General features: G+C 64.6%; 54 protein-coding genes and 1 tRNA gene (2 of these 55 running past the window's edge). 32 read left to right on the top strand and 23 right to left on the bottom strand.

The genetic code is table 11. The features are described from left to right. From D1012_RS13720 to D1012_RS13685, 8 genes are all read right to left on the bottom strand, one after another. A protein-coding gene (locus D1012_RS13720; RefSeq protein WP_118153155.1) for a DUF1289 domain-containing protein crosses the window boundary here: on the bottom strand, positions 1-219 show its 5' portion. Its footprint begins 21 nt before the window's first position; the window shows 219 of its 240 coding nt (coding positions 1-219); the start codon lies at positions 217-219; its stop codon lies beyond the left edge, outside the window. A gap of 37 nt (positions 220-256) precedes the next feature. Beyond that, entirely contained in the window at positions 257-430 is a 174-nt protein-coding gene (hemP, locus tag D1012_RS13715) for a hemin uptake protein HemP (protein WP_118153153.1), read from the bottom strand. Positions 431-542: 112 nt separating this feature from the next. Further along, on the bottom strand, positions 543-1,463 hold the full coding sequence (locus D1012_RS13710) for an energy transducer TonB (protein WP_118153151.1): 921 nt from the start codon (positions 1,461-1,463) through the stop codon (positions 543-545). Then, positions 1,460-1,846: an ExbD/TolR family protein gene (locus D1012_RS13705; protein ID WP_118153149.1), complete on the bottom strand. Its 387-nt coding sequence runs from the start codon at positions 1,844-1,846 to the stop codon at positions 1,460-1,462. Before D1012_RS13705 ends, D1012_RS13710 begins: the two co-directional genes overlap by 4 nt. A gap of 1 nt (position 1,847) precedes the next feature. Then, entirely contained in the window at positions 1,848-2,180 is a 333-nt protein-coding gene (locus tag D1012_RS13700) for a biopolymer transporter ExbD (RefSeq protein ID WP_118153147.1), read from the bottom strand. A gap of 28 nt (positions 2,181-2,208) precedes the next feature. Beyond that, positions 2,209-2,880: a MotA/TolQ/ExbB proton channel family protein gene (locus tag D1012_RS13695; RefSeq protein WP_118153145.1), complete on the bottom strand. Its 672-nt coding sequence runs from the start codon at positions 2,878-2,880 to the stop codon at positions 2,209-2,211. After that, entirely contained in the window at positions 2,877-3,284 is a 408-nt protein-coding gene (locus D1012_RS13690; protein WP_118153143.1) for a hypothetical protein, read from the bottom strand. The genes D1012_RS13695 and D1012_RS13690 overlap by 4 nt, the downstream gene beginning before the upstream one ends. Beyond that, on the bottom strand, positions 3,278-5,392 hold the full coding sequence (locus D1012_RS13685; RefSeq protein WP_118153141.1) for a TonB-dependent receptor domain-containing protein: 2,115 nt from the start codon (positions 5,390-5,392) through the stop codon (positions 3,278-3,280). The genes D1012_RS13690 and D1012_RS13685 overlap by 7 nt, the downstream gene beginning before the upstream one ends. Positions 5,393-5,585: 193 nt before the next feature. Between D1012_RS13685 and D1012_RS13680 the strand changes: the two genes are divergently transcribed. From D1012_RS13680 to D1012_RS13655, 6 genes are all read left to right on the top strand, one after another. Then, positions 5,586-6,626 (top strand): hemin-degrading factor, encoded by a 1,041-nt coding sequence (locus D1012_RS13680; RefSeq protein WP_118153139.1) that lies wholly within the window; start codon positions 5,586-5,588, stop codon positions 6,624-6,626. Further along, a complete protein-coding gene (locus tag D1012_RS13675; RefSeq protein WP_118153138.1) occupies positions 6,623-7,516 on the top strand; it encodes a heme/hemin ABC transporter substrate-binding protein in 894 nt (297 codons plus the stop codon). Before D1012_RS13680 ends, D1012_RS13675 begins: the two co-directional genes overlap by 4 nt. After that, complete coding sequence (locus D1012_RS13670; protein ID WP_118153136.1) at positions 7,516-8,580, top strand: FecCD family ABC transporter permease; 1,065 nt, start codon at positions 7,516-7,518, stop codon at positions 8,578-8,580. The genes D1012_RS13675 and D1012_RS13670 overlap by 1 nt, the downstream gene beginning before the upstream one ends. Beyond that, positions 8,581-9,363: a heme ABC transporter ATP-binding protein gene (locus tag D1012_RS13665; protein ID WP_118153134.1), complete on the top strand. Its 783-nt coding sequence runs from the start codon at positions 8,581-8,583 to the stop codon at positions 9,361-9,363. A gap of 162 nt (positions 9,364-9,525) precedes the next feature. After that, a complete protein-coding gene (locus D1012_RS13660; protein WP_233517122.1) occupies positions 9,526-10,284 on the top strand; it encodes an SDR family NAD(P)-dependent oxidoreductase in 759 nt (252 codons plus the stop codon). Positions 10,285-10,321: 37 nt separating this feature from the next. Further along, entirely contained in the window at positions 10,322-11,083 is a 762-nt protein-coding gene (locus tag D1012_RS13655) for a CbiX/SirB N-terminal domain-containing protein (protein ID WP_118153131.1), read from the top strand. Here D1012_RS13655 and D1012_RS13650 read toward each other — a convergent pair. Next, on the bottom strand, positions 11,069-13,594 hold the full coding sequence (locus D1012_RS13650) for an ATP-binding protein (RefSeq protein WP_158569351.1): 2,526 nt from the start codon (positions 13,592-13,594) through the stop codon (positions 11,069-11,071). The genes D1012_RS13655 and D1012_RS13650 overlap by 15 nt on opposite strands. 176 nt (positions 13,595-13,770) lie before the next feature. Between D1012_RS13650 and D1012_RS13645 the strand changes: the two genes are divergently transcribed. Together D1012_RS13645 and D1012_RS13640 are read left to right on the top strand one after the other, a co-directional pair. Continuing rightward, positions 13,771-14,376, top strand: coding sequence for a response regulator (locus D1012_RS13645; protein ID WP_354002041.1), 606 nt, complete (start codon positions 13,771-13,773; stop codon positions 14,374-14,376). 109 nt (positions 14,377-14,485) lie between these two features. Further along, positions 14,486-14,559, top strand: a tRNA-Gly gene (locus D1012_RS13640). A gap of 1 nt (position 14,560) precedes the next feature. Here the strand turns inward: D1012_RS13640 and D1012_RS13635 are convergent. Then, entirely contained in the window at positions 14,561-15,634 is a 1,074-nt protein-coding gene (locus D1012_RS13635; RefSeq protein WP_118153127.1) for a DUF475 domain-containing protein, read from the bottom strand. 216 nt (positions 15,635-15,850) lie between these two features. Next, complete coding sequence (locus D1012_RS13630; protein WP_118153372.1) at positions 15,851-17,452, bottom strand: bifunctional metallophosphatase/5'-nucleotidase; 1,602 nt, start codon at positions 17,450-17,452, stop codon at positions 15,851-15,853. A gap of 164 nt (positions 17,453-17,616) precedes the next feature. Between D1012_RS13630 and D1012_RS13625 the strand changes: the two genes are divergently transcribed. From D1012_RS13625 to D1012_RS13610, 4 genes are all read left to right on the top strand, one after another. Continuing rightward, positions 17,617-17,955: a DUF952 domain-containing protein gene (locus tag D1012_RS13625; RefSeq protein WP_118153124.1), complete on the top strand. Its 339-nt coding sequence runs from the start codon at positions 17,617-17,619 to the stop codon at positions 17,953-17,955. Further along, positions 17,952-19,010: a quinone-dependent dihydroorotate dehydrogenase gene (locus D1012_RS13620; RefSeq protein ID WP_118153122.1), complete on the top strand. Its 1,059-nt coding sequence runs from the start codon at positions 17,952-17,954 to the stop codon at positions 19,008-19,010. Before D1012_RS13625 ends, D1012_RS13620 begins: the two co-directional genes overlap by 4 nt. Before the next feature lie 125 nt (positions 19,011-19,135). Further along, the gene (locus D1012_RS13615; RefSeq protein WP_118153369.1) at positions 19,136-20,503 is read left to right on the top strand and encodes an aspartate aminotransferase family protein; all 1,368 of its coding nucleotides are present in this window, start codon (positions 19,136-19,138) and stop codon (positions 20,501-20,503) included. Between the two features lie 7 nt (positions 20,504-20,510). Continuing rightward, entirely contained in the window at positions 20,511-21,905 is a 1,395-nt protein-coding gene (locus D1012_RS13610; protein ID WP_118153120.1) for a glutamine synthetase family protein, read from the top strand. 34 nt (positions 21,906-21,939) lie between these two features. Here the strand turns inward: D1012_RS13610 and D1012_RS13605 are convergent, their stop codons facing one another. Genes D1012_RS13605 through fabA form a run of 3 tightly spaced genes read right to left on the bottom strand, consistent with a single transcriptional unit; the run spans position 21,940 to position 24,516 of the window. Beyond that, the gene (locus D1012_RS13605) at positions 21,940-22,728 is read right to left on the bottom strand and encodes an enoyl-ACP reductase FabI (protein ID WP_118153118.1); all 789 of its coding nucleotides are present in this window, start codon (positions 22,726-22,728) and stop codon (positions 21,940-21,942) included. A 10-nt stretch (positions 22,729-22,738) separates the two neighbouring features. After that, positions 22,739-23,968, bottom strand: coding sequence for a beta-ketoacyl-ACP synthase I (gene fabB / locus D1012_RS13600; RefSeq protein WP_118153116.1), 1,230 nt, complete (start codon positions 23,966-23,968; stop codon positions 22,739-22,741). Between the two features lie 38 nt (positions 23,969-24,006). Continuing rightward, a complete protein-coding gene (fabA, locus tag D1012_RS13595) occupies positions 24,007-24,516 on the bottom strand; it encodes a bifunctional 3-hydroxydecanoyl-ACP dehydratase/trans-2-decenoyl-ACP isomerase (RefSeq protein WP_118153366.1) in 510 nt (169 codons plus the stop codon). A 180-nt stretch (positions 24,517-24,696) separates the two neighbouring features. On the opposite strand from fabA, the gene irrA reads away from it, so the two are divergent. Next, positions 24,697-25,113: an iron response transcriptional regulator IrrA gene (gene irrA, locus D1012_RS13590; RefSeq protein WP_118153114.1), complete on the top strand. Its 417-nt coding sequence runs from the start codon at positions 24,697-24,699 to the stop codon at positions 25,111-25,113. Positions 25,114-25,131: 18 nt separating this feature from the next. Here the strand turns inward: irrA and D1012_RS13585 are convergent, their stop codons facing one another. Beyond that, positions 25,132-25,467, bottom strand: coding sequence for a DUF6476 family protein (locus D1012_RS13585; protein WP_118153112.1), 336 nt, complete (start codon positions 25,465-25,467; stop codon positions 25,132-25,134). On the opposite strand from D1012_RS13585, the gene D1012_RS13580 reads away from it, so the two are divergent. From D1012_RS13580 to D1012_RS13550, 7 genes are all read left to right on the top strand, one after another. After that, positions 25,466-26,524 (top strand): RluA family pseudouridine synthase, encoded by a 1,059-nt coding sequence (locus tag D1012_RS13580; RefSeq protein ID WP_118153110.1) that lies wholly within the window; start codon positions 25,466-25,468, stop codon positions 26,522-26,524. The two genes, D1012_RS13585 and D1012_RS13580, sit on opposite strands and share 2 nt — an antisense overlap. A 167-nt stretch (positions 26,525-26,691) precedes the next feature. Further along, positions 26,692-27,585: an RNA polymerase sigma factor RpoH gene (gene rpoH, locus D1012_RS13575; protein WP_118153108.1), complete on the top strand. Its 894-nt coding sequence runs from the start codon at positions 26,692-26,694 to the stop codon at positions 27,583-27,585. A 238-nt stretch (positions 27,586-27,823) separates the two neighbouring features. After that, complete coding sequence (locus D1012_RS13570; RefSeq protein ID WP_118153105.1) at positions 27,824-28,516, top strand: phosphatidylserine decarboxylase; 693 nt, start codon at positions 27,824-27,826, stop codon at positions 28,514-28,516. Then, positions 28,513-29,268, top strand: a complete 756-nt coding sequence (gene pssA / locus D1012_RS13565) for a CDP-diacylglycerol--serine O-phosphatidyltransferase (RefSeq protein ID WP_118153103.1) — start codon at positions 28,513-28,515, stop codon at positions 29,266-29,268. Before D1012_RS13570 ends, pssA begins: the two co-directional genes overlap by 4 nt. A gap of 1 nt (position 29,269) precedes the next feature. Next, the gene (locus D1012_RS13560) at positions 29,270-29,893 is read left to right on the top strand and encodes a class I SAM-dependent methyltransferase (protein ID WP_118153101.1); all 624 of its coding nucleotides are present in this window, start codon (positions 29,270-29,272) and stop codon (positions 29,891-29,893) included. A 79-nt stretch (positions 29,894-29,972) separates the two neighbouring features. Next, on the top strand, positions 29,973-30,965 hold the full coding sequence (locus tag D1012_RS13555) for a Gfo/Idh/MocA family protein (RefSeq protein WP_118153099.1): 993 nt from the start codon (positions 29,973-29,975) through the stop codon (positions 30,963-30,965). 192 nt (positions 30,966-31,157) lie between these two features. Next, on the top strand, positions 31,158-31,979 hold the full coding sequence (locus D1012_RS13550) for a cobalamin B12-binding domain-containing protein (RefSeq protein ID WP_118153097.1): 822 nt from the start codon (positions 31,158-31,160) through the stop codon (positions 31,977-31,979). A 20-nt stretch (positions 31,980-31,999) separates the two neighbouring features. Here D1012_RS13550 and D1012_RS13545 read toward each other — a convergent pair whose 3' ends face one another. The 3 genes from D1012_RS13545 to D1012_RS13535 form a co-directional block, all read right to left on the bottom strand. Continuing rightward, entirely contained in the window at positions 32,000-33,826 is a 1,827-nt protein-coding gene (locus D1012_RS13545) for a M3 family oligoendopeptidase (RefSeq protein ID WP_118153095.1), read from the bottom strand. 80 nt (positions 33,827-33,906) lie between these two features. After that, the gene (locus D1012_RS13540; RefSeq protein WP_118153093.1) at positions 33,907-35,592 is read right to left on the bottom strand and encodes an ATP-dependent DNA ligase; all 1,686 of its coding nucleotides are present in this window, start codon (positions 35,590-35,592) and stop codon (positions 33,907-33,909) included. Next, positions 35,589-36,605: a ligase-associated DNA damage response exonuclease gene (locus D1012_RS13535; protein WP_118153091.1), complete on the bottom strand. Its 1,017-nt coding sequence runs from the start codon at positions 36,603-36,605 to the stop codon at positions 35,589-35,591. The genes D1012_RS13540 and D1012_RS13535 overlap by 4 nt, the downstream gene beginning before the upstream one ends. Positions 36,606-36,795: 190 nt before the next feature. On the opposite strand from D1012_RS13535, the gene D1012_RS13530 reads away from it, so the two are divergent. The 5 genes from D1012_RS13530 (at position 36,796) to D1012_RS13510 (ending at position 41,511) form a co-directional block, all read left to right on the top strand. Next, a complete protein-coding gene (locus tag D1012_RS13530; RefSeq protein ID WP_199489508.1) occupies positions 36,796-38,187 on the top strand; it encodes a circularly permuted type 2 ATP-grasp protein in 1,392 nt (463 codons plus the stop codon). 7 nt (positions 38,188-38,194) lie between these two features. Further along, the gene (locus D1012_RS13525) at positions 38,195-39,145 is read left to right on the top strand and encodes an alpha-E domain-containing protein (RefSeq protein ID WP_118153087.1); all 951 of its coding nucleotides are present in this window, start codon (positions 38,195-38,197) and stop codon (positions 39,143-39,145) included. Beyond that, on the top strand, positions 39,145-39,972 hold the full coding sequence (locus D1012_RS13520; protein ID WP_118153086.1) for a transglutaminase family protein: 828 nt from the start codon (positions 39,145-39,147) through the stop codon (positions 39,970-39,972). Before D1012_RS13525 ends, D1012_RS13520 begins: the two co-directional genes overlap by 1 nt. Positions 39,973-40,066: 94 nt before the next feature. Next, positions 40,067-40,696: a hypothetical protein gene (locus D1012_RS13515; protein WP_118153084.1), complete on the top strand. Its 630-nt coding sequence runs from the start codon at positions 40,067-40,069 to the stop codon at positions 40,694-40,696. A 92-nt stretch (positions 40,697-40,788) separates the two neighbouring features. Next, positions 40,789-41,511, top strand: a complete 723-nt coding sequence (locus D1012_RS13510) for an Ntn hydrolase family protein (RefSeq protein ID WP_118153082.1) — start codon at positions 40,789-40,791, stop codon at positions 41,509-41,511. Positions 41,512-41,611: 100 nt separating this feature from the next. On the opposite strand, the gene D1012_RS13505 is transcribed toward D1012_RS13510, so the two are convergent. Together D1012_RS13505 and D1012_RS13500 are read right to left on the bottom strand one after the other, a co-directional pair. Continuing rightward, positions 41,612-42,559, bottom strand: coding sequence for an alpha/beta fold hydrolase (locus tag D1012_RS13505; RefSeq protein ID WP_118153080.1), 948 nt, complete (start codon positions 42,557-42,559; stop codon positions 41,612-41,614). Next, positions 42,556-42,843, bottom strand: coding sequence for an SCP2 sterol-binding domain-containing protein (locus D1012_RS13500; RefSeq protein ID WP_118153078.1), 288 nt, complete (start codon positions 42,841-42,843; stop codon positions 42,556-42,558). The genes D1012_RS13505 and D1012_RS13500 overlap by 4 nt, the downstream gene beginning before the upstream one ends. Positions 42,844-42,912: 69 nt before the next feature. Between D1012_RS13500 and D1012_RS13495 the strand changes: the two genes are divergently transcribed. The 5 genes from D1012_RS13495 to D1012_RS13475 all read left to right on the top strand — a co-directional run bounded on the left by D1012_RS13495 (position 42,913) and on the right by D1012_RS13475 (position 47,943). Then, complete coding sequence (locus D1012_RS13495; RefSeq protein WP_118153363.1) at positions 42,913-43,470, top strand: tetratricopeptide repeat protein; 558 nt, start codon at positions 42,913-42,915, stop codon at positions 43,468-43,470. A gap of 21 nt (positions 43,471-43,491) precedes the next feature. Continuing rightward, a complete protein-coding gene (locus tag D1012_RS13490; protein ID WP_233517121.1) occupies positions 43,492-46,428 on the top strand; it encodes a helicase-related protein in 2,937 nt (978 codons plus the stop codon). 3 nt (positions 46,429-46,431) lie between these two features. Next, positions 46,432-46,752: an RNA-binding S4 domain-containing protein gene (locus tag D1012_RS13485; RefSeq protein ID WP_233517120.1), complete on the top strand. Its 321-nt coding sequence runs from the start codon at positions 46,432-46,434 to the stop codon at positions 46,750-46,752. Positions 46,753-46,803: 51 nt separating this feature from the next. After that, positions 46,804-47,142, top strand: coding sequence for a ferredoxin FdxA (fdxA, locus tag D1012_RS13480; RefSeq protein WP_118153075.1), 339 nt, complete (start codon positions 46,804-46,806; stop codon positions 47,140-47,142). 291 nt (positions 47,143-47,433) lie between these two features. After that, a complete protein-coding gene (locus D1012_RS13475; RefSeq protein ID WP_100197925.1) occupies positions 47,434-47,943 on the top strand; it encodes a CarD family transcriptional regulator in 510 nt (169 codons plus the stop codon). Between the two features lie 48 nt (positions 47,944-47,991). Here D1012_RS13475 and cobS read toward each other — a convergent pair whose 3' ends face one another. After that, positions 47,992-48,747 (bottom strand): adenosylcobinamide-GDP ribazoletransferase, encoded by a 756-nt coding sequence (cobS, locus tag D1012_RS13470; RefSeq protein ID WP_118153073.1) that lies wholly within the window; start codon positions 48,745-48,747, stop codon positions 47,992-47,994. 78 nt (positions 48,748-48,825) lie between these two features. Here cobS and cobT point away from each other — a divergent pair, with 78 nt between their 5' ends. Then, on the top strand, positions 48,826-49,842 hold the full coding sequence (gene cobT, locus D1012_RS13465) for a nicotinate-nucleotide--dimethylbenzimidazole phosphoribosyltransferase (protein WP_118153071.1): 1,017 nt from the start codon (positions 48,826-48,828) through the stop codon (positions 49,840-49,842). 16 nt (positions 49,843-49,858) lie between these two features. Here cobT and D1012_RS13460 read toward each other — a convergent pair whose 3' ends face one another. Next, positions 49,859-53,254: a hypothetical protein gene (locus D1012_RS13460; protein WP_118153069.1), complete on the bottom strand. Its 3,396-nt coding sequence runs from the start codon at positions 53,252-53,254 to the stop codon at positions 49,859-49,861. A gap of 171 nt (positions 53,255-53,425) precedes the next feature. Here D1012_RS13460 and D1012_RS13455 point away from each other — a divergent pair, with 171 nt between their 5' ends. Continuing rightward, positions 53,426-54,133 (top strand): SIMPL domain-containing protein, encoded by a 708-nt coding sequence (locus tag D1012_RS13455; RefSeq protein WP_118153067.1) that lies wholly within the window; start codon positions 53,426-53,428, stop codon positions 54,131-54,133. Positions 54,134-54,191: 58 nt separating this feature from the next. Here the strand turns inward: D1012_RS13455 and D1012_RS13450 are convergent, their stop codons facing one another. Then, on the bottom strand, positions 54,192-54,856 hold the 3' portion of the coding sequence (locus D1012_RS13450) for an O-acetylhomoserine aminocarboxypropyltransferase/cysteine synthase family protein (RefSeq protein WP_118153065.1). Its footprint extends 640 nt past the window's final position; the window shows 665 of its 1,305 coding nt (coding positions 641-1,305); its start codon lies off the right edge, out of view — the gene reads right to left on this strand; it ends in the stop codon at positions 54,192-54,194.

Raw genomic sequence — 54,856 nt, 5'->3', positions numbered from 1 at the left:
GCGCTTGGCGCACCGCTGTTCATACGCGGGGGCCCAGTGGCGATATTTGCCCATATCGTTTTGCTGATGCACCAGCAGGTCAATAAAGGCCTGCTGGTGTTTTGGTTTTTTCAGCTTTTTGAACAGGTCTTTCTGCGCCTTTGTCATCGAGCAGCCGATGCAATGGCCTTCGCGTCTGAATTTGCAGACGCTGATGCAGGGGGAGGGGAGTTTGGTCATAACATCCTTGCAGGGCGGTTTCGCTCTTTGGCTGGGGTCATTTGGTCAGGATCAGCTTTCCCGCGCGGGTGATGCGCAGCACATAGACCTGCCCGTCCAGCGCAATATGGGCGACCGGCCCGCCGTTTGTCAGCCCCAGCGCGTCATGAACCGGCGCGCTTGCGATCTCCGGCACTGGGGCCGGGGTGTTGGGGGGAGGGGTGTCTTGCATCACGGAAAAGGCCTGCGCAGATGTGGGTGCCGGGACGGAACGTTTGTTCAAGGATTGGTGACTGTTTTTATCGGATAAGTCAATTCCGAGTTTTTTACTCGGTATGCCCGGTTCAGCGCCGCCCGACAAATTCAAAACGGAAATCGGTCTCCGCCCCGGCTGGCGGTGGCGGAAACGGCGCGGCGCGGCGGATGTGGTCCAGCGCCACCCGCTCCAGCGACGGATCGCCAGTAGAACGCGCTACCCTTGCCGATGCCAAAGCACCTGATGGCGCGACGCGAAAGGCTACCACGACGGTTCCCCGCGCCGCATGGGCCGGTTTCCGGGTCCGCTCGATCTTGCGCAGGACAAGGCCGGGGTAGTTGGACCGCGCGGCATTGCCCGCCTGCCGGTTGCCTTGGGCGGTGCCAGTCGCAGCCGCCGTGGCGGGGGCGTTTTCCTGCCCGGATTGCGCGCCCTTGCGGGCGTTGCGGTCGGCATTGCCTGTCGGGCTGGCGGTACGCTTTTCAGCAACACGCTTTTCCGGCCTTTCGGCGCGCGCACGGGGGCGTGGTGAGGTTTCGGGCGCGGCACCCTCCGCCTCGACTGCTGTGGCGAGTTGAGTCGGCGAAACCGGCTGCGCGGTAGATGTCGGCGCGGCGGGGGACAGGGACGCCACGACTGGCGGCGCAGGTTCGGGGGCGAGCGCGGGGGTCGGATCCGCAGGCGGTGCAGCGGTCAGATCGGCTGCATCAGAGACCGGCAACGACAAGGAGGGGGCAGGGCTGTCGGCCATCGCGGGGGCCACAGGCGCTGCCTGCGCCGTCACGGGTTGGGCTGAGTGCGGCGGGGCCGCGGCGGCCCCGGTCGCCTCGACCGGCTGCGCGCCTTGGGCGAGATCCTCAAACGCCTCGCCCAGCAGGGCGATTGTTGCGGTGCCCCCGCCCTCGATCGAAAGCGCGTCGTGCTGTGGCGCAATGGCGATTGCACCGGCGGCATGCAGCGCGCCCGACAATGCCAGCGCGGCGACAAAGGGGAGGCGCGCGTGTTTCATGGCGCTGACCTTTCGGTGACAAGGCGTATTTCTGCCCCCCCGGCAGCGCGCAGGGCATTGGCGATACGCAGCAGATCCTGCGCGGGCAAGTCGCGGGCGGACACCAGACGCAGCACCTCTGCGCCCTCGGCCAGACGGGCGGCGGCAAAAGCTTCGGGTGAGATCGGCTCACTGCGCCACAGGGTCGTGCCATCGACGCGTACCGTCAGAGCATCATCCGGCGCGCGGGTGGCGACGGATGCAGCCTCGATCAGCCGAATGTCGCGATCCACCGGGGCGGCGACCTGACCGGCGACCAGAAAGAACACAAGCATCAGGAACACCACATTGATCAGGGTGATCGTGGGTTCGGTCTTGCGGCGGGGCGGGGGGGCAAGGCGCATCTTATCCTCCAATCACGCGCAGGGTGATGCCGGGCAGGTCGCGGAGCGCGTTCAGCACATCGACCAGCCGTTGCGCGGTGACGCCTTCGCCCGGTGCCACCACGACCAGCACCGGCGCGCGGGCGGTCAAGGCGGCGGGCAGGGCGGGCAGATCCAGCGCATCGGTGTCGAGGGTCAGGCTATCGGGCAGCAGGCGCAAAAAGGCGGGCGCGTCCGGGCTGGCCGCGACCCCGCCCGATGCGGTGACCAGCGGCAGATCGCCAAAACGGGTAAAGGTCGAAGACAGCATGAAAAACAACAGCAGCAGAAAGATCACGTCGATGAGCGAGGTCATCGACGGCGCCCGCCGCCGTCTGGGTTGGTTAAGCCGGGACATGAACGCGGCCGGGTTGCGCAGCGGGTTCGGCCAATGCGGTCATGCCGGGGCAAAGTGCCGCCTCGATCACAGTTCCGGCCATGCGCCGCTCTGCCGCCATCCGCGATTCCAGCCAGGACAGCACAGCGCTGACCGGCATCGCCACCGCCAGACCGGCAGCGGTCGTCATCAACGCCACCCAGATGCCGCCCGCCAGAACCGATGGGTCAACCGCTTGCCCGGCGCCCTGCATCGCCTGAAATGCGTCGATCATGCCCAGAACCGTGCCGAACAGACCCAGCAGCGGCGCGATCTGCGCGATGGTGTCGAGCAGGCGAAACCCGGATTCCAGCCGCGCCAGCCGGTCTTCGGCCAGCGTGTACAGCCGGTCACGGGCGGCGACCGTATCGGCCCGCATCGCCTCGGAGAGCAGCGGGGCCAGATGGCTGGGGGCCGCTTCGCACAGGGCGCGGGCGCGGGTGGTCTGGCCCGCGTCCTGTGCTGCGATGGCGGACTCCAGCCCGGCATGGCGGCCAACCCCGGCGGCGCGGAATTGCCAGAGCTTCCACAGCACAACCGCGCCCGCCAGCACCGACAGCGCCAGGATCAGCGCCACCACCGGCCCGCCCAACTCGATCAACCCGCGCAAGGCATCGCGGGCTTCGAACAGATGAATCATCCTGCCACCTCTACACCATCGACCGTGCTGGCAGGTTTGAGGGCGGCGGCGCAGGTCGCCGGATCGGCCCCGTCGCAGGCCGAGACCCCGTTCAGCAACACCTGTCCCAGATCATCGCAGGCCAGCCCGGCGACATCGAATTGCCGCACCCGTTGCCGCCCCTCGGGCAGGGCGGCGAAGTCGAACAGTGTAAACTGCGCGACCTTTCCCGCCCTGGTGAACAGCACCGCCTCGATCACCAGCCGCTCGATTGAAGCGCCAAAACCGTTGGAGGCCACAAAGGTCAGGCGACAGGCCTCGGGCTGCGATTCCAGTGTGTTGAGGTCGATCTGCAAGTCCTGCGCCTGTGCGGCGCCCGCGGCGATGGCACATGCCATCGCCGCAAACGTCAGTCGTTTTACCATGTCAGCGCCTTTGCGACACTCAGCTTGACCGTCCGGCCACGGCCGTTGTCCGAAGACAGGTTGTTGCGGAATTCGCGGTCAAAAACGTTTTCGACGGCGAGTTGCACGTCAAACCCGTCCAGCGCGCCCGATTTCGGTTTCCATGCCACAAACAGATCATGCGTGCCGTATCCGGCATAGTGGGTTTGGGTGATTGCCCCGGTGGCGGTGCTGCGGCTCGCGGTGGTGATGCCATCGGCAAAGTTGCCGCGCCAGCCATATTCCACCCCCCGGTCGGGAATGCGCCCGCCCAGTGTCAGCGCCAGTGACTCGGCCGGCGTGGTGGCGATGGTATAGCCAAAGTCGCGGTCCTTGCCCATGACATAGGAATAGGCCAGCCGCCCAAAGAACCGTTCCGTCTCATACCCGGCTTCGACTTCTGCGCCTTCAAACTGCGCACGGGCGATGTTCTGATGGAACACGCGCGACTGTGCCGGGGTGGTGGTGATCAGGTTGTCGATGGTGTTGCGGAACACCGTGGCCTTGAGTTGCAGGCTGTCGTCTGCTGACAGCAGACCTTGCCGCGACCAGGCAAAGCCCAGTTCAAAGTTGGTGGCTTTTTCCTTTTCCAGCGACAGCGCCGGGGCCTTGGTCGTGGACCACGAATACAGCTCATCGAGTGTCGGCAAGCGTTCGGTGCGGGCGACCGAGCCAAAGACCGAAAAGCCGTCGGTGATCTTGTAAAGCGCGGCAAAGGTCAGCGCACTTGCCTCGTCCTTGACCTGATCAGCGCGGGGGACATTGGCGCCGGGGGTGCGGGTGGCAAAGTCGATCCGCGCGCCGGGGATCAGCGTCAGACGTTCGCCAATGACCAGTTCCGATTGCGCATAGACCCCGATCTTGCGGTCGGTGCCTTCGGGGTGGAAGCCGAGCGGGCCCGCGCTGTCGGCGATGCGCTTCTGGTTGGTGGCCTGCACCCCGACGGTCAGGAAGTTTTCCCAGCCCGCGCCCTGCATCGTTGCGGTGTTTTCGACCTTCAGCATCGCGGTGCGATAGGCGTAATCGACATCGCAGAACACGTTCAGGTTTGACGGCGATGGCAGACAGAGTTGCGGGACACCGGCGGAACTGCGCGCGTTGCGTTGGGTCACACTGGTATCGGACCATGCCAGCTGCACCTTTGGGTTCAGCCAGGCCAGATCGGTGGTCGCCTGCCATTCGGCGCTGATCGTGGTGTCAGACACATCGCGCTGCACGATGCCAAAGCTTTCCGCGATCACATTGCCGCCGCCGGTCTGGGCCAGCGAGGCGTTGTCATTGTCACTTTCAAACCGCTGGAGCGACAGGCGCAGGGTTTGCGTCTCACCCAGACGGAACGTGCCTTTGATCAGTGCCGCCGGGGAGGAGGATTCGGTGCCGCTCAGAACGGTTCCGGCCCCATCCTTGTACTCGTCAGAGGTGCGGTAGCCGAGCGCTGCCAGAAACTCCGCCCCCTCAGCCGGGCGCATCGCCAGAATGGCGGAGGCCATCTTGCCGTTGCCATTGCTGTCATAGCCGAACTTGAGCCGGACCGCGCCGGTCTTGCCCTCGGGGATGAAGTCTGCGGCATCCTTGGTTTCGAAATTCACCGTGCCGCCCGTAGCGCCCGAGCCGTACAGCACCGCCGACCCCGGCCCGCGCAGCACCTCGACCCGGCGATAGAGTTCGGGGTCGGTGAAGAACGACCCAAGCCGGTATTGCTCGTAGAATTTCGGCACCCCATCGACGTTGACGATGATACGCGCCTCGCTGGCGGTCTGTTCGGTGGTGCCGATGCCGCGGATGTTGAACGCGGTGCCAAGCGGGCGGTCAGAGCCTGCGGTCTGCACCCCCGGCACGTTGCGGAACATCTGGCCGATGGTGGCGGGCTGCTCGCGGTCGATGTCGTCCTGTTCGACGGCGGTGACGGCCTGTGGCGTGTCGATCGCCACTTTCTGCTGACCCGCCCCCAGAATCAGACGGCCCAGAAATGTGCCCCCGCCCGCCGTATCCTGTGCGGCAGCCGGAGCGGCGATGGCGATGATGGCGGCGGTTGTCATCAGGCGGGCAAGGCCCGCAATGCGCGGTTGCCCCGGATGGTTCGGTTGCATGGTGTCCCCTTGGTCGCGACGGTTTGTGGTCGGCTGGCGGAACGCTGGCACCCTGCGGGATCGGCTCTTGACCCCGTTGAACCCGGCTTCTAGATTGCCCAAGCAAATTCGTCAAGTATTGCGCCGCGCCATCCAGCCGAGGGCCAGACCCCCGCCAGACATGCGACTGCCTCCCGTGTCAAAGGATGACCCTATGCTGCTTTCCCCCGATGTGATCGCCCGGATCACCCATGCCCGCACCGAACACCCCAAGCTGCGCGAACGCGATCTTGCCGCCGCCATCGGCCTGTCAGAGGCGCAATTGGTCGCAGCCGAAGCGGGCGCAAGCGCCACGCGCATCGTGGCCGATCCGGCCCGTCTGATGCCGCATGTCTGCCAGTTGGGCGACGTGATGGCGCTGACCCGCAATGAAAGTGCGGTGCATGAGCGGCGCGGGGTCTACTCCGGTTTCCATTCAGGCGCCCATGCCTCGATGGTGCTGGGCGACGAGATTGATCTGCGGATTTTCCCGCGTCACTGGGTGCATGGCTTTGCGATCACGCGCGAGACGGAGCAGGGGGTCAAGCGCAGCATTCAGGTGTTTGATGCCGCAGGCGACGCGGTGCACAAGGTGCATCTGGGCGCAGACTCCGACATCGCCGCCTTTGACGCTGCGGTGGCCGATCTGGGGCTGCCTGCCGATGCGCCGTTCGAGATCATCGCGCGCGCCACGCCGGAGCCTGCGCGCATTGACGCAGACCGGATTGACGCGCTGCGCAGCGAATGGGCGCAGATGACCGACACGCATCAGTTTCTGGCCCTCGTGCGCCGGCTGAAGATGAACCGACTGGGCGCAAACCGGGCCGTCGGTCCGCAATTTGCCCGTCAGCTGCCGGTGGAGGCGGTGTCGTGGGCGCTGGAGCGCTCGGCGGCGGACGCGCTGAAGATCATGATCTTTGTCGGCAACGAGGGCTGTATCCAGATCCACTCCGGGCTGGTCCACCGGATCGCACCGATGGGGCCGTGGCAAAACGTGCTTGATCCCCGCTTCAACCTGCATCTGCGCGCCGATCATATTGCCGAGGTCTGGCTGGTCTCCAAACCAACCAAACGCGGCCCCGCCGTGTCGGTCGAGGCTTTTGATGCCGAGGGGCGGCTGATCCTGCAGATGTTCGGCAAGCGCGCCGAGGCAGACACCGATACCCGCGGCTGGGACCGGATGACCGAAAGTCTGGCAGCAGAGGTGCTGGCATGAAACGCGCGCAGGTTCTGTCGGTCAGCGGGCTTTATGCGGGGCTGACCACGCTGATCCTGTTGCTGGCGCTGGCCACAGTGGCCCGCGCCGAAGACGGCCCGCGCCGGGTAGTGGCGGCAGGCGGATCGGCGGCGGAAATCGTGTTTGCTCTGGGGCAGGGCGACCGCCTCATCGCCCGCGATTCGACATCAAGCTTTCCCGCAGCGGTGCTCGATCTGCCCGACGTGGGCTATGTCCGCCGCCTGTCGCCGGAAAACCTGATCGCGCTCGACCCCGATCTTATTCTGGCCGAACACGATGCCGGCCCACCGGAAACCATCGAGATCCTGACCCATGCCGGGGTGCCGCTGGTGACGCTGCCGGAAGCGCTGACCCCGGCGGATGTGCTGGCCAAGATTGCGGTGACGGCAGAGGCGCTTGGGGTGCCAGAAGCCGGAGAGAAGCTGGCGGCGCAGACGCAGGCGGAGCTGGACCTTGCGGCAGAGGCGGCGGCGTCGATGCCCGCGCGGCCCCGGGTTCTGTTCGTGCTGTCCTTGCAAGGCGGGCGGATTCTGGCAGCGGGATCAAACACATCGGCAGGGGCGATGATCGCGCTTGGCGGCGGTGTCAACGCGGTTGACGGGTTCGAGGGCTATAAGCCGCTGACAGATGAGGCGGCGATTGCCGCCGCGCCCGATGTGATTCTGGCGATGGACCGGGGCGGCGATCTGGCGCTGGCGTCGGAGGAACTGCTGGCGCATCCGGCGCTGGCGCTGACCCCTGCGGCGCAGGGCGGGCATGTGGTGCGGATGGACGGGCTGTTTCTGCTCGGCTTTGGCCCGCGCACCGGGGCGGCAGCGCTGGAGCTGAACGCCGCTTTGCGCGCCGCGCTGGCGACGGAGCATGGCTGATGGTCGCGCTCGATGACCCAAGGCTGGCCGGTGACCGCGACGCGCAGGCCCGCCTGACCATGCTGGCGCTCTCGGGCGCGCTGGTGCTGACGGCATTGCTCAGCCTGTCGCATGGGGCGTCGGGCGTGTCGCTGGGATCGCTGGTGCAGGCGCTGACCTCCGGCGAGGCGATGCCTGCCCGCGACCGGCTGATCCTGTGGGAGATCCGGCTGCCGCGCATGCTGACCGGCGTGGTGGTCGGGGCCTCGCTCGCGGTGGCGGGCGCGGTGATGCAGGGCCTGTTCCGCAACCCGCTGGCCGACCCCGGCCTTGTCGGCGTCGGCGCAGGCGCGGGGCTTGGGGCGGTGCTGGCGATCGTGCTGGGCGGGCTGGCCCCGCTGTGGCTGACGCAGGCTGTCGGCTATCATCTGGTGTCGGTGGCGGCTTTCCTCGGTGGCTGGGCCTCGACCCTGATCCTGTACCGGGTGGCCACGCGATCCGGGCGCACATCGGTGGCGACCATGCTGCTGGCGGGCATTGCGCTGGGGGCTCTGGCGGGCGCGGTGACGGGGGTGCTGGTCTACATCGCCGATGACCGGCAGCTGCGCGATCTGACCTTCTGGGGTCTGGGCTCTTTGGGCGGGGCCAGCTGGCCCAAGCTGATGGCGGCGGGTCCGGTGATGCTGCTGGCGCTGGTGGCGGCGCCGTTTCTGGCGCGCGGGCTGAACGGGCTGGCTTTGGGTGAGGCGGCAGCGCATCACATCGGCTTGCCGGTGCAGCGGGTCAAGGCGGTGGCGATCCTGACCGTGGCGGCGGCCACCGGGGCCGGGGTGGCGATTGCAGGTGGCATCGGGTTTATCGGCATCGTCGTGCCACACCTGTTGCGGCTGGCAACCGGGCCGGACCACCGGTTTTTGCTGATCAATGCCGGGCTGGCCGGGGCCACGCTTTTGCTGCTGGCCGATCTGATCGCGCGCAGCATCATCGCACCGGCAGAACTGCCCATCGGAATCGTCACCGCCACGCTGGGCGCGCCGGTGTTTCTGTGGATTTTGTTGCGCCGTCGCGGGCTGGTGGATTTGTAGATGCTGATTGCACAGGATATTCGGGTAAGCCTTGGCAAGACGGCGGTTCTGCACGGCATCACCGCCGAAGCCCGCCCCGGCGAAGTGACCGTCATCGTCGGCCCTAACGGGTCGGGCAAGACCACGCTGTTGCGCGCACTGACAGGCGACGTGGCCTATGGCGGGCAGGTCAGCCTGAACGGGCAGGATTGCGCCCGCCTGCGCCCGTGGGAGCTGGCGGCGATGCGGGGCGTGCTGCCGCAAGCCTCGGCGTTGGCGTTTCCGTTTACGGTGGCCGAAGTGGTGAGGCTTGGCCTGACCGCTGCCGCCCATGGCGCGCGCACCGATCTGGTGCCGCGCGCGCTCGTCGCCGTCGACATGGGGGGCTTCGCGGCGCGGCTTTATCAAGAGCTGTCGGGTGGCCAGCAGGCGCGGGTGCAGCTGGCCCGCGTGCTGGTGCAGGTCTGGGAGCCGGTGGTGGCGGGCGTGCCCCGCTGGCTGTTTCTGGATGAGCCCGTGGCCAGCCTTGATATTGCGCATCAGTTGGATGTGGTGCGCCTGATGCGCGACTTTGCCGCGCGCGGCGGCGGCGTGATCACGGTTCTGCACGATCTGAACCTGACCGCGATGGCGGCGGACCGGGTCTGGCTGATGGATCAGGGGCAGCTGACCGGGCAGGGGCCGGTGCATGAGGTGCTGACCGACACCGCGCTGGAGCGCGCCTATGGCTGCCCGCTGCGTGTCGGCCGCTTGCCACCCTCCGGTGGCTGGTTCTCACTACCGCAAGCCGCAGGGGCTGCGTAGCCGTAAGGGGAAATGGTGGCGGAAAGCTCTGCCGCGCCCCTTGGGTAAGATCACGCTTGAAGCAGACCTGTTCTGCGGCCCTCGCTTTGCCACCCGGATTGCGCCCTTGCCCGAAGCGGCGTCACGCGGCACTAAGGGCGGTGTACAGCGGGGAGGATTGTCATGTTTGCCATGGTTACAGCCGGGCCATCGGCCATCGGGCGGGCTCTGGTCACGGCTTTGGCCGGGGCAGGATATGATGTGGGGTTCACTCATCTGGGGGCCGGTGAGTCTGCGGCGGATCTGGTGGCGCGCGTCGAAGCGCTGGGCCGTCGGGCGCACGCCTGGGAGGCGGACGCCGGGGACGAGGCGGCGGTGCAGCGTTTTCATGCCGAAGCGGCGGATTGGGCGGGGGACGCGCCCGATGTGCTGGTGAACAATGCGGGCATCCAGACTTGGGCCGGGCTGCTGGATCTGGAGGCCGGGCAATGGGATGCGGTGATGCGCACCAACCTGCGCGGCACCTTTCTCAACACGCAGGCGGCGGGCCGCGCCATGGTGTCGGCGGGCAAGGGTGGCAGCATTGTCAACCTTGGCTCGGGCTGCAACAAACTCGCCTTTCCCCGGCTGGTGGATTACACCGCCAGCAAGGGCGGGATCGAGCAGTTCACCAAATCGGCGGCGGTCGAGCTGGGGCCGCATGGCATCCGGGTCAATTGCATCGCCCCCGGCGCAATCGCGACCGAGCGCACGGCGGCAGAGTCGGGGGATTATGCCGCCACCTGGTCAAAGGTCACACCGCTGCGTCGTGTCGGCACGCCCGAAGACATTGCCGGGCCACTGGTGTTCCTGTGCTCAGAGGCGGCCAGCTTTATCACGGGCCAGACGATCTGGGTCGATGGCGGAGTGTTTTCGCAGGCGGTCTGGCCCTATGATCAGTAGCGCTTGCCGCGCGCGCCCGCGCTGCTAGATCAGGGTGATGACACAGACCGCATTGATCGTGGCCCATGGCCAACCCTCTGATCCCGGACCGGCCGAGGCGGCGCTTGCCAGCCTTGCGGCGGCGGTGGCGCTGCATCTGCCGGGGTGGCGGGTGCAGTCCGCAACTCTGGCCGCTGACGGTTCGCTGGCGCGCGCCGTAGAACAGGCGGGGATGACGGGTGGGCTGGTCTATCCGATGTTCATGGCCGATGGCTGGTTCACCCGCCAGCATCTGCCCGAGCGGCTGGTCAAGGCCTGCCGCGACGCGTTGTTCGCGGGCGGTCCCTGCGATCATGCGGCGTGTGGCGGCGCTGCGGGCTGTGCGCGGTGGCACATTCTGCCCCCCTTTGGGCTGGATGGTGCGGTGCAGGATCTGGCGCTGACGGTCCTGCACGAGGCCGGGGTGCCACCGGGGGGAGAGGTCTTGCTGGCGGCGCATGGCTCGGGCCGCAGTCCGGCCCCGTCAGCAGTGGCCAATGCTGTGGCGGCCCGGCTGCGACACGGCCTGCTGCTGGCGCGCTGCGAGGCGGCGTTCATTGACCAGACGCCCCGGCTGGCCGAGGTCAGCGGCTTTGGCCCCGAGGCCGTTTGCCTGCCGTTTTTTGCGGCAGAGGGCGAGCATGTGACCGATGACCTGCCAGAGGCGCTGTCCGAGGCCGGGTTTGCCGGGCGCGTTCTGCCACCGCTGGGACGCGATGTGCGGGTGCCGGGCCTGATTGCGGCGGCCCTGCGCGCGGCAGCATCTTCACGAGTTCAGTAGCGCACCATACTGTGCCAAGGCCTCTCTTGTGTCTTCCCACAGGGCTGGCAACCGGGCGATAAGCCGCGTTGCCTCTGCCATCTGATCGCGGCGGATCGCCAGTTCCAGCGCCGACAGCGCCTCGCAGAACGCAACCGCGCCAAAGGTGCTGCTGCTGCCCGCCAGTCGGTGCGCCGCACGGGCCATGTCTTCGTTCGGGACTGGGTGCGCCGTGATCTGGGCCAGCATGGCGTCACCTTCGGCCAGCATCCGGGTCATCAGGCTGAGCATGACCGGATGACCCACCGTTTCCGCAAGTTCGTGCAGGGAGGCGGTCTTTAACAGCATCGGCTGCGCGGTGAGGCCAGAGCCGTTGGGCAAAGCCGGGCTGGTTTGCAGATGGGCCAGCAAGGTTTCGCGGCTGACGGGTTTGGTCAGACAGGCATCCATCCCGGCCAGCCGGAACCGCTCTTGTTCTTCGGGCAGAGCGTGGGCGGTCAGTGCAATGATGCGCGCCGCGCGCGAGGCACCGCCTGCGCGGATGCGGCGGCTGGCCTCGATCCCGTCAAGGCGGGGCATCGCGATGTCGGTGATGATCACGTCAAAGCGGGTCTTGGCGGCCATCGCCACGCCTTCGAGCCCGTCGGAGGCTTCGGTTACCCGGTGATTGCAGCTGATCAGGGTCCGGCGCAGCAAGAAGCGGTTGATGTCATTGTCTTCGATGATCAGCACATCCAGAACCGGCTTGTCGGGTTGCGGCGGGATGGTGGCCTTGATCGGAGCGAGAATGGGAACGGTCAAAGCGCTGTCAGTTGGCGGCAGGGGCAGGCGCAGCCAGAACAGGCTGCCTTCGCCCGGTTCACTTTCCACACCGATGCTCCCACCCATCGCCTGCACAAGCCGACGGGCGATTCCCAGACCCAGACCCGTGCCGCCGGTCTCGCGTCCGTAAGAGGAATCGACGGTGGCGAAATCCTCGAACACCCGCGTCAGTTCGGACTTTGGAATGCCGATGCCGGTGTCTATCACGCGCAGCTCGACCATCGGCGCGGTGGTGCTGCCTGATTTGCGTGGCAGTCGCTCGGTCTCGACGGTGATTGCGCCGTTGCGGGTAAATTTGACCGCATTGCCGATCAGGTTCAGCAAGATCTGCTGCACCCGGCCCGGATCGCCGCTGACCTGCCCCAGTGGGCCAGTCAGCATCACATGCCGGATCGTGGTGCCGTTGGTGCGTGCAATCCCTGCCTGAGTGGCGATGCAATCCTCGATCAGCCGGTCCAGATCAAACGATGTCTCTGCCAGCCGGATCTGCCCGGCCTCGGCGCTGGACAGATCCAGCACCGATTCGACATGGCTCAGCAGGATACCGCCCGAAATTTCCATCACCCGCAGCAGTTCGCGCTGGTTGTCATCAAGATCGGTGTCGTGCATCTGCTCCATCGAGCCGATCAGACCGTTCAGTGGCGTGCGCATCTCGTGGCTCATGACCGCCAGAAACTTGGCCTTGGCCTTTTCCCCGGCGCGGGCACGGGTCAGCGCCTGTTCCAGCGCCAGCTGATCGGCCTGCCGCCGCGAAATATCCCGCAAAAAGCCGACGATCAGCGCCCCCGGTTTCAGGTCGCGCACTGCCATCGAAACCTCCAGCGGAAACGCTTGCCCGCTGGCACGGTGGCCAGTCAGCTCAAACCGCTGCGGCCCGGCCTGCACCGTACGGGAGACGATGCCGCGCAGACGGGATTCATAGGCGGCCTGATCGTCGACAGAGAACAGCAGCGGCACAATCTGTCGGCCCATCGCCTGTTTGCGGGTAAAGCCGAACATGGTTTCGGCGGCCGGGTTGAACTCTACCACCCAACCGCCGCGGTTGGTCACCACGATGGCATCGGGTGAGGTGGCGATGATCAGCTGAAGCCGCTCGCCCACGGTCTGGTTTTCCTTGGCCTGCCGTTGGGTCATCCGGTACAGGCGCATGGCCATTGCCGCCAGCATGACCAGCAACAGGATCGTGGCGGCAGTCGTCACCGCCAGTTGCGTCAGCGTATCCGATACGCGGGCGCGGGTCCGGTCGGTGCCCGCGGAAAATGCCTGCAACGAGCGCAGCGACAGATCGCGGGCCGTCCGCTGCACCTCTTCGCTTTCGGATGCCATCTGCTGCAACGCCGTCGCCAGCACCGCATCAGACGAATCAATTGTGCTGACCCAGCGGTCGATGAAGGCCTGCATCGCTTTGAGAGCGGACAGGTTTTCGGGTTGCAGGATAAAGGCCCCGTACAGCGGGCTTTGCTCCAACATGCGCAACCGGCTGTACAAAACGTTGAACCAGCGCCGCACATCTTCCAGACCGGTTTGACTGGCCTGCGCCTTGACCAGCGTGGTCTGCAGACGCAGCACCTCGACCTCGGTCTGCATCATGACCCATTGACCATTGTCGCTGTCGGCCCGGTCCAGTTCTGACATCCGGTCGCGGACATCCAGTGCCAGCGTTCCGATCATCGCCAGCAGGGTCAGCACAAGCCCGACAACAGCCAGCATTCGAATCGACCCTGCGAGGGGCTTGCGGGGTCTGATCGGGAAAAACGTCATGCTAAGCCTTGCATCTGCTGGCCATATTCAGGCTAGATCAGATTGAGGTTCACTTCTATGCCGAAGTGACTTTCGTTCACACTGCAACTGTCCGGCATCGGACAAAGGATGGCTTGACTGTGCGGATGTTGCTCGCAGACGACCATGATCTGTTTCGCGAGTCGGTGGCTGCGATGCTGACCGCAGATGGCGGGGTCGTGGTTGTTTCGGTCGCGCAGCTAGAGGCTGCGCTGGACAGTCTGGCATATCAGACGTTTGATCTGATTTTGCTGGACTATCAGATGCCTGGCATGAACGGGATGGAGGGATTAAGGCGCGTCCGCCAAGCTGCGCCACATGTGCCGGTTGCGGTGATGTCGGGCACCACTCTGCGGGAACTGGCCGAAGAGGCACTGGCAAACGGCGCGGCCGGGTTCGTGCCAAAGACGCTTGGCGTCAAGGCCCTGATCGCGGCGGTCAAGCGTATGGCTGCGGGTGAAACCTTTGCACCTCTGTCTATGCTGGACAATCCGCCGCCGCTGCAAGCTCCGCTGGAAGATCTGACCCGGCGCGAGCGCGAGGTGCTTGAAGGGATCTGTGACGGCAAATCCAACAAGGAAATCGCCCGCGATCTGGAGGTGCAGGAGGTGACGGTCAAACTGCATGTCAAGACGCTGGCCCGCAAGCTGGGGGCCAGAAACCGCACCCATGCCGCAATGATCGCCCGCAATGCCGGCCTGAACCGGCCGTGACAACTGCCGATCGCCGTTGCCTTCAAGGGATGGGCGGCGGAAATCTGTTCCGCCGCCCCCACAGGCCCGGTTGACCCTGCCCGAATGATCCTCTATTTCCAGCCTGAGCGCGGGCGTTGTGTAATGGTAAGACCTTAGCCTTCCAAGCTAAAGACGCGGGTTCGATTCCCGCCGCCCGCTCCAGTCATTTCGCCTGATGTGCCTTGTTCCAGCGGATCGACGACCACAACGCAATCCCGATCAGTGCAGCACCGCCCAGACCCGTGATCACCTCGGGAATATGGGCCAGCGTTTGCACATACATGATCACCGACAGCACCAGAATGGCGTAGAACGCGCCGTGTTCCAGATAGCGGTATTGCGCCAGCGTGCCGCGTTCGACCAGCATGATGGTCATCGAGCGCACATACATCGCGCCAATCCCCAGCCCGATGGCAATGACGAACAGGTTGGACGACAGGGCAAAGGCCCCGATCACGCCGTCAAAACTGAAACTGGCATCCAGCACCTCCAGATACAGGAACGCGCCCAGACCGCCTTTGGCAGCGCCTTCCAGCACTTGCTGGCTGCGGTCCAGAACGCCGCCCAGCACCTCGACCAGCAGGAATGTCAGCAATCCCCAGATTGCGGCGTGAAAGAAGGTGGTGGCATAGGCCGCGCCCTTCTGCGACTCGATCACTTCGGAAAACGCCAGCATCACCACCAGCACAAAGGCGATCTCGATCCCCTTGACCGAAGAATAGGCGGTGACCTTTTCTTCCAGCCAGCGCACCCAATGCACCTCTTTCTCGTGGTCGAAAAAGAACGACAGCGCCACCATCATCAGGAACGTGCCACCAAAGGCCGCAATCGGCAGATGCGCCTCGTGCATGATGCGGCTGTATTCTTCCGGCTGGCTGGCGGCCATCACCAGCGCCGACCATGGCCCCACATTGGCGGCAATCACCACGATCAGCAGTGGAAACACGATCCGCATGCCGAACACCGCGATCAGGATGCCCCAGGTCAGAAACCGCTGTTGCCAGACCGGGGTCATATCCTTGAGTTTGTTGGCGTTGACGATGGCATTGTCAAACGACAGCGAGATTTCCAGCACAGCCAGAACGCTGACGATAAAGAACACCTTCATTGCGCCGCCAAATGTGTGTTCGGTCGCAAAGCCAAGCCAGAGGCCAAGGACAAGGCCGATTGCCGTGACGACAAAGGCCCACGTGAAATAGGACAGCGACGAGCGCTGCAATGCAGGGTTGGAAGACATGAGAAATGTACCGCGCGGCATGTGGCGGTTCAGGTGCCGACATCACAGGATTGCCGCAGAGTCCTGCCAGAGGGGCCCGGTCACCCGTAGGCGGTTCTATGCGCCTTTTCAGGTGATCTTGCAAGTTCTGCCTTCAGGGGGCGCAGACGTGCCGGACAGGTTGGCAACGAAAAAGGGGCCACTGTCGCCAGTGGCCCCGATCAGCCCCGCAAGGCCTTATTTGCGGGTGATACGTCCGTCCAGATAGGGCGTGTAGCCTTCGGCCTTGGCCAGATACTCCGCCAGAACATCTGCCAGATCGGGGCCGAAGTCATAGGCATTCGCCGCATCAACAAACATCCGGTAGCCGTCGCCGCCGCCGCGCACATAGTTGTTCGACACCAGATTGTACTCTGCCGCCGGGTCAATCGGGGCCCAGGCATCGCCGCCGACCAGAACCATCACATCCGACACCCGGCTGCCAGCAGGCTGCGCGGGATCAAAGGTGTATTGCAGGCCCGATACCTGCGCAAAGCGACCGGCGCCATCCTCCAGCCTGCTGACCCCGTTTTCCAGAGCGGCCACAATATCGGCCCCGGTGACGGTAAAGGTGGACAGCGTGTTCTGGAACGGCAGCACACTCAGCGCCTCGCCCATGGTCACAGGCCCCGCGTCAATCGACGTGCGCAAACCGCCGCCATTGGTGATGGCGATGGTCACGCCCTGATCCTTCACCCGGTCGAGCATGGCATCCGTCACCAGATTGCCCATCTGGCATTCGCCCTGACGGCAGGTTTCACGGCTGCCATCAATGGCTTCGGTCGTCTCGCCGATCACCTTTGCTTTCAGTTCTTCGATCGGCCCCGCCAGTTCGGCCACCCGTGCCTCGATCGCCGGGTCAGGGGTGACGCTGGCATCCAGCAGGATCGTATCGCCGCCTGCATGCAACAGCGTGCCGTCATCAGAAAACGTCAGCTCCAGATGGCCAAGGTATTTGGAATATGCATAGGCCTGTACCACCGGCACCATTGCCCCCGACTCCTGACTGACCCAGGTGGGATAGGGCCCGGCCCGGTCGGGATCGGTCGCCGACAGATAGGTGTGGCTGTGCCCGCCCACCACGGCGTCGATGCCCGGCACTTCTGCCGCAATCTGCTGATCAAGGTTATAGCCGACATGGGTGACGGCGATGATCTTGGTGACGCCCTCGGCCTCCAGCGTGGCCACATCGGCTTTCAGGCTGTCGATTTCATCCTGAAAAATCACCGTGTTGCCGGGGCTGGAGGTCTCAGAGGTATCGGTCGCCAGCGCCGAAATGATGCCGATCTTTTCGCCACCCACGTCAAGCACAACATGATTCTGCACCCGGCCTGCCAGCACATTGGACTGGCTGACATCCAGATTGCCGGAAATCACCGGGAACGTCACCTTGTCGAGAAACTCCGCCAGCCCCTGCGGGCCGTCATCAAATTCGTGATTGCCCAGAGCCATCGCGTCTGGGGCCAGTTGTTCCAGAAACTCGGCCTCGACCGCACCTTTGTAGGTGGTATACATCAGGCTGCCCTGAAACTGATCCCCCGCATCGACAAAGATCACATTCTGACCGTCGGCGATCAGGCTGTCGCGCAGCTCGGTCACCTTGGTTGCAAGCCGGGCGATGCCGCCAAAACACTTGCTTTCCGCCGCCTCTTCGGCCGAGCAGGTCGAGTCAAAGCCATTGATCGCCTCGATCCGGCTGTGGAAGTCATTGATATGCAGGACATGCAGGGTGTAATCGGCCTGTGCGGCCCCTGCCGACAGGGCCATGGCTGCCACAGACCCCAGCAAACGGTTTTTCATCAAAATGCTCCCTTGATGGTTGATGGGGCAAGCGTGACTCGCGTCAGCCACGGAGTCAAACCCGCGCTTTGCCCAGATGCCGGGCTGACCTTGCGTCACCTGTGCGAAAGCCTGATGACGGTACGGACCATTGACCAACGCCTGCGCAATGTGCATGGAAAGCCATGCTGATTTACAAGATCTTCCGCCGCCCCGAATGGGATGCCTTCCGCGCCGCCGGCGAAACTGCCGGGGCCCCGGTGGATCTGGCCGACGGCTTCATTCATTTCTCGACCGCCGCCCAGATCGCCGAAACCGCCGAGCGTCATTTCGGCACCGAAAGCGACCTTGTGCTGGTGGCGTTCCGTTCGGATGCCTTGGGCTCAGAGCTGAAATGGGAGCCTTCGCGCGGGGGCGCGTTGTTCCCGCATCTTTACCGCCCGCTGCGCATGGCCGATGTGGTCTGGGATAAATCCCTGCCGCTGGGGGCCACCGGCCATATTTTTCCCGAGGGTGTCTGGTGAACCTGATCGAACGCGCGGGCCTTGCCGCCCTGCACCGCATTGACCCCGAGGCAGCACACGGCCTGTCGCTCCGGGCGCTGAACGCCGGTTTGGTGCCGCTGCCGGGTCTGGTGACCTCGCCCCGCCTGGACTGCACGCTGGCGGGGATGGCGCTTGCCAATCCGGTTGGCCTTGCCGCCGGGTTTGACAAGAACGCGACCGCGCTGGCGGCACTGTCCCGCTCTGGTTTCGGCTTTCTGGAGGTGGGGGCGGCCACGCCCTTGCCGCAACCGGGAAACCCCAAGCCGCGCCTGTTCCGGCTGACCGAAGATCGCGCCGCCATCAACCGCTTTGGCTTCAACAATGACGGCATGCAGGCTATCGCCGCCCGTCTGCAGAGCCGCCCGCGCTCCCTGCCCATCGGTCTCAATCTGGGGGCCAACAAGACCTCGGCCGACCGTGCCGCTGATTTCGCGCAGGTGCTGGCGACCTGTGGCCCGCATGTCGATTTCGCCACCGTCAATGTCAGCTCGCCCAACACCGAAAAGCTGCGCGATCTGCAAGGACCTGCCGCGCTGTCCGCCCTGCTGGCGCGGGTGATGGAGGTGCGCGCCGGACTTGCCATCCCGATCCCCGTGTTCCTGAAGATCGCGCCCGACCTGAGCCCCGACGAGATTGCCGAAATCGGGGGGATTGCTCTGGCGGCGGGACTGTCCGGCATTATCGCAACAAACACCACGCTCTCGCGAGAAGGTTTGAAAAGTGCAGCCCGCGACGAGATGGGCGGTCTTTCTGGTGCCCCATTGTTCGAAAAGTCTACCCGTGTGCTGGCGCAGCTGTCGCTGGCCACCGCTGGTCGCCTGCCGCTGATCGGCGTGGGCGGCATCTCAAACGCCGATCAGGCCTATGCCAAGATCCGCGCCGGGGCCTCGGCGGTGCAGCTGTATACTGCGATGGTCTATCAGGGCATCGGCATCGCCGTCCGCATCGCCCATGGCCTTGAGGCGCTGCTGGCCCGTGACGGCTTTGCCTCGGTTCACGACGCTATAGGGACCGGCCGCGCAGACTGGCTCTGACCCCTGCTTTTGCTGCTTTTGAAAATACTCCGGGGGTACGGGGGCAGAGCCCCCGTCGCGGCGTCCACAAACCCTTCCATTTGATCAAATTCCCGGCAATACTGCGGCAAACCAAAGGGGCCGCCATGTCACAGCCATCCGTTGCCGGAGTCCAGACCGACCGCCTTGCCGCCTTTGCCGCGCGCGAGGCCAGCCGTTATGCCCGGTCGCGGCCGAAATCGGCCAAGGCGCTGGCCGAGGGGGCAGGGGCCTTTCTCAACGGCGTGCCGATGCATTGGATGCGCGACTGGCCGATGCCGCATCTGCCGCTGGTCGACAGTGCCAAAGGCGCGCGGATCACCGATATTGACGGCTATGGCATTGACGATTTCTGTCTGGGCGACACCGGCAGCATGTTCGGCCATTCGCCAAAGCCGGTGGCTGCGGCGATCCGCAAACAGGCACGCCACGGGCTGACCTATATGCTGCCCACGGCGGCCGCGATGCAGGCGGGTCAGCTGCTGACCGACCGCTTTGGCGCTTTCCGCTGGCAGATCGCCACCACCGCCACCGACGCCAACCGCTTTGCCCTGCGCGTGGCGCGGGCGGTGACCGGGCGGCCAAAGGTGCTGGTGTTTCATGGCTGCTACCATGGCACACTGGATGACACGATGGTCGAGCTGGTGGATGGCAGCACCGTCAACCGCGCCGGGCTGGTGGGGCAGGTGCAGGATCTGAGCCTTGGGGCAGTGGTCTGCGAGTTCAACGATCTGGCCGGGGTCGAGGCGGCCCTGGCCAAAGGTGATGTCGCCGCCATCCTGACCGAGCCGGTGATGACCAACTCCTGCATGGTGCTGCCTGAGGCAGGCTTTCACGACGGCCTGCGCCAGCTGTCAAGCCGCTATGGCGCGCTGCTGATCCTGGATGAGACCCATACCATTTCCTCAGGGCTTGGCGGCTATACCCGCCTGCACGGCTTGTCGCCTGACATGTTCGTGGTCGGCAAATGCGTCGCCGGGGGGATGCCAACGGCGGTGTGGGGGATGACCGACGCGGTGGCGACCCGCTTTAACGACTATGACGCCCGCCGCCCGCCCGGCCATTCCGGCATGGGTACCACGCTGTCGGCCAACCCGATGCAGTTTGCCTGTCTGGTGGCGACACTTTCCGAAGTCATGACCAAAGATGCCTATGCCCATATGGAAAAGGGGGCGGCGCGGCTGGCCGCGGGGCTGGAGGCGTCGATCACCACCCACGGCGCGCCATGGCACGTTGTCCGGGTCGGCGCGCGGGTGGAGTTCATCTGCGCCCCCGGCCCGCTGCACAACGGGACCGAGGCCGCCGCTGCGCATCAGCCGCAGGTCGAGGCGGCGCTGCACATTGCGCTTCTGAACCGGGGCTGTCTGATCGCGCCGTTCCACAACATGATGCTGGTCAGCCCGGCGACCAAACCACGCCAGATTGACCGGCTGGTTCTGGCCTTTGACGAAATCCTGTCCGAACTCTTTGCCTGAGGTTCCCATGAACACCCGTCCCAGCCCCTCCAGTTCAACGGTCGCCGAGGCCGAAGCCTTTCTGGCAGCGCATCCCGAGATCGAAGCCTTTGACATTGTCTTGCACGATTCAAACGGAATTGGCCGGGGAAAGATCATAAGGCGGGCCGAACTCCTGTCATTTTACAACAATGGCCGACATCTGCCAATTTCCATCCTTGGCCTCGACATCTGTGGCGAGGATGTGCATGAAACCGGGCTTATCTGGGATCAGGGCGACGGCGATCTGCGCGCCTGGCCGATCCCCGGCACGTTGGTTCCCCTGCACAACACCATCCCGCCGCGCGGCGAAGTCCTGATGTCGCTTTATGATCTGGAGGGCAGGCCGATGCCCTCTGACCCGCGCCACGCGCTGCAACGTCAGGTCGATGCGCTGGCCGCCGAGGGGCTGACGCCCGCCGGGGCCTTCGAGCTGGAGTTCTTTCTGCTGGCCAAGGAGCGTGGTCCGGATGGCAAGGTGCAGCCCGCGCGCGACGTGCTGGATGGTCGGGCCTCGACGCGGACAGAGGTGTATTCGGTCGATCATCTGCATGGCATGTTGCCGCTGTTTTCCGACATTTACGCCGGGGCTGCCAAAGCCGGGATCACGGCGGAAACGCTGATCTCGGAATATGCCCCCGGCCAGTATGAACTGACGCTGCACTACCGGACCGATGTGATGCAGGCGGCGGATGATCTGATGCGGCTGAAGCGGATCGTGCGCGCGCAGGCCCGCGCGCATGGCGTGACCGCCTGTTTCATGGCCAAGCCCAATGAGGATTACGCCGGATCGGGCATGCATTTCCACGTGTCGATGATGGATGACAACGGCAAGAACGTCTTTGTTGAAGAGCAGGAGGGGGCGTGGAACGCCGCCATCCTGCACGCCCTGGGGGGGCTGCGGGCCACGATGGGGGAATCGATGCTGGTTTTCGCGCCGCATGCCAATTCCTGGCGGCGCTTTGCCGCGCAAAGCTATGCGCCGGTCAGCCCGACCTGGGGGGTGAACAACCGCTCGGTGGCGCTGCGGATCCCAGCAGGCGATATCCGGGCACGGCGGATCGAACATCGCCCGGCCGGGGTGGATGCAAACCCGTATCTGGTGGCCGCGACGGTTCTTGCAGGCATCCGCCATGGCTTGCAGCACAAGATCGACCCCGGCCCGGAAACGGTCGGCAATGGGTATGAGGACGGGCAGGATGCGCCCGCGATCCCGCTGGACTGGCGGCAGGCGATCGAGGCGGCGAAAGGCTCTGCTTTCCTGAAAGAGGCCTTGGGGGAAGACATGCATCGCACGTTTACTGCCGTCAAATCGGCAGAATACGCGCGGGTGATGCGCACCGTGTCAGAGGTCGATTTCGATCTTTATCTGCACACGGTCTGACCGTTTAACGAATTTTCGCAGAAAATTCATCTGCTTACATGTTTGCGGGTTGCGGGAAGCCCAGCACGTGATAGCCGCCATCGACGTGGATCACCTCACCCGTGGTCGAGGCGCCAAAGTCTGAACACAGCCAGGCCGCCGTGCCGCCAATCGCGTCCAGCGTGGCATTCGCGCGCAACGGCGCGTTCTCCTCGGTATGGCGATAGGTGGCGCGCGCGCCGCCAATGGCTGCCCCGGCCAGCGTTTTCATCGGGCCGGGCGAAATCGCATTCACCCGCACCTTTTGCGGCCCCAGATCGTTGGCCAGATAGCGCGTCGCACTTTCCAGCGCTGCTTTGGCTACGCCCATCACGTTGTAATTCGGCGAGACCCGGTTCGAGCCCTGAAAGGTCAGGGTGATCAGGCTGCCGCCGTCCGGCATCAGCTCTGACGCGCGCCGTGCCACGTCGATGAAGGAAAAGCACGAAATGGTCAGCGAGTTCTGAAAATTCCCGCGCGACGTGTTGATGAACCGCCCGGTCAGCTCGGTCTTGTCAGAAAAGGCGATGGCGTGGATCAGGAAATCCATCGTTCCCCACCGCTCCTTGAGCGTGGCAAAGCAGGCATCCATGCTGGCGTCATTGGTGACATCGACATCGACCAGCAGATCAGACCCGACGCTGGCCGCCAAAGGCTCCACCCGCTTGCCGAATGCATCGCCCTGATAGGAAAACGCCAGCTCCGCGCCCTCTTCGGCCAGCGTCTTGGCAATGCCCCAGGCAATCGAGCGTTCATTCGCCACGCCCATGACAAGCCCGCGCTTGCCCTTCATCCAACCGGCCATGATCTGTTCCTTACGCGCGATACTTGCTCATCACCAATGTCGCATTGGTGCCGCCAAAGCCGAAACTGTTCGACAGGACCGAATCCATATCGACGCCCTCGCGATAGGTGGTGGCGATTTCTTCGGGCTTCAGCTCGGGGTCGAGCTGGGTGACATTGGCCGAGGCGGTGATGAAGCTGCCATTCAGCATCAGCAGCGAATAGATCGCCTCATGCACGCCGGTGGCACCCAGGCTGTGGCCGGTCAGCGATTTGGTGGACGAGATTGGCGGCACCGAGCCGTCGCCAAACACCCGGCGCACGGCTTTCACCTCGGTCACGTCGCCTGCGGGCGTGCTGGTGCCATGGGCATTGATGTAGCTGATCTTGCGATCCGAGGGCAGGGTGGAGATCGCCTGCCGCATCGACCGCTCACCGCCCTCACCGCTTGGGGCGACCATGTCGTGGCCGTCGGAGGTGGCACCATAGCCGGTGACTTCGGCATAGATCTTGGCCCCGCGTGCGAGCGCGTGGTTCAGCTCTTCGAGCACCACTACACCGCCGCCGCCTGCGATGACAAAGCCATCGCGGGTGGCGTCAAAGGCGCGGGATGCGGTTTCCGGCGCATCGTTGTATTTCGACGACATCGCCCCCATCGCGTCGAACAGGCAAGACAGGGTCCAGTCCAGCTCTTCGCCGCCGCCGGCAAACACGATGTCCTGCTTGCCGAACTGGATCAACTCGGTGCCATTGCCGATGCAATGCGCCGAGGTGGAGCAGGCCGAAGTGATCGAGTAGTTCACACCCTTGATCTTGAACGGCGTCGCCAGGCAGGCGGAGTTGGTCGAGGACATGCCCTTGGTCACGCCAAAAGGCCCGATCCGCTTCGGGCTGCCGGAGTCGCGTACGATGTTATGGGCCTTGAAGAACGACTTGGTCGATGGCCCGCCGGAGCCCACGATGATGCCGGTGCGGTCGTTCGAGATGTCCGACGCCTCCAGCCCCGAATCTTCGATCGCCTGACGCATGGCGATGAAGTTATAGGCCGCACCATCGCCCATGAACCGCAGGTCGCGCTTGTCGATATTGTCTTCCAGCACGATCTGCGGCTGGCCGTGAATCTGGCTGCGGAACCCGCGCTCGGCGTATTCCGGTGCAAAGACAATGCCGGATTTTCCGGCCCGCAGGGATGCTTCGACCTCGGCGGCGGTGTTGCCGATGGGGGAAACAATGCCGATGCCGGTGATGACAACGCGACGCATGGGCGACTCCTTCGTTCTGGATCAGTTGGCGTTCTGGATCAGTTGGCTGACAGGGCGACTTTCATATCAGTCACTTGGTAAATGACTTCGCCGTCGGCTTCCACCCGGCCATTGGCCACGCCCATGGTCAGGCGGCGGGTCGACAGCGCCTTGGTGAAATCGACGAAATAGCGCAGCATCTTGCGGTCGGGCCGTACCATGCCGGTCAGCTTGACCTCACCCACACCCAGCGCATAGCCGCGCCCTTGCCAACCGCGCCAGCCCAGGTTGAAGCCGGTCAGCTGCCACAGACCGTCAAGGCCAAGACAGCCGGGCATGATCGGATTGCCGGGGAAGTGGCAGTCAAAGAACCACAGGTCGGGGGTGATGTCGAATTCCGCCACCACATGCCCTTTGCCAAATTCCCCGCCATCCTCCGAGATGTCGGTGATGCGGTCCATCATCAGCATTGGCGGCGCAGGCAACTGAGCATTGCCGGGGCCAAAAAGTTCGCCGCGCGCGCAGGCCAGAAGTGCGTCTTTGTCAAAGCTTGACGGAAATTGCCCCATGGCCGACGGTTCCCCTTTGTTTTTGGTGTCCTTCGTTTCAATGCTGTAACACTCGCAGCGAGTCAGAGGCAAGGGTGCCCGGCACAGTACCTGACGCGGCGCGGGCGTGGTGCAGGCCATGATTTCCATTGAATTTCCGGGGCCGCACGCTTTATATGAAGGAAGAAGACAGGATTGGGCATGGAAAATACGGCACTGGATCGCGGAACGGAATGGCTGGCGCGGGGCGGATTGCGCCCGACGCGCCAGCGGCTGTCGCTTGCCAGCCTGCTGGTCGGTGACGGTCTCAACCGCCATGTCACGGCGGAAAGCCTGTTCGCGCTGTCGGTCGAGTCGGGTGACCGGGTCAGCCTTGCCACGGTTTACAACACCCTGCGTGCGTTTTGCTCGGCGGGCCTGATGAATGAGGTCGTGGTGGACGGGTCGAAAAGCTATTTCGACACCCGCATGGATGACCATCCTCATTTCTATTGGGAAGACACCGCGGAGCTGACCGACGCGCCCAAAGACCAGCTGGAGATCAGCGGCCTGCCCGACGCGCCCGAAGGCACCGAAATTTCCCGCGTTGATGTCGTGATCCGTCTCAAACGCACCTGATCCCAGCTGGCATGACCGTTACGGCTGACTGTTTGGCACAGCACCCGCAGTTGTGCCGGGGATCACAGCAACCTCTTGCCGGAACGCGCCATCGCGCCCGAAGATCAGAATCCGGTCATCCTCTGTCACCACGGCAATGAAATCGCGGCCCATCGTCACCGCCGCCGGGCGCGCGCCTTCGGGCATCGCCAGCTGGTCCGGCGTGGCCAGTGGGGAGATATCCGGCATCCGGGTGACAAGCAGGCCAACCACGGTTATGACACCGACAATCATCGTGGCGGTGAGAACGATCACCAGCCATTTCAGAAGTCTCAGCGAAGGCGGAAGCGCTTCGGAGTCAGGAGTGTTGTTCATGTCAGACCCTTTTGCCGATGCATCCGAGGACGAGGATATCACCCTGCAGGTGACCATCGCCGAGGGCTGCGCTGACCGTCTTGATAAGGCGCTTGCGCGTTCGGTGCCAGAGGAAGCGTCGCTGTCGCGCACCCGGCTGATGAAGATGATCGCTGAGGGGGCCGTCTGGCGCGGCGGTGAGGCGCTGACTGACCCCAAGATCAAGGTGGAGGATGGCGAAGTCATCACCCTGGTCCTTGACCCGCCGGTCAGCGTGGATACGCTGGCCGAAGATATTCCCCTGACCGTGATCTATGAGGACGACCACCTGATCGTGGTCGACAAACCCGTGGGCATGGTGGTGCACCCGGCGCCCGGCACGCCATCGGGAACGCTGGTCAACGCGCTGCTGGCGCATTGCGGCGACACGCTGTCGGGCATCGGCGGCGAGCGTCGCCCCGGTATTGTCCATCGGATCGACAAGGACACCACCGGCCTGTTGGTGGTGGCGAAATCCGACAAGGCGCATCACGGGCTGGCGGTCCAGTTTGAAAAGCATGACGTGAACCGCCGCTATCTGGCGCTGGTCCATGCCGTGCCCAATGCCGCTGACCCACGCCTGCGCGGGATCAAGGGCGTCACTTTTGAAACCGGCGGCATCATCAAGATCGCCACCTTGCTGGCGCGCCACAAGACCGACCGCCAGCGTCAGGCCGTGGTCTGGCACGACGGCCGCCACGCGGTGACACGGGTGCGGGTGCTGGAGGCGTTTGCCGATCAGGCGGCGCTGGTGGAATGCTGGCTGGAAACCGGGCGCACCCATCAGATCCGGGTGCATATGGCGCATGCCGGGCATGGCTTGCTGGGCGATCAGACCTATGGCGGCAAGCGCAAGCTGTCGCCAAAGGCGTTGACCCCGTTGGCGGCCGAGCAGGGCAACGGCTTTCCCCGGCAGGCGCTGCACGCGGCCACGCTGGGCTTTACCCACCCGGTGACGGATGAATGGCTGGAGTTCACCTCACCCTTGCCCGAGGACATGGCGACTCTGTTGGAGGCGATGCGCACCCCCAAAGAGTGACATTCGCGTGAGAACCCGGTCACAAACCTTCCCTATGGGAACGAAAGTGCCTTCATTCTGCGTTAAGTCAGGGATGATAACCCGTGCCCTTGAAGGGGCGGCGCACAGACCTTAGGTAACTTGGTCCCCCGGGGGCTGATGGCACCGGGGATAACAGGGGGCAAGAGATGAGCACCTATACCAACCTACCCGCACCAAGCCCGGAACAGGGCTTGAACCGGTATATGCAGGAAATCCGCAAATTTCCGCTGCTGGAACCGGAAGAAGAATACATGCTGGCCAAGGCCTGGGTTGACCGGCAGGACAGCGCGTCGGCGCACAAGCTGGTGACCAGCCACCTGCGTCTGGCGGCCAAAATCGCCATGGGCTATCGCGGCTACGGCCTGCCGCAGGCTGAGGTGATTTCCGAAGCGAATGTCGGTCTGATGCAGGCGGTCAAACGGTTTGACCCCGAACGTGGCTTTCGTCTGGCAACCTATGCGATGTGGTGGATCAGGGCCAGCATTCAGGAATACATCCTGCGCTCGTGGTCGCTGGTGAAACTGGGCACCACAAGCGCGCAGAAAAAGCTGTTCTTCAACCTGCGCAAGGCCAAGGCCAAACTCGGCGCGCTGGAAGAGGGCGATCTGCGCCCGGAAAACGTGGCCCAGATCGCCAAGGATCTGTCGGTCACCGAAGAAGAGGTCATCGCCATGAACCGGCGTATGGCCGGGGCCGATGCCTCGCTCAACGCGACGGTCGGGTCCGAGGATGGCGGCGCGCAGTGGCAGGACTGGCTGGAGGATGAAAACTCCGATCAGGCTGAGGCTTATGCCGAAAGCGACGAGTTGCTGATCCGCCGTCGTCTGCTGGTGCAGGCGATGTCGGTGCTGAACGACCGGGAAAAGGAAATCCTGATGCAGCGCCGTCTGGCGGATGAGCCGGTGACGCTGGAAACCCTGTCGGAAAAGCACTCGGTCAGCCGGGAACGTATCCGCCAGATTGAGGTGCGGGCGTTTGAAAAGCTGCAAACCAAGATGCGCGAACTGGCCAAGGGCAAGGGCATGGTGGTTCCGGGCTGATCCGGTCCCACGCCTGCGAAACAAGGCGGCCCCGGTAACGGGCCGCCTTTTGCATGTCAGCGCCTGCCTGTCCGCCAGCCCTTGGCCTTGGCCGCGCTGGCGGATACGACTCCCTGCACAGACGGCGGGCATCCGCCGAAGATCTGACGTTTTTGTTGGCTGATGCGTCGTTTTTGTTTGCCCCGATCCGTCGGGCAGGCTACGTCCTCGGCCTGAGGTTGAAAGGACCGGACCAACCATGACCATGCTGGGCACTTTTCTGAAGCCGATGCACCCCGAGGGGTACAAATTCGTGGCGATTTTCGCCGCGATTTCCCTTGTGCTGTTCTGGCTGTGGGAGCCTTTGGGCTGGATCGGCGTCGGCCTTACGGTCTGGTGCTATTACTTTTTCCGCGACCCCAAACGCGCGGTGCCGCAAGGCGCGGGCATTCTGGTGTCGCCCGCCGATGGCGTGATCAGCTTGATCGAGCGCGCCGTGCCACCGCCGGAGCTGGGCATGGGACCAGAGGCGCTGATGCGGGTGTCGGTGTTCATGAACGTGTTCAACTGCCACGTGAACCGTGCGCCGATTGCCGGTACGATTGGGGCGATGAGCTACCGCCCCGGCAAGTTCCTGAACGCCTCGCTCGACAAGGCGTCGGTGGATAACGAACGCAATTCGCTGCGGCTTGACCTGCCCGATGGCCGCCAGATTGCCGTGGTGCAGATCGCCGGTTTGGTGGCCCGCCGTATCATGTGGTGGGTGGCCGAAGGGCAGGGGATCCGCACCGGCGAACGCTTTGGCCTGATCCGCTTTGGCAGCCGGGTCGATGTCTATCTGCCCGAGGGTGTTACCCCGCAGGTTGCCATTGGCCAGACCATGGTGGCGGGGGAAACCGTGCTGGCGGTTCTGGGCCGCGATCTGCCACAAACCGTGAGCCGGATCGAATGAGCGAAGAACCCGCAGCACCCCTGCGGCGCAGGATGCACATTCTGCATCTGCTGCCCAACCTGATCTCTATCCTTGCGCTCTGCGCCGGGCTGACCGCCATCCGCATGGCGGTCGAGGGGCGGTTTGGCTGGGCCGTCGCGCTGATCGGCCTTGCCGCCGCGCTGGACGGCATCGACGGGCGGCTGGCGCGGATGCTGAAATCGGAAAGCGCCATCGGGGCCGAACTCGACTCCTTGTGCGATCTGGTCAACTTTGGCGTCACCCCGGCGCTGGTGCTGTATTTCTGGGGCATGCGCGCCGATACGTCGCTGGGCTGGATCGCGGTGCTGATCTATGCCGTCTGCTGCATGCTGCGGCTGGCGCGGTTCAATGTCGGCAACCGCCTGCCCGAAGGCGAGGACAAGCCAAAGGGGTTTGTCGGCGTGCCATCGCCTGCGGGCGCGATGCTGGCGCTTCTTCCGATCTACCTCGCCTATGGCTTTGACAACGCCCTGCGCCTGCCGCCTTGGGCGGTCGCGATCTGGATGGTGTTTGTCGGCGCTTTGATGATTTCGCGGATGCCGACGCCCTCTTTCAAAGGGGTGCGGATCTATGCCGAAAACGCCCGGTTCATTCTGGTTGGGTCGGTCGCTCTGATCGCAGCCTTGCTGACATATCCGTGGGTCACGCTGTTGTTGCTGGATGTCGCGTATCTGGCGGCCATTCTGTTTCTTTGGCGCAAAAGTGCGCGTTCTTTAAGGAGTGTCGTCTGACATGGATATCCAAGCCGTCCGCAAGTCCTATGCCCGTTGGGCCCCGATCTATGACGCCACCTTTGGCGTCATCACCCGGGTGGGGCGGCGCAGGGCGGTGTCGGTGCTGAACGGTCTGGGCGGCCGCGTGCTGGAGGTGGGGGTGGGCACCGGCCTGTCCTTGCCCGCCTATCGTCCCGATGTGTCGGTGACTGGCATTGATGCCAGCGCCGAAATGCTGGAAAAGGCACGCGAAAAGGTGTCGGAACTGGGTCTTGCCAATGTCGAAGGTCTGCGGCTGATGGATGCCCGCGTGCTGGAATTTCCCGACAACAGCTTTGACCACATCTCGGCGCTGCACATCATGTCGGTAGTGCCGGAACCGGAACGGGTGATGGCCGAAATGACCCGCGTGTTGCGCCCCGGCGGCACCATTGTCATGGTCAACCACTTTGCCCGCGATCCGCAGGACAAGGGCGCGCTGCCCTGGCTGGAGCGGGTGTTTGCCCCCTTTGCCGACCGTCTGGGCTGGCATTCGGATTTCAAGCGCAGCACGGTCGTTGACACCCGCGGCCTGAGCCTGATCGCGGAAACTGCCCTGCCGCCCTTTGGCATGATGACCCTGATGCGGTTCCGCAAGGACTGACATCTGCGCTTTTGCGAAGTGGCTTCCCTCCCGCGCTACGGATCGTTAGAATGATTGCGCTAACAGGGAGAGACAGCAGATGAAACCAGTTCGTTGGGGCGTGCTTGGCGCGGCCAAATTCGCGCGTGAGCATATGGCACCGGCCATTCATGCCGCCGAGGGGGCCGAGCTTGCCGCTCTGGCGACATCCGACCCGGCCAAGGCCGAGGGCTTTCTGGCCTTTTGCCCCGGCCTGCAGCTGCATTCCAGCTATGACGCGCTCCTGGCGGACCCGACGATTGATGCGGTCTATGTGCCGCTGCCCAATCATCTGCATGTGGAATGGTCGCTCAAGGCGCTGGCCGCAGGCAAGCATGTGCTGACAGAAAAGCCGATCGCGCTGCGCGCGGAGCAGATCGACCAGATCATCGCCGCCCGCGATGCCAGCGGCTTTCTGGCGGCCGAGGCGTTCATGATCGTGCATCACCCGCAATGGCAACGCGCGAAAGAGTGGCTGGACGCGGGAGAAATCGGCCAGTTGCGCCACGTGGATGCGGCGTTCAGCTACAACAACGCCGCCGAGCCGGGCAATATCCGCAACCGCCCCGACACCGGCGGCGGCTCGCTGCGCGACATCGGGGTGTATACCCTTGGGTCGATGCGCTTTGTCACCGGCGCGGAACCCGAAGACGTGGCGGCCCGGATCATTCTGGACGCCGGGGTCGAGGTGTTTGCCGATCTGAATGCCATGATGCAGGGGCCAACCGGGCGTTTCACCTATCGCTCGATGACCTCGATGCGGCTGGCCAACCGGCAAGAGGTGGTGTTTCAGGGCGACAAGGGCATGATCCGCGTCGGATCCGCCCCGTTCAATGCCAATGTGCATGACGTGGCCGAAGTCGAGCTGCACCTGCCGGGCCAGCGGGTGATCACCGACCGCTTCCCGACCGCAAACCATTACAAGCTGCAGGTCGAAGCCTTTGGCCGCAGCCTGCGTACCGGCGCGGCCTATCCCTGCCCGCTGGAATTTGTCCGCGGCACGCAAGCCATGATGGACCGCGCGCTCGATACGGCGATGGAGATCAGCCTTTAGGGCAAAAAGCACAGGATTTCTGCGCCGCAGCGTCAGGCGGTGGTGCAGGGTTCTGCAAAACTTGTCTGGACAGGTTGACACATTTGGACAAGACTTGACCCAAGGACGGGAATCGTCCGGGGGAGGGATTGCCCCGCGTTACAAGGCCAATCGGCCAGATGAACGCGCGGCCCAAGTTCAAAGTGACCAGACATGGCGACACGTTTTCCAGCGTTCTCCGCTGCTGCCGACTGGGATTTATCTGACGATGGCACGCGCGCGCCATCGTCAGATGCCATCGTGCATTCCTTTGCCGCCGAGGTGATCCTGCGCGTCGCGGCGCAAGCCCGCCGCGACCGGACCGAGGCCACAGCACCAAAGATCGCCCTGCTGAGCGAGGCGCTGCTGTGCAGCGATGACGCCGCCGCCCCTGATTTCGTGCGCGATGCCCGGCTGGCGGGTATGCCCGCCGATACGCTGTATTACGGTCTCGTGGCGGGCGCGGTGCAGCAGGTGGGGAATGTCTGGGCGCGCGATCATGTCGAATTGCCCGCAATGCTGCGTACCTCGCACCGGGTGTGGCGGATCATGAACGAATTGCGCGATGTCTTTGTGCGGATATCTGACCGCAAACCCGGCCAGCACGCGGTGTTTGCGCCCTGTCCGCAGGAATGCCACATGATCGGCCTGACCATGACCGCCGACGATCTGCGCCGGCGCGGCTGGGAGATCGAGGTGGTCAGCAGCGACACGCATGACGGGCTGATTCAGGACATCGAACGTCGTGCGCCGATCAGCGTGGCGCTTGGCGCTACCTCAACGAGGATGACCCTGCCGCTGGCCAGGCTGGTGGTGGGTCTGCGCGCGCATATTCCCGGCGTCTGGGTGATGATCGGCGGCGCAATCACCACCCAGGAACCTGATCTTTTGTCGATGACTGGTGCCGATGCCGTGGCCAACAGCGCCGATGAGGCCGAAACCCTGATGCTGGCCCATATGGCCGATCTGGTCGAACGTCGCGCCAACCGGATCTGACGCCGCTAGGGGCGGGAGGATTAATCCTCCATCGCCTCCAGCTCGTCGATAAAGCCTGCGATCATCGACAGGCCCTTGTCCCAGAATTTCGGGTCCGATGCATCCAGACCGAACGGGGCCAGCAACTCCTTGTGGTGCTTTGATCCGCCCGCTTTCAGCATCTCGAAATACTTCGCCTCAAACTCCGGCAGCCCATCGGCATAGGCCGCATAGAGCGCATTCACCAATCCGTCGCCAAAGGCATAGGCATAGACGTAGAACGGCGAATGCACGAAATGCGGGATATAGGCCCAAAAGGTCTCATATCCGTCCATATAGTCGAACACATCGCCCAGCGATTCCGCCTGCACACTCATCCACAGCGCGTTGATGTCATCGGGCGTCAATTCGCCCTCGGCGCGCGCCGCGTGAAGCTTGCACTCGAAATCGTAAAACGCGATCTGGCGGACCACGGTGTTGATCATATCCTCGACCTTGCCCGCCAGCAGCGTCTTGCGCTCGGCCTTGGTCTTGGCCTGATCCAGCAGCTTGCGGAAGGTCAGCATCTCGCCGAACACAGACGCGGTTTCGGCCAGCGTCAGCGGGGTTGACGACAAGAGCTCGCCCTGACCAGCCGCCAGCACCTGATGCACACCGTGCCCCAACTCATGCGCCAGCGTCATCACATCACGCGGCTTGCCCAGATAGTTCAGCATCACATAGGGGTGGACGGTGGAAACGGTGGGGTGCGCAAACGCCCCCGGCGCCTTGCCGGGCTTGACCCCGGCATCAATCCAGCCCTTCTCGAAAAAAGGCTTGGCAATCTCGGCCATTTCCGGCGCAAAGGCGCCGTAGGCGTCCAGCACGGTTTTCGTGGCCTCGTCCCAGCCGACCACGCGGGGCGCTTCCAGCGCCAGCGGCGCGTTGCGGTCCCAGACCTGCAACCGCTCCAGCCCCATCCATTTGGCTTTCAGCCGGTAATAGCGGTGGCTCAGCTTCGGATAGGCGGCGACCACGGCATTGCGCAGCGCCTCGACCACCTCCGGCTCGACATGGTTCGACAGGTGCCGTCCATGCTGCGGCGATGGCATCTTGCGCCAGCGGTCGTGGATTTCCTTTTCCTTGGCCAGCGTATTGTGGACCCGCGCGAACAACTTGATATGCTTGTCAAACACCGTCGCCAGCGCCCGCGCCGCCGCCTCGCGCTTGGCGCGCACCGGGTCGGTCAGCAGGTTCAGAGTCGCCTCCAGGTTCAGCTCTTCCTCTTCGCCCTCGACCGCAAACATCAGCCCGGCCATGGTCTCGTCAAACAGCTTGTTCCAGGCACTGGCCCCAACCACCGACTCGTCATGCAGGAACTTTTCCAGCTCATCCGACAGCTGATGCGGCCGCATCGCGCGCATGCGGTCAAACACCGGCTTGTAGCGGGCAAGGTCCGCATTGGCGGCGATCAGCGCGTCAAGCTGCGCGTCTTCCAGCCGGTTGAACCCCAGGCTGAAGAACACCAGCGGGGTGGTAAAGGTGGTGATCTTGTCCTGCACATCGGCGATGAACTTGGCGCGGTCGCTGTCCATCGTGTTCTGATAATAGCGCAGACCGGCAAAAGACATCAGCCGCCCGGCCACGATGTCGATCTGCTCATAAGCCAGCACACAGGCCAGCATCGCCGCCGCATCCAGCCCGGCCAGCTTGCCCTCATACGCCGCCGCAAAGTCGGCACAGGCCGTTTCCAGCCAGTCCATGTCCGCCGCAAACTCTTTGGACTCCGGCGCAGGATACAGATCGCGCAGATCCCATTCGGGCAGGTTCCCAAACCCGCCAGAGCTGGCATTGGCATCAAAAACGGGGCGGGGCATCGGCAGGGTCATCGGCCATCCTTCCAGAACATCTTTCCCCTCAAATAGGGGTTGCCTCACACAAAAGGCAACCCGCCGCTCATTTTCTGTCTTCAAATATCCTGGGGGTCCGGGGGCAAAGCCCCCGTCTTCTTCTTAGAACCTGCGGGCAAATCCCCCGTCTTTACCTCATCAGCGCGCAAAGTCCCCGGCTCGGACACCTGCCGCAGCAAGGCCCGCAGCCCGTCCAGCGTGTCAATCTCGGCCACACCCTTGTCCTGCCGCCAGCGCAGCATGCGCGGAAAGCGCAGGGCGATGCCGGATTTGTGGCGCGGGCTGGCCTGTATGCCCTCGAACCCGATCTCGAACACCAGTTCCGGCACCACCCGGCGCACCGGGCCGAAGCGTTCCACTGTGTGCTTGCCGACCCAGCGGGTGATCGCCGCGAATTCCACGTCGGTCAGGCCGGAATAGGCCTTGGTGAACGGCACCAGATCATTGCCGTCGCGGACCGCAAAGGTGAAATCGGTGAACAGGTTGGCCCGCCGCCCGTGGCCCGCCTGCGCATAGAGCATGACTGCATCCACCGTGAACGGGTCCAGCTTCCATTTCCACCAGTCGCCGCGCTTGCGCCCGGTGTGATAGGGCGATGAGAGCCGCTTGAGCATCAACCCCTCGGCCATCCGGTCGCGCGCCAAGCCGCGCGTCGCGGTCAGCGCAGCCCAATCCCCAAGGGCTGCGGGAGAGGGGGACAGCGGCAGACCGGCGGGCAGGGCGGCCAGCATCGCCTCCAGCCGGGCGCGGCGCTCTGACAGCGGGGCCGCGCGCAGATCCACCCCGCCGTCTTCCAGCAAGTCATAGGCCAGAAAATGGCCCGGCACCTCGGCCAGCAGCTTTTTCGGCACGGTCTTGCGCGCAATGCGTTTTTGCAGGGCGGCAAAGGGCAGGGGGGCATCGCCGCCCCAGGCCACGATTTCGCCGTCCAGCACGGTGCCCGGCGGCAGGTGATCCTGCAAAGGCGCGAATTCGGGAAAGCGGTCGGTGATCAGATCCTCCCCCCGGCTCCAGATCGCAAAGGCGCCGGGGCGGGCGATGATCTGGCCCCGGATACCATCCCATTTCCACTCTGCCAGCCAGTCCGCCGCCGGGCCAAGGCTGTCGGGCGCGGCCTCCAGCGGGCTGGCCAGCGCAAAGGGATAGGGGCGGGCCGCGCCCTCGGATCCTCCCTCTTCGGTCAGGTCGGCAAAGCGGGTGCGGGCCGGGTCCCAGTCGCCCATCAGCCGATGCGCCATCACCGCCTCTTCCACCCCGGTCGCCTGCGCCAGCGCCCGCGTCATCAGCCCCCGGCTGACCCCCATGCGAAAGCCGCCGGTCAGGAGCTTGTTGAACAAAAACCGCTCCTCCGGCCCCAGCCCGGCCCAGACCGAGGTGACATAGGCCCGCCGCTCGGCCTCTGGCCGCCCGGTCAGCGCGATCAACGCCCGCAGGGTGGCATCCAGCGTCGGGTCGGTTTCGTGTTCTGCGCGGGGCAGCAGATGGGCGATGGTTTCGGCCAGATCACCGGCAATGTTGTAGGATTCCTCGAAGAGCCACAGCGGCACTCCCGCCGCCTCTGCCGCCCAGGTGCGCAATTCGGTGGCATTGACCGCCCGCTTCGGGCGACGGCCCGACAGCAGGGCGATGGTCCAGACCCGGTCCGCCTCGGGTGCTGTGCGGAAATAGGCGGTCAGGGCGGCGGTTTTCTCGCCGGTCTTTGTGGTGGCGTCCATCGCGTTGAACAGGGCGGCGAAACGCTTCATGCCAAGTCCGCCTCCGACGCCGTTTCGGCCTCATCGCCGCCGAATTCTGTCTGCACGATGCCAGCCTCATAGCCCTGTTCCTCCAGCCAGCGCCGGAACGGGGTGGTGTAGCCATGGGTGACAAACACGCGCTCTGCGCCGGTGGCGTGGATGGCGGTGTTCAGGCCGGGCCAGTCGGCGTGGTCCGAGATCACAAAGCCGGTGCCAAAGCCCCGGCGACGGCGGATGCCGCGCAGCGCCATCCAGCCGCTGGCAAAGGCCGCCGAGGCCGGGCCAAAGCGCCGCGCCCAAGGGGTGCCAAGCGCCGAGGGGGGTGCAATGATCAGCGCGCCGGGGTGCGATTTCGCGTCAATCCCAGCGGTCACGCGGATCGTGGGCGGTAGCCGATACCCCTGATCGCGCAGGATGCGGGTGGTCTCTTCGACCGCGCCATGCGTCAGGATCGGCCCGGCCTCGGGCAGCATCGTCATCAGCCGCTGCGCCTTGCCCAGACCATAAGCCGCCAGAATCGACGCCCGGCCCTCGGCGGCATTGGCCTGCCACCACGCCGCCAGCTGCGCAGCGACAACCGCTTGCGGCTGCCAGCGAAACAGCGGCAGGCCAAAGGTGCATTCGCTGATAAAGGTGTGACAGGGCACCGGCACGAACGGCTCTGACAGCCCGTCATCCTCGACCTTGTAATCGCCTGACACCACCCAGACCTCGCCGCCACGCGCCACCCTGATCTGCGCCGATCCCGGCACATGGCCTGCGGGGTGAAAGCTGACCTCAACCCCGCCGATCTGCCGGGTCTCGCCATAGCCGATGCCCTCGGCGGTGATCTGCCCCAGTCGGTGCCGGATCACCGGCAATGCCTGATGGGTGCACAGATAGTGACCATGGCCCCACCGCGCATGGTCGCTGTGGCCATGGGTGATCAGCGCCCGGTCCACGGGCCGCCACGGGTCGATGTAGAACCCGCCCTCGGCGCAATAGATGCCGCGATCGGTAAAACTGAGCAATTGTGCAGACATGAGCAGAGCCTAGCACGTCCCCGTCCCTGGGAAAGGGTCACAGGACACATTTGCACTGCACAAAAAACGGGCGAATGTGCCCTATGCGGGCAGGAAATGCAGGCTCCCCCTTTCGCTGTTGGAACCGGGCTGATTAACTGGCGTTAAGGACCGGGGAACGGGGGCCGTAGTGACCAGCTATTTTAACGAGATGTACCAGGGCGACTCTGTGCGTGCGCCCTATGCGCGCCTGCAGAACTGGATGAACTCCATGCCCGCAGAATTGCGTCAGATGAAACAGGCCGAGGCCGAGGCGCTGTTTCGCCGGATCGGTATCACCTTTGCCGTTTACGGCGAAGGCGGCGATCCCGACCGGCTGATCCCGTTCGACATGTTCCCCCGGGTCTTTTCGGGCGCGGAATGGGCAAAGCTGGAGCGCGGCATCAAACAACGCGCGCGCGCGCTCAACGCCTTTCTGGTCGATGTCTATGGCCGGGGCGAGATTGTGCGGGCCGGGCGCATTCCGGGGCGTCTGGTCTATCTGAACGAGGCCTATGAAAAGGCGGTGGCGGGCTTTGTCCCGCCAAAGGGGGTCTACTCCCACATTGTCGGCATCGACCTTGTGCGCACCGGGCCGGATGAATTTTTCGTGCTCGAAGACAATTGCCGCACCCCGTCTGGCGTCAGCTATATGCTGGAAAACCGCGAGATCATGATGCGGATGTTCCCCGATCTGTTCCGCGAAAACCGGATCGAGCCGGTCGACAATTACCCCGAAATCCTGCGCCGGACGCTGGCCAGCGTTGCCCCGACGAAATGCGACCGCGAGCCGACGGTGGTGATCCTGACGCCGGGCCATTACAATTCTGCCTATTACGAACACTCCTTCCTCGCCGATCTGATGGGGGTGGAACTGGTCGAAGGCCAGGATCTGTTCGTCGAGGGCGAGTTCGTTTTCATGCGCACCACCGAAGGCCCGCGCCGGGTGGATGTGATCTATCGCCGTCTGGATGACGCCTATATCGACCCGCTGTGCTTCCGCCCCGACAGCATGCTTGGCGTGCCGGGGCTGATGGATGTCTACCGCTCCGGCGGGGTCAGCATCTGTTCGGCACCGGGGGCAGGGGTGGCTGATGACAAGGCGGTTTACACCTATGTCCCGGAAATGATCCGGTTTTATCTGGGCGAAGAGCCGATCCTGAACAATGTGCCGACCTGGCAATGCGGCAAGGCGGATGATCTGAAATACGTGCTGTCGCATCTGAACGAACTGGTGGTCAAAGAGGTCCACGGCTCGGGCGGTTACGGCATGCTGGTCGGTCCAAAGGCGACAGCGGATCAGGTAGAGATGTTCCGCGCCCGCATCACGGCCAACCCGAACAACTACATTGCCCAGCCCACGCTGGCGCTGTCCACCACGCCGACCTTTGTGGCCGAAGGCATCGCGCCGCGCCATGTCGACCTGCGGCCTTATTGCCTTGTCGGCGAGCGGATCGAGCTGGTGCCGGGCGGGCTGACCCGCGTGGCGCTGACCGAAGGGTCGCTGGTGGTGAACTCGTCGCAGGGCGGCGGGGTCAAGGATACCTGGGTGCTGGCGGAGTGAACAGAACATGCTGAGCAGAACCGCAGACAACCTTTTCTGGCTCGCCCGCTATCTGGAGCGCGCCGAAACCTCGGCCCGGCTGCTGGAGGTGGGCGCGCGCATCGCGCTGATGCCCTCGGCCGCGGGCTATCGCAACGAATGGGAATCGCTGCTGCATGCCAGCGGCACCGCCAACGGCTTTGCCAAGAAATACGGCGACGCCGTGCAGCGCAATCTGGAAAGCTGGTTCTTTTTCGACAGTGACAATGCGTCTTCGGTGATGTCCTGCATCACGGCGGCGCGCGAAAACGGGCGCATCGTGCGCACGGCGCTGACCACACAGGTGTGGGACGCGCTGAACACCGCGTTTCAGGAACTGCGCCAACTGGAGCGCCGCCCGCGCTCCGAGCTGGACCTGTCGCTGCTGACCGACTGGACCATGCGCAACACCGCCCTTGTGCGCGGCTCGATTGACGCGACCCTGCTGCGCAACGACGGCTGGGATTTCCTCAATCTGGGGTATTTTCTGGAACGCGCCGACAACACCGCGCGGCTGATGGATGTGAAATACTACGTCCTGTTGCCGCGTCTGGAATTCGTCGGCTCCGGGCTCGACAATTACCAATGGACCACGCTTTTGCGCGCGATGTCGTCGCACCGGGCGTTCCACTGGGCCTATGGCGGTGAAGTAACGGCGGCCAAGATCGCGCATTTCCTGATCCTCAACCCGCAGTGCCCGCGCAGCCTGATCACCTGTGTCGAAGGCATGACCAGCCATCTGGACCGGCTGGCGCGCGGCTATCAGCGCAAGACCTTTGCGCAGGAACGCGCCCGCAGCATTCAGGCCGAGCTGGCCGAGTTGCGGGTCGATGATATCTTTGAAGAAGGCCTGCACGAGTTTCTTACCCGGTTTATCGGCGATATGGCGCGGGCGGGGTCGGTGATCCGGGACTGTTATCTGAATGGGGATGTGCGCTGATGCTGCTGACGGTCAATCATGTCACCCGCTATTTCTATGACCAGCCGGTGCGCGGCGTGGTGCAAAGCCACCGGCTGATGCCGTCACAATGCGCCGGGCAAAAGATGCGCAGCTGGAAGGTCAGTGTCAGCGACGGCCAGATGGGCGGCGGCTTTCGCGACGGCGCGGGCGACTGGGTGCAGGGCTGGACCGTGCTTGGCCCGGTCAACGAGATCACCGTGCATGTGACCGGCGAGATCGAGACCTTTGATCAGGCCGGCGTGCTGCGCGGCCACAAGGAACTGACCCCGCCCGACTGCTATCTGCGCTCCACCCACCCGACCGAGGCCGATGCCGCCCTTGCCGCGCTGGCCGATGGCCTGACCCCGGCGCAAGACGCGTTGGCCGCAGCGCATCTGATCTCGGAACGGGTGTCGGATGCGATTGTCTACACAGCCGACACCACCAATGCCCACACCACCGCCGCCGAGGCGCTGGCACAGGGCACCGGGGTTTGTCAGGATCAGGCCCATGCGGTGATCGCCATCGCCCGCCACATCGGCCTGCCTGCGCGCTATGTCTCGGGCTATCTGCTGGTGGGCATTGATGGCGCCGCGCATGACGCGGCCCATGCCTGGGCCGAGGTGTTTATCGCCGGGCTGGGTTGGGTCGGCTTTGACCCCGCCAACCGCTGCTGCCCGGATGACCGCTACATCCGCCTTGGCTCTGGCCTCGATTCGCTGCATGCCGCGATGATCCGCGGCATCGCGCGCGGGCAGGGTGAAGAAAGTCTGGATGTCTCGGTCACCGTGCAGGCGACACAAACCCAGTCGCAAACCCAGCAATAGCGGAAAATTGGCGGTAGATTCCCTATTTCCGCCCCGCTTTTGCCACAGGCTCTGCGCAGCCTGTCGCTTGCGATAGGGTCGCAGGGGGTGAACCATGGCTTTGGCCTATGACTTTGATATTTTCGAGGTGATTCCGGAGAGCGGCTCGTCAGATCCGCAGCTTGATGGCTTTCTGTCTGATGCAGGTTTCAGGCCCGCGCGTGACCTTGCCACCGTGGCCCTGTTCCGTGATCCGCATACGGCACAGGCGCTGCGCGATTCTCCACCGGGCCTGCGCGACTATTTTCTGGCGTCCGGCTTCGGGCTCAACACCTATGCCTCCGGCGCGCCTCCGGGCCGCTATCCCGCCGGGGATGAGGCGGCGCGGCTGGCCCTGATCCAGCGGCTGGCCGACAATGCCCGGCACTACCCGTTGCCCCGGTCCGAAGGTGCTGCCGTTGCCGGTGATGCGTTCCGTCTGGAGTCCTTCCTCGCAGCCCTTGATGATTGCGAACCGCTCGATATGACCTGCAGCGATGTGCCCGATCACAGCCCACGCACCCTGCCACCAGTGCTTGAAGAAACCGACCCGATCGCCGATCCGGGGCTCGATACTGGCACGCCATTACAGCGCCGCAAGTTCTGGCAAAGCCGCTTTTTCCGCCTTGGCGCCGCCGCCGCGCTGGTGCTGGCGGTCATGCAACTGGCCGGTGGCCCGGCCCTGACCGCGCTGGCCAGCCTGTAAGCTGTGTTGCCGCAGGGACGGGCTGCACGTTCGCCCTTTCCATCCCCGCGCGCGGCAAGTAGCGTTCCGGCCTGAGTCTTGGGGGCGTGAATATGACCTATTGTGTCGGGCTGTTGCTGAACGAAGGCATGGTGCTGTTGTCGGATACGCGCACCAATGCGGGGCTCGACAACATCGCCACCTATCGCAAGATGTTCCACTTTGAAGATCCGGGTGAGCGGATCATCACCATCGTCACCGCTGGCAGTCTGTCGGTGACCCAGACCACCATCGCCCGCCTGCGCGAAGCGGTGGAGGACAAGGATGCAACCCCTGATACCTCGGTCATCTTGGCCCCCACCATGCTAAAGGTCGCCGAGATCGTCGGCAATGCGCTGGCCACGGTGCGCCGCGAGATCGACGAAAAACTGTCGATGGCGCAGGGCGCCAGTGCCACGATGATCGTGGCCGGGCAGCGCAAAGGCGGTGCGATGCGGATGTTCCTGATCTATCCCGAGGGTAATTTCATCGAAGCCACCGAAGACACGCCTTTCCTCCAGATCGGCGAGCACAAATATGGCAAACCGATTCTCGACCGGGTGGTAAAGCCAACCACCTCGCTCAGCGACGCGCAAAAGGCAGTGCTGCTGTCGATGGATTCCACCCTGCGTTCCAACCTGTCGGTCGGCATGCCGCTTGATCTGTGCGTGATCCAGGCCGACGAGTGCAAGATCGGCACCCTGCGCCGGATCGAGGCGGGCGACGAATCCTTCCGCAACATGAGCGACGCCTGGTCCCACGCGCTGCGCGAAGGCTTCAGCCAGATCACGATCTGACCCAGTTTCCCCCGGCCATTGCTGCTTTCCAAATACTCCCGCGCGGAGCGCATTCCGAACGTGCCGCCACGCGCGGGATCAGATCGCAGTGCTGACGGCCTCAGCGATGCTGATCGAACAACGCGGCGGTCAGGTCGTAAAACCGCCCCCGATGCGCCGGTGTTTCCATCGGCACCTCATGCTCTGCGCCCTGAAACAGCTCCAGCCGTCCGTTGCGCCAGCCCGCCATGCGCAGATAGACCGGGCCGGTGTCCACCACCTTTTCCGACGTGCCAAGCGCGGTCAGCGCCGGCATGTCCGGGGCAGGGGCCAAGGCCATATCGCGGCATTCCACCAATGCGGCATGCAGCCAGCCCATGCTTGGCCCGGCCAGCGCCAATTCCGGGCGCGCTGTCACCTGCCGCTTCATATAGCGCCACATCTCCGGGTCAGTGGTCAGGACATTTCCGCCAAACTCAGCCTCCAGAACATAGCTCTTGCCGGTGGTGCTGGGGGCAAAGCGATGCGCCTGCCCGAACCAACCGGACATCTGCGCAATGGGCTGCGCAAAGGGCCGCATCCAGGCCGCCATCGCAATCCCCCACATCGGGGCCGAGAACGATGCCGCCTTGACGGGAATACCGCGCATCAACGACCGCAGGGCAATCGCGCCGCCCATCGAATGCGACAGCAGGTAATACGGCTCTGGCAGGCCAAGGCCACGGGCCAGTTCCAGCACCGCCTGCACATCCAGCTGATACTCCTGAAACCGGGTGACATGGCCCATCATCCGGTCGGGCAACATCCGGTCCGCCAACCCTTGCCCGCGCCAGTCTATCGCCACCGTCGCATAGCCGCGCGCCTGCAGATCGGCGGCGGCGAGGCCGTATTTCTCGACATACTCGGTGCGGCCGGGGAACAGCAGCACCGTGCCCTTTTCCCCAACCGGCCAGACCCCCGCCCGGATGCGCAGACCGTCTGATGTGGTCAGCCAGAAGGCCTCCCCCCCCTCCGGCCCGAGGGCGAGGTCCGCGTAAAACGGCGCGGTGGGGAACGCAGACTGGCTCACCCCAGAACCGATCCCAGCTTCATCGCCAGACCCATGCTGCCATCGACCGCCAGCTTGCCCTGCATAAAGGCCATGGTCGGGTTCAGATCGCCGTCCAGAATGCGTTTGAACACATCGGCGCTGGCGGTCATCGTCACATCGGCGGGTTCGTCGCCTGCACGCACCCCCTCCGGGTCCAGCATGATCGCGCCTTCGCCCTCGATCACGAATTTGGCGACGCCATCAAAACCGCCCGACAGCTTTTTCGACAGCACTTCGACGGCCTCAGTTACCACGGCGCTCATGTAAAATTCCTCTCTGCCTTGTGACGGCTTGGATATGGTGTTCCTGCGCCAATGCGCTACCATCATCATATGAAAGTTCATCATCGGTTTCTCAATCCTATCGTTGCGGCAGTTTCAGCAGTTTTTCTGCTGGCGGTGCCTGTCTGGGCAGAGGAACCGCTTGACGGGCTGTTTGACCGGCTGAAAACGGCCGATGACCGCGCCGCCGCCCGGCTGGAGCGGGAGATCTGGAACGAATGGTCCAAAAGCGGCTCTGCCGCGATGGACCTGTTGTTGCAGCGCGGCCGCGATGCCATGGCCGCAGGCAACACGGCAGAGGCGATTGATCACCTGACCGCGCTGACCGACCATGCCCCCGAGTTTGCCGAAGGCTGGAATGCCCGCGCCACCGCCTATTATCAGGCGCGCCAGCTTGGCCCTTCGGTGTCGGACATCGCCCGCGCGCTGACCCTCAACCCGCGCCACTTTGGCGCGCTGGCGGGTCTGGGCGCGATTTACGAAGAGCTGGACAATCCGCAACAGGCGCTGGAGGTGTACCGCGCCGCGCTGGCTATACATCCCAACCTGCGCGGCGTATCAGACAGCGCCAAGCGGCTTGAGGCAAAAGTCGCGGGCACCGATCTTTAAGGGCAGGGGTTAGGGCACAGCATGAGCGCGACCACGGGCCGGGTCACGGCGGTCCTGGGGCCGACCAACACCGGCAAGACCCATTATGCCATCGACCGGATGCTGGGCCACCGCACCGGGGTCATCGGCCTGCCTCTGCGCTTGCTGGCGCGCGAGGTCTATGACCGCATCGTCACCCTGCGCGGCCCCTCGGTGGTGGCGCTGGTGACGGGTGAGGAGCGTATCGTACCCGACCGCACCCAGTACTGGGTCTGTACGGTCGAGGCGATGCCGCTGGAGATCGGCGCGGATTTTGTCGCGATTGACGAGATCCAGCTTTGCGCCGACCCGGACCGGGGCCATGTCTTTACCGACCGGCTGCTGCGCGCGCGCGGGTTGCATGAAACCCTGTTTCTGGGGGCCGAAACCATGCGCCCTGCGATTGCCGGGCTGGTGCAGGGCGTGACCTTTCTCAAACGCGAACGCTTCAGCCAGTTGACCTATACAGGTTCGAAAAAGATAAGCCGGATGCCCCCGCGCAGCGCCATCGTCGGCTTTTCGGTTGAAAATGTCTATGCGATTGCCGAGTTGATCCGCCGTCAAAAGGGTGGCTGCGCGGTCGTCATGGGGGCGCTTTCCCCGCGCACCCGCAATGCGCAGGTGGCGCTGTATCAGAATGGCGATGTCGATTATCTGGTGGCCACCGATGCCATCGGCATGGGCCTGAACCTCGACATCAAGCACATCGCGTTTTCCGCCACCGCCAAGTTTGACGGCCACCGGATGCGCGGGCTGTACCCGCAAGAGCTGGCGCAGATCGCGGGCCGGGCCGGGCGGCACACCGAAAACGGCACCTTTGGCGTGACCGGCGACGCGCGGCCGATTGATGAAGACGTTATCGAGGCCATCGAAAACCACCAGTTCGCCCCGGTGCGCAAGCTGATGTGGCGCAATCATCAGCTGGATTTCGCCAATGCCGACCGCCTGATCCGCAGTCTGGAAGAGCACACTTCGAACGAATGGCTTACCCGCGCGCGCGACGCCGATGACGTGCTGGCGCTCAAGGCGCTGGTCGACATGGCCGAGGTGCGCGACCGGCTGACAAGCCCGAAACGCGTGCAATTGCTGTGGGATGTCTGCCGCATCCCCGACTTCCGTGGCTCATCAGACAGCGACCATGCGGGCCTGCTGGCGCGGATATTCGAATACCTCTGTGGCCGGGGTCTGGGCGGGGGCAGGGTGCCTTCGGACTGGATCGGTAAGGCCGTTGCCCGCATCGACCGAACCGATGGCGATATTGATGCCATTTCCAAACGGTTGGCGTATATTCGCACCTGGACCTATATTGCGCAGCGCAAAGGCTGGGTTGATGACGAAAGCCATTGGCGCGACGAGACGCGCGCTGTAGAAGACCGCCTGTCAGATGCGTTACACGCACGACTGACGCAGAGATTTGTAGACCGGCGGACAAGTGTGCTGCTTCGCCGGTTGAAACAGAAGGAGACCCTCGTGGCCGAGGTGAATGACAAAGGCGAAGTGACGGTAGAGGGCGAATTTGTCGGCAAGCTGGAGGGATTCCGGTTCCGGCAGGATGCCAGCACGTCGCCCGATGAGGCAAAGGTGATGGCGCAGGCCGCCGTTCAGGCGCTCAAGCCCGAATTCCACCTGCGGGCGGACCGTTTTTACAACGCGCCCGACACCGAGATGGATTTCACCGAACAGGGGGGCCTGATGTGGGGCACCACTGCGGTCGGGAAACTGGTCAAGGGGGCCGAGGCGCTGCGCCCGGCGGTCGAGGCCTTCGTCGATGACGAAGCCGGCTTCGAGGTTGCCGAAAAGGTGCGCCGCCGTCTGCAGCACTTTATCGACCGCAAGGTCGCGGCCCAGTTCGAGCCGCTGGCCGCGATGAGCCGGGACGAGACGCTGACCGGCCTTGCGCGCGGTTTCGCCTTCCGTCTGGTCGAGGGTCTGGGCGTGCTGCCGCGCGACGTGGTGGCCAATGATGTCAAGGAACTGGATCAGGAATCGCGCGGCGCCCTGCGCAAGCATGGCGTGCGCTTTGGCCAGTTCACCATCTTCCTGCCGCTGTTGCTGAAACCCGCGCCCACGCGGCTGCGGCTGGTGCTGTGGTCGCTGTGGAACGGGCTGGACGAGTTCCCCGAAAGCCCGCCGCCGGGGCTGGTCACCATTCCGAACATGGCCGAGGTGCCGAAATCGCATTACACGCTGGCGGGCTATCACCCGGCAGGCAACCGCGCGATCCGCATCGACATGCTGGAACGTCTGGCCGATATCCTGCGCCAGAAAGACAGCCGCGCCGGGTTTGAGGCGACGCCGGACATGCTGTCGATCACCGGCATGACGCTGGACCAGTTCGCCGATCTGATGGCCGGTCTGGGCTACAAGGGCGAAAAGGCCGAACGGGCCAAGGTCAAGGCGGCTGAACCCGTCGTGGTGCTGCCGCCGGTTGACCCTGACGCGCCGCAAAACCCGATTCCCGAAGAGGTGTCGGTCCTCGCGCCCGTGCCCGAAGAGCCCGCCGCAGAACCTGCCGCGCCCGAGATGGAGTCGTTCTACACCTTCACCTGGGCCCCCAAGCCCCGCAACGCCCGTCCCGAGCGCGGCCCCCGCCCGCAAGGCGAGCGGCGCGAGCGTCCGCAAGGCGACCGTCCACAGGGCGACAAGCCTCAGGGGGATCGGCCACAAGGTGAGCGTCCGCAGGGGGATCGTCCCAAAAGCGACCGCCCGAAAACCGACCGCCCGCGTGGCGACAAACCGCAGGGCGACCGTGGGCCGCGTCCGCAGGGCGACGGCAAGCCCTATGGCAAAGGCGACCGTGGCAAGGGCAAGGGCGACCGCCCCGACCGCAACGACAACAACAAGCCGCGCCAGTTCGAGGCCCGCCCGCAGCGTGCCGACAAACCGATCGACCCTGACAACCCCTTTGCCGCGCTGCTGGCGCTGAAGGGCAAGGTCTGAGGCTTGGCCGGGCCGGGGGCGAAACCCGCGCCCGGTATCCAGCCGCGCCTGCGGCTGGACAAATGGCTGTGGCAGGCGCGGTTTTTCAAATCGCGCGGCCTGTCTGCCGATGTGGTCGAAAGTGGCCATTGCCGGGTCAACGGCCAGCGCACCAAGAAACCCGGCCATGGCATCTGCATCGGCGACGTGCTGACCTTTGCCCAAGGCAAGCAGATCCGGGTGATCAAGGTGCAGGCGCTTGGCCTGCGCCGTGGCCCCGCCGACGAGGCGCAAGAGCTTTATCTTGACCTCGACCCCCAAGCGGCGCCAGAGGCGCTTGAATGATCCGGGCGCTTGCTCTAGCTAGTGACCCGACCAATCCAAGGGCTTGATCCGATGACTTATGTGGTGATTGATAACTGCATCGCCTGCAAATACACCGACTGCGTCGAAGTCTGTCCGGTGGACTGCTTCTATGAAGGCGAAAATATGCTGGTCATTCATCCCGATGAATGCATCGACTGCGGTGTGTGCGAACCAGAATGTCCGGCAGACGCGATCCGCCCGGATACCGAGCCGGATATGGATGAATGGGTGTCGTTCAACCGCAAATATTCGGAAATGTGGCCGGTGATCACGGTGCGCAAAGACCCGCTGCCCGAAGCCGAGGCGCGGGATGGCGAAAAAGGCAAGCGCGACAAGTATTTCTCCGAAGCCCCGGGCGAAGGTAGTTAACGCCTTATTCCGGCCCGATTCGGCACATGAGCCATGCCGAATCGGCATGGCTCACGAAAATCCAATGATTTCAGTGCAAGTTAGCTGCTCGCCGCCGTTTTGCGGCAGTTGGAATCAGGTGAAATTTGTGATATACAATCGTTACAAATAATCATGGACGCCTGACCCCCCGCTCAGAGCTGCTCGCCTGAGGTGGGAATTCTAGTGACAAAGCCATCGCATCGCCGGGCCTGATCAGGTCCGGGCGGTTCTTTTGTCGCCAGACGGCCTCCGCTATTAGGAAGCGACTGAATGACCAAGTCCAAAAGACCCGAGTTCCGCCCGAATGAATTCGTTGTATATCCCGCTCATGGCGTGGGCAAGATCATGTCCATTGAAGAGCAGGAAATCGCCGGATTCAAGCTGGAGCTGTTCGTCATCACCTTCGAAAAAGACAAGATGACGCTGCGGGTTCCCACCCACAAGGCCACCGAAATCGGCATGCGCGCGCTGTCCGCCCCCGATGTGGTGTCCAAGGCGCTGGACACGCTGAAGGGCAAGGCCAAGGTCAAGCGGGCGATGTGGTCGCGCCGTGCACAGGAATATGAGCAAAAGATCAACTCCGGTGATCTGATGGCCATTGCCGAAGTGGTGCGCGACCTGCACCGCAGCGATGACCAGCGCGAACAATCCTATTCCGAGCGTCAGCTGTATGAGGCCGCGCTGGAGCGTCTGACCCGCGAAGTCGCCGCCGTGTCCGGTGTCGATGCCGGCTCCGCCGCCAAGACCGTCGATGATGTTCTGGTCAGCCGTGCCGCCTGATCCACGTCTGTTCTGACAGAAAACGGCGGCCCCATGGGCCGCCGTTTTTCATTCCAGCATCGCCGCCGCCGCTGACAGCGCCGCCAGCCACGCCATCTGCTGGCTGGCCCCCAGAATATCCCCGGTCTGTCCACCGATCCGCGCCCGCGCCAGCAGCGCCACCGCCAGCCCCGCCGCCGCCGCCGCCACGGCCATCGCAGCGCCCACCAGTCCGAGCGGTGCCGCGATCAGCAAGGCCAGAGCCGCCGCCACCAGCGCCACCATGACCGGCGGCTGCCCGAGCGAATGCGACAGCCCGCCGTTCCGCGCTTGGGGCAACAGCGCCATGATCAGCGCCATCGGCGCGCGTGACAACGCCGCCGCCGCTACAATCGCAGCATGGGCCCCGATACTCAGCAGCACCCCAAGCGCGGACCACGCCGCCAACGTCACCAGCAGCAGCGCCAAGGTGCCATAGCTGCCGATATGGCTGTCTTTCATGATCTCCAGCCGCCGCTCGCGGGTCCAGCCGCCGAACAGCCCGTCGGCAGTGTCGGCCAGCCCGTCCTCATGCAATGCGCCCGTGGCCATGGCCCCCACCGCCAGCACCAGCGCCGCCGCCAGCCCGACCGGCAGGCCCGCCGCCATCGCCGCCCAGCCTACGCCCGTCGCCAGTCCGCCAATCACCAACCCCACCAAGGGCCAGACCCAGCACGACTGCGGCCGGTGGTGTCGGGTCTGGGGAAACGGCAAGCGGCTCAGCAGGCCAAAGGCCGAGGCCAGATCGGCCAGAATCCACACCGGCCTGTCGCGTTTAATGGTCATCGCGTCCCTTCCCGGCTGGAAACTCCTGCGCCCAGTCTGTAGCCAAGGCCCCAACACCTTGCAACGCAGGAACCTGACATGACCGCGCCGTTTCCCACGCTCGACAGCTTTCGCGCCGTTCTTGCCGCGCAACCCGCGCCCGACGCCACCGCAGGGGCCGCCGCTGCGGCGCGCAACGGGCAGTTGACCAAGCCGCCTGGCTCTCTGGGCCGGCTGGAGGATCTGGCGATATGGCTGGCGGGCTGGCAGAGCAGGGAGCGGCCGCAAGCCAGTGCGCCACAAGTGGTGATCTTTGCCGGAAACCACGGTATTGCCGCGCGCGGGGTCTCCGCCTTTCCGCCCGAGGTGACGGTGCAGATGGTCGCCAACTTCCGCCACGGCGGCGCAGCGATCAACCAGTTGTGCCGCGCTTACGGCGCGTCGATGACCGTTCACGCGCTCGATCTTGATCGGCCCACTGCCGATTTCACCGCAAGCCCGGCGATGACCGAGGCCGAGGTTATCGCCGCTCTGACCACGGGCTGGAATGCGGTTGATCCGAAAGCCCACCTGCTGGTGACCGGCGAGATGGGCATCGGCAACACCACCTCTGCCGCCGCCATCGCCGCCGCTCTGCTGGGCGGCGCGCCCGAGGATTGGGTGGGGCGGGGCACCGGCGTGGATGACCACGGTCTGGCCCGCAAGGCCGAGGCGGTGCGGACCGGCCTTGCCACCCATGCCGCCGCGCTGTCAGATCCGCTGCAGGTGCTGCGCTGCCTTGGCGGGCGCGAGATTGCAGCCATGGCAGGGGCCATCGCCCGCGCGCGGAGCGAACGGATTGCTGTGGTGCTGGACGGATTCATCTGTTGTGCGGCCGCACTGGTGCTGGAGCGGGCGCAACCCGGTGCTCTGGACCATTGCCTCGCCGGTCATATCAGCGCCGAAGCGGGCCATGGTCGTTTGCTTGACGCTCTGGGCAAACAGCCGCTGTTGAACCTTGGCCTGCGTCTGGGCGAAGGATCGGGTGCAGCGCTGGCGCTGGGTGTGGTTCAGGGGGCGGTGGCCTGCCATTCCGGCATGGCCACCTTTGCCGAGGCGGGGGTCAGCGGGGCGTGACCCCGCTGCTTGCCGGTCAGCCCTTTGGCATGCTCAGGGCCAGCATCCGCCCGCCCTTTTGATAGCGCACTTCGGATGCGGTGATCGCCTGCACCCGACCGCCGTCGATATTGTCGCCGACCCGCACCTTGCGGTAGCGGCCATTGGGCTGACGCACCAGCGCATAGCGCTTGGACTGGGTGCCATAGACCCCGATCAGGTTGATTTTGCCCAGATTGATCGCATTCGCAAAGGTCGCCTGTTTGGCCACATTCGCCTTGGTCGGAATGCGCGGCGCAGCCGAGGCCACTTCGGGCTCGTCATCCGCCTCATCCGCCTCGACCCGTGACCGCGCCGCAGGGGCAGCGGTCGAGGCAGAGGCCAAAGCCTCCGGTTCGGCCCGGCGGGTGGCTGCTGCGACCGCAGCTTCGACCGCGCGGCTCATGTCGCGCGGGCGTGGGGCAGGGACGCGCGACACCGAAACCGCCAGCGGGCTGAGGCTCGCGTCATCGGCATTGGCCACAGCCGCCTCTGCCACAGCCATATTCACCGCAAGCGATGCCGCTTCGGATGCCTGCCGCGCTGACTCACCTGCTGCCAGAATGGCTTGCGGGCGCAAGCGTGGGCGCAGACTGGCAAAGCGGCTGTCTTCGGCAGGGGCGAGCGAGGCATCGTCGTCACTTACGGCCTCCGGCGCCAATCCTGCGGGCCGCAGACGCGGACGCGCAGCGGACAAGGCCGGATCGGCGGCAAAGGTTTCCGAAGGTTGCAATGCGCCATCCGCCGCAGCCGGTCCGGCCTCTGGGGTGACAGCCTGTGCCACAGCATCGGTCACTGCCGCCGTAACAGACTCAGCCGCAGGAACAACCGTTTCAGCCGGGGCGAGCGCGGCTTGCGCGGCAGGCGGGCGGGGCGGTGGCACGCGGGCGGGCTTGCCCGCCACCAGCATCACGCCTTCGGGGGTCAGAATGCCCTCAGCAGTCGGCACGATACGACCGTTTTCGTCAAACTGATAGACCGTGCCAAAGGGCGGTGGCGGCATCTGTTCGGCCGGGGGCGAATCGCCACGGGCGGCAGGCGCGGTCAGCAGCAATGGATCACTCAACGCGGGCGGTGCATCCATTCCGGCCAGAAAAATCTCATCCTGCGCCGCCGGATCAGGCTGGGTGGCCGCGGCCAGAACATCCTGCACCCCGGTTTGCGGCGCGGGCCCGGCAGGGACGTCTGCGGCAACCTCATCCGGCACAACCACCTCTGGGGCAGCCACCTCGGCGAGGGCTTCCTCCGTCGTGTCCGGTTCCAGATCAGCAAGGTCGACATTCACCGGCAGATCGGCAGGCTCCTGAACATTGGCCTGAAGCGCGCCCTCGTCGCCGGGCATCTGACCATCGGCAATCGCCTCGTCATCATACCCTGCTTCGAACCCGGCAACCTCCATCTCATCCGCCGCATCATCCGAGCGGGTCAGGTAAAACGACGACCAGGCCGCAACAATCGCCAGCAACAACAGCAGGATGCCGGTCAGGATCAACCCCAGATAGCGCGGCTTGCCTCGCTGGGGCATGCCGCGCGCGCTCAGCCCCTTGGCGAGCGCATCGGGTGATACGGTCTTCTGCCGCGCCAGCGATTGCGCCGCAGCGGAAATGCTGGCCTTGGCGGGCGAGGCGTCCAGCGGGGCCGCAAGGGTTGACACCGGAGCCAGCGTCGAAGCGACGACTGCGGGTTTTACCCCGCTCGTCGCAGTCTGGGGGGCAGCGTTTGGCACAGGCTTTTTCTTGCGGGTGCCGGGAATGCTGGGCGCAGTGACCATGTTGCCAAGGCTGCGCAGGCCCTTGCTGGCCTTGTTCATCACTGAAGCAGGCGGCGACGGCGGATCGCCCGGCATCCGGCTGGGCGGTGGCAGCGGATCGTCATAGCTGAATTTCGGCACCGGACGCGCCGCAGCGGGCCGGTCCACCAGTGGTTTGGCCGCTGGCGCTTGCCCTGCGCCTGATCCTGCCGCCGGGCCAGTGGACGCGCCAACCGACCGCGTGGCGGACAGCGCTGCAGGTCGCGCAGCGCCGGTTTCGGGTCGGATTTCGGGCCGGGCCGCCAACGGAGCAGCGGCCCCCAGCGGGCGGGCCGCACCCTCTGCCGGTCGGCGGGTGGAAAACGCCATCATCGCCGCCGAAGACAGCGGCGGCAGGTCATCTGCGCCCGATCCGGAAAGATCAGGTTTGCCCATCTCGGGCGTCCGCGTATCCGGCTTTACCGGCTCCGCTTTGGCAAAATCCTGCGCAGACCGCGCAGCAACGGGCGCACTCGCCTCATCGCCTGCATCCTCTTGCGGCACGTCAACCGCCATCGGTGCCTCGGCCTCATCCTCAGCGGCAACATTTACCGGCGACGCCATTGTGGTGCGGGGCCGCACCGGATCAAAGGCCGGGGGCAGCGGCGAAGGCGGTGTTGCAGGCTCGCGGTACGGCTGCGGTATCGGGTCTGATACCGGCATTGGTTCCGGAGGTGGGGCGGGCACCGGGGGCATTGGCGGCGCAGGTGCTGGTTCAGGCGCCGGGATTTCCACCGGCGTTTCCGGCACGGGCGTCTTTGGACGATAAGGCTCCGGCACCTCAGGGGCGGGCGGTGCAGGAATGGGATCTGCGGGGGCAGGTGGTGCCGGGGCAGGAACTTCAGGCTCGGGTGTAACAGGCTCTGGCACCTCGGGCTCCGGCTGTGCCGGTTCCGGCAGATCCGGTGCAGGTACTTCCGGCTCCGGTGCGACAGGGTCCGGCAACTCCGGCGCGGGTGTAACGGGCGCAGGTACTTCCGGTTCGGGCACCTCCGGGTCGGCCTTATCGGAGGCAGCACCCTGTGCCGTCCCCTCAATCGCGGCTTCCGCCTGAGACATCTCGCGCGCGATGATCGTTACCGGCTCGGCATCTGCTTCGACCTGCTCGCCACCTGTCAACAGGCTGGGGGCGAGCGCTGAAGGACCAAAGAACGGTTCCTTGTCAAACCCGCGCTCGGGATTGGCGACAAAGGACAACGGGTTGAACCGATGCTCGGTCGCAAAACCCTCGGCCTCGGCCAAGGTCTCGCGCGCGACAACCGCCACCGTGACGGTCGGGCCGTCCCCCATCCAGTCATAAGCCAGCTCGTCCAGCGCATAGGGCGTGCGCCCGTCCAGCGCCGCCTCGATCTGCGCGCGGCGGCTGGTGTCATCCGGTCCGGCGGCCTCAACCTCCAGATACAGGATCTGCGACTCGGGGATGATCAGCTTTGTGGTGATCCCCTTTGGCGACAGACCCAGCGCGGTGGAGCGCAGATAGTCCAGCGCCGCCCCCATATCCGGGTCGTCAAAGGCCACGGTTCCGACATCCAGCCAACCCCGAGACGTCCGGTGCAGGAGCGTGATGCCGTCTTCGGTCAGATTAAGGGCAAAACTCGGTTTCATGTCCGGCATCTAGCATGAGGAAACAAGGTGCGGGAACCGTTCCTTGCGGGCTAAGTCTTTCCTACAGCAGCTTTCCGCCGAAGGGAAGAAAAAGCCCCGTGATCGCCAAGGATCGGCTTGCGGCCCGCGTTCCATGTCTGGAAACTGATCGCACCAATTGGAGAAGACACCATGCGTATCCTGCAAGCCGCCCTGATCGCTTCGCTCTTGTCGGCCACGGCCCTCACCAGCGCCTATGCCCAGACCCAGACCCCACCCGCCCCCCAGATCACCGTGACCGGCGAGGGCGTCATTGATGGCATTCCCGACATCGCCACCCTGTCGCTGGGCGTGACCACCACCGGCGACACCGCTGCCGCCGCGATGGCCGCCAATACCGAAGGGCTGAACGCGGTGATGGCCCGGCTGAAAGCGGCTGGCGTCGCTGACCGCGACATGCAGACCACTAATCTGTCGATCAACCCGAACTGGACCGGCTATGACAGCGGCCAGCGTCAGCGCATCGATGGCTACACCGCCTCGAACCAGCTGACCGTGCGGATTCGCGACCTTGCCGGTCTGGGGCAGGTGCTTGACGCCGCCATTCAAGATGGGGCCAACACCTTGAACGGGTTGAGCTTTGGCCTGTCCGAGCCGCGCCCGGCGATGGACGCCGCCCGCAAGGCCGCCGTCGAAGATGCCCGCGCCCGTGCCACGCTGCTGGTCGAAGCCGCCGGGGCCACCCTCGGCCCGATCGTGTCGATCGCCGAGGGCGGCGGCTACATGCCACCGCAACCGATGTTCCGCCAATCCGCCGATGCCGCAGGCGCGGTGCCGGTGGCTGCGGGCGAAGTCGCCACCACCGCATCGGTGACCGTGGTGTTCGAGATTGCCCAGTAACCTCTGACGCGTCGCCGGGCGCGCGCTTCATAGCGCGCCCGGCAGATTTCGTTTTGTTTCAGGCGGTTGCCCCCTGTGTCGCCTTGTCCATCGCCTGATCCAGATCGGCGATGATATCGGCCAGATCCTCGATCCCGATCGAGACCCGCACCACGTTCGGCGCCGCCCCTGCCTTGACCTGATCCGCCTCGGACAGCTGGCGGTGGGTGGTCGAGGCCGGATGGATGATCAGGCTGCGGGTGTCGCCCAGATTGGCGACATGGCTGAACAGCTTCAGACTGTCGATCAGCTTGACGCAGGCATCATAGCCGCCCTTCAGCCCGAAGGTGAACAGCGCGCCCGCGCCCTTGGGGCAGATCCGGGGGATACGGCCCGCATAGGGGCTGCTCTCCAGCCCGGCATAGGTAACCATCTCGACGCGCGGGTCAGCCTCCAGCCATTTGGCCACCGCCATAGCGTTCTCGACATGCCGCTGCATCCGCAACGACAGCGTTTCGATCCCCATCAGCGTGTAATGCGCGCCCTGCGGGTTCATCGTCATGCCCAGATCGCGCAGGCCCACGGCGATGGAGTGGAAGGTAAAGGCCATCGCGCCGAGCGCGGGGTGAAAGGCGAGGCCGTGATAAGCAGGCTCGGGTTCGGACAGGGACGGGAACTTGCCGCTCGCAGACCAGTCGAACTTGCCCGAATCAACCACCACACCGCCGGTCACGGTGCCATTGC

It is taken from the genome of Pseudotabrizicola alkalilacus, from assembly GCF_003443995.1.
Lineage (GTDB): Bacteria > Pseudomonadota > Alphaproteobacteria > Rhodobacterales > Rhodobacteraceae > Pseudotabrizicola > Pseudotabrizicola alkalilacus.
Note: the sequence above shows the minus strand (reverse complement) of the source record. Positions and strands in the feature narration are given on the sequence as shown.

Excerpts from the sequence above, each read along its gene's own strand:
- hemP (WP_118153153.1), bottom strand. The coding sequence starts at position 430 with ATGCAAGACACCCCTCCCCCCAACACCCCGGCCCCAGTGCCGGAGATC.
- D1012_RS13710 (WP_118153151.1), bottom strand. The coding sequence starts at position 1,463 with ATGAAACACGCGCGCCTCCCCTTTGTCGCCGCGCTGGCATTGTCGGGC.
- D1012_RS13705 (WP_118153149.1), bottom strand. The coding sequence starts at position 1,846 with ATGCGCCTTGCCCCCCCGCCCCGCCGCAAGACCGAACCCACGATCACC.
- D1012_RS13700 (WP_118153147.1), bottom strand. The coding sequence starts at position 2,180 with ATGACCTCGCTCATCGACGTGATCTTTCTGCTGCTGTTGTTTTTCATG.
- D1012_RS13695 (WP_118153145.1), bottom strand. The coding sequence starts at position 2,880 with ATGATTCATCTGTTCGAAGCCCGCGATGCCTTGCGCGGGTTGATCGAG.
- D1012_RS13690 (WP_118153143.1), bottom strand. The coding sequence starts at position 3,284 with ATGGTAAAACGACTGACGTTTGCGGCGATGGCATGTGCCATCGCCGCG.
- D1012_RS13685 (WP_118153141.1), bottom strand. The coding sequence starts at position 5,392 with ATGCAACCGAACCATCCGGGGCAACCGCGCATTGCGGGCCTTGCCCGC.
- D1012_RS13680 (WP_118153139.1), top strand. The coding sequence starts at position 5,586 with ATGCTGCTTTCCCCCGATGTGATCGCCCGGATCACCCATGCCCGCACC.
- D1012_RS13675 (WP_118153138.1), top strand. The coding sequence starts at position 6,623 with ATGAAACGCGCGCAGGTTCTGTCGGTCAGCGGGCTTTATGCGGGGCTG.
- D1012_RS13670 (WP_118153136.1), top strand. The coding sequence starts at position 7,516 with ATGGTCGCGCTCGATGACCCAAGGCTGGCCGGTGACCGCGACGCGCAG.
- D1012_RS13665 (WP_118153134.1), top strand. The coding sequence starts at position 8,581 with ATGCTGATTGCACAGGATATTCGGGTAAGCCTTGGCAAGACGGCGGTT.
- D1012_RS13660 (WP_233517122.1), top strand. The coding sequence starts at position 9,526 with ATGTTTGCCATGGTTACAGCCGGGCCATCGGCCATCGGGCGGGCTCTG.
- D1012_RS13655 (WP_118153131.1), top strand. The coding sequence starts at position 10,322 with ATGACACAGACCGCATTGATCGTGGCCCATGGCCAACCCTCTGATCCC.
- D1012_RS13650 (WP_158569351.1), bottom strand. The coding sequence starts at position 13,594 with ATGCTGGCTGTTGTCGGGCTTGTGCTGACCCTGCTGGCGATGATCGGA.
- D1012_RS13645 (WP_354002041.1), top strand. The coding sequence starts at position 13,771 with ATGTTGCTCGCAGACGACCATGATCTGTTTCGCGAGTCGGTGGCTGCG.
- D1012_RS13635 (WP_118153127.1), bottom strand. The coding sequence starts at position 15,634 with ATGTCTTCCAACCCTGCATTGCAGCGCTCGTCGCTGTCCTATTTCACG.
- D1012_RS13630 (WP_118153372.1), bottom strand. The coding sequence starts at position 17,452 with ATGAAAAACCGTTTGCTGGGGTCTGTGGCAGCCATGGCCCTGTCGGCA.
- D1012_RS13625 (WP_118153124.1), top strand. The coding sequence starts at position 17,617 with ATGCTGATTTACAAGATCTTCCGCCGCCCCGAATGGGATGCCTTCCGC.
- D1012_RS13615 (WP_118153369.1), top strand. The coding sequence starts at position 19,136 with ATGTCACAGCCATCCGTTGCCGGAGTCCAGACCGACCGCCTTGCCGCC.
- D1012_RS13610 (WP_118153120.1), top strand. The coding sequence starts at position 20,511 with ATGAACACCCGTCCCAGCCCCTCCAGTTCAACGGTCGCCGAGGCCGAA.
- D1012_RS13605 (WP_118153118.1), bottom strand. The coding sequence starts at position 22,728 with ATGGCCGGTTGGATGAAGGGCAAGCGCGGGCTTGTCATGGGCGTGGCG.
- fabB (WP_118153116.1), bottom strand. The coding sequence starts at position 23,968 with ATGCGTCGCGTTGTCATCACCGGCATCGGCATTGTTTCCCCCATCGGC.
- fabA (WP_118153366.1), bottom strand. The coding sequence starts at position 24,516 with ATGGGGCAATTTCCGTCAAGCTTTGACAAAGACGCACTTCTGGCCTGC.
- irrA (WP_118153114.1), top strand. The coding sequence starts at position 24,697 with ATGGAAAATACGGCACTGGATCGCGGAACGGAATGGCTGGCGCGGGGC.
- D1012_RS13580 (WP_118153110.1), top strand. The coding sequence starts at position 25,466 with ATGTCAGACCCTTTTGCCGATGCATCCGAGGACGAGGATATCACCCTG.
- D1012_RS13585 (WP_118153112.1), bottom strand. The coding sequence starts at position 25,467 with ATGAACAACACTCCTGACTCCGAAGCGCTTCCGCCTTCGCTGAGACTT.
- rpoH (WP_118153108.1), top strand. The coding sequence starts at position 26,692 with ATGAGCACCTATACCAACCTACCCGCACCAAGCCCGGAACAGGGCTTG.
- D1012_RS13570 (WP_118153105.1), top strand. The coding sequence starts at position 27,824 with ATGACCATGCTGGGCACTTTTCTGAAGCCGATGCACCCCGAGGGGTAC.
- pssA (WP_118153103.1), top strand. The coding sequence starts at position 28,513 with ATGAGCGAAGAACCCGCAGCACCCCTGCGGCGCAGGATGCACATTCTG.
- D1012_RS13560 (WP_118153101.1), top strand. The coding sequence starts at position 29,270 with ATGGATATCCAAGCCGTCCGCAAGTCCTATGCCCGTTGGGCCCCGATC.
- D1012_RS13555 (WP_118153099.1), top strand. The coding sequence starts at position 29,973 with ATGAAACCAGTTCGTTGGGGCGTGCTTGGCGCGGCCAAATTCGCGCGT.
- D1012_RS13550 (WP_118153097.1), top strand. The coding sequence starts at position 31,158 with ATGGCGACACGTTTTCCAGCGTTCTCCGCTGCTGCCGACTGGGATTTA.
- D1012_RS13545 (WP_118153095.1), bottom strand. The coding sequence starts at position 33,826 with ATGACCCTGCCGATGCCCCGCCCCGTTTTTGATGCCAATGCCAGCTCT.
- D1012_RS13540 (WP_118153093.1), bottom strand. The coding sequence starts at position 35,592 with ATGAAGCGTTTCGCCGCCCTGTTCAACGCGATGGACGCCACCACAAAG.
- D1012_RS13535 (WP_118153091.1), bottom strand. The coding sequence starts at position 36,605 with ATGTCTGCACAATTGCTCAGTTTTACCGATCGCGGCATCTATTGCGCC.
- D1012_RS13530 (WP_199489508.1), top strand. The coding sequence starts at position 36,796 with ATGTACCAGGGCGACTCTGTGCGTGCGCCCTATGCGCGCCTGCAGAAC.
- D1012_RS13525 (WP_118153087.1), top strand. The coding sequence starts at position 38,195 with ATGCTGAGCAGAACCGCAGACAACCTTTTCTGGCTCGCCCGCTATCTG.
- D1012_RS13520 (WP_118153086.1), top strand. The coding sequence starts at position 39,145 with ATGCTGCTGACGGTCAATCATGTCACCCGCTATTTCTATGACCAGCCG.
- D1012_RS13515 (WP_118153084.1), top strand. The coding sequence starts at position 40,067 with ATGGCTTTGGCCTATGACTTTGATATTTTCGAGGTGATTCCGGAGAGC.
- D1012_RS13510 (WP_118153082.1), top strand. The coding sequence starts at position 40,789 with ATGACCTATTGTGTCGGGCTGTTGCTGAACGAAGGCATGGTGCTGTTG.
- D1012_RS13500 (WP_118153078.1), bottom strand. The coding sequence starts at position 42,843 with ATGAGCGCCGTGGTAACTGAGGCCGTCGAAGTGCTGTCGAAAAAGCTG.
- D1012_RS13495 (WP_118153363.1), top strand. The coding sequence starts at position 42,913 with ATGAAAGTTCATCATCGGTTTCTCAATCCTATCGTTGCGGCAGTTTCA.
- D1012_RS13490 (WP_233517121.1), top strand. The coding sequence starts at position 43,492 with ATGAGCGCGACCACGGGCCGGGTCACGGCGGTCCTGGGGCCGACCAAC.
- fdxA (WP_118153075.1), top strand. The coding sequence starts at position 46,804 with ATGACTTATGTGGTGATTGATAACTGCATCGCCTGCAAATACACCGAC.
- D1012_RS13475 (WP_100197925.1), top strand. The coding sequence starts at position 47,434 with ATGACCAAGTCCAAAAGACCCGAGTTCCGCCCGAATGAATTCGTTGTA.
- cobS (WP_118153073.1), bottom strand. The coding sequence starts at position 48,747 with ATGACCATTAAACGCGACAGGCCGGTGTGGATTCTGGCCGATCTGGCC.
- cobT (WP_118153071.1), top strand. The coding sequence starts at position 48,826 with ATGACCGCGCCGTTTCCCACGCTCGACAGCTTTCGCGCCGTTCTTGCC.
- D1012_RS13460 (WP_118153069.1), bottom strand. The coding sequence starts at position 53,254 with ATGAAACCGAGTTTTGCCCTTAATCTGACCGAAGACGGCATCACGCTC.
- D1012_RS13455 (WP_118153067.1), top strand. The coding sequence starts at position 53,426 with ATGCGTATCCTGCAAGCCGCCCTGATCGCTTCGCTCTTGTCGGCCACG.